This window comes from Streptomyces sp. CRN 30 (assembly GCF_034105845.1).
This window is the reverse complement of sequence record NZ_JAVRHI010000508.1, coordinates 1-57,671: the sequence shown is the minus strand read 5'-3', so window position 1 is coordinate 57,671 and position 57,671 is coordinate 1. Positions and strand designations below refer to the sequence as shown.

Below are 57,671 nucleotides of genomic sequence, written 5' to 3'. Positions count from 1 at the left end.
GTGTGCCGGGGCATGAAGACGTTCACCCCGAAGGGGCGGGCCGTCAGTCCCCGCAGCTGCTTGATCTCCTGGTACATGCCGTCGGCGGTCTTGTACCCGGCGGCGAGGAACCCGAGCCCGCCGGCCTCGGACACGGCGGCGGCGAGCCGCGGCACGGAGACGCCGCCCGCCATGGGAGCCTGCACGATCGGGTACGGGAGGAGATCGCTCAGAGCCAAGGACATGAGCGCATCGTGCCACGTCCCCGCATGACGCCCGAATCCGGCGTACGCCCCGCGCCCCGGGTGGGCACGGGAGCGGGCACAGCCCTCACCGCCCGTTGAACGCGTCCTTCAGCCGCGAGAACAGTCCCTGCTGACCGGGCTGGAACTGCCCCGTGGGCCGCTCCTCGCCGCGCAGCTTCGACAGTTCGCGCAGCAGGCGCTCCTGCTCGGGGTCGAGCTTGGTGGGCGTCGTCACCTCGACGTGCACGATGAGGTCACCGCGGCCGCCGCCCCGCAGATGGGTCACGCCGCGCCCGTGCAGCGGGATCGACTGGCCGGACTGGGTGCCCGGGCGGATGTCGACCTCCTCCATGCCGTCGAGCGTCTCCAGCGGGACCTTGGTGCCGAGGGCCGCCGCGGTCATCGGGATGGTGACCGTGCAGTGCAGGTCGTCGCCGCGCCGCTGGAAGACCGCGTGCGGCAGCTCGTGGATCTCGACGTACAGGTCACCGGCGGGGCCGCCGCCGGGGCCGACCTCGCCCTCGCCCGCGAGCTGGATGCGGGTGCCGTTGTCGACACCGGCCGGGATCTTGACCGTGAGCGTGCGGCGGGACCGCACCCGGCCGTCGCCCGCGCACTCGGGGCACGGGTTCGGCACGACGGTGCCGAAGCCCTGGCACTGCGGGCAGGGCCGGGAGGTCATGACCTGGCCCAGGAAGGACCGGGTGACCTGGGAGACCTCGCCGCGGCCGCGGCACATGTCACAGGTCTGGGCGGACGTGCCCGGGGCCGCGCCCTCGCCGTTGCACGTGGCGCAGACGGTCGCGGTGTCGACCTGGATGTCCTTGGTCGTACCGAAGGCCGCCTCGTCGAGCTCGATCTCCAGGCGGATCATCGCGTCCTGGCCGCGCCGGGTGCGCGAGCGCGGGCCGCGCTGGGACGCCGTACCGAAGAAGGCGTCCATGATGTCCGAGAAGTTGCCGAAGCCGCCGGCGCCGAAGCCGCCCGCTCCCCCGGCCCCGCCCGCCTGGGACAGCGGGTCGCCGCCGAGGTCGTAGACCTGCTTCTTCTGCGGGTCCGAGAGCACCTCGTAGGCGGCGTTGATCTCCTTGAACCGCTCCTGGGTCTTCGGATCGGGGTTGACGTCCGGGTGCAGCTCGCGCGCGAGTCTGCGGAACGCCTTCTTGATCTCGTCCTGGGAAGCGTCGCGGCGCACGCCGAGCACGGCGTAGTAGTCCGTGGCCACTTACGACTCCGCCAGGATCTGTCCGACGTAACGTGCCACCGCTCGTACTGCTCCCATCGTTCCCGGATAGTCCATGCGGGTCGGTCCGACCACGCCGAGTTTTGCTACTGCCTCGCCGCCCGAACCGTAGCCCACCGAGACCACGGACGTGGAGTTGAGTCCCTCATGGGCGTTCTCGTGACCGATCCGTACGGTCATGCCCGGATCCGCCGCCTCACCGAGCAGCCTCAGCAGCACCACCTGCTCCTCCAGCGCCTCCAGCACCGGGCGGATGGTGAGCGGGAAGTCGTGCCCGAAGCGGGTCAGATTGGCGGTGCCGCCGATCATCAGCCGCTCCTCGGTCTCCTCGACGAGTGTCTCCAGCAGGGTGGAGAGCACGGTCGAGACCGTACCTCGGTCCTCGGCCTCGAACGCCTCCGGGAGATCCTGCACCAAGGGAGGCACATCCGCGAAACGGCGGCCCGCGACCCGGCTGTTGAGCCGGGCACGCAGATCCGCGAGTGACGTTTCTCCGAACGGCGCGGGGCAGTCGACCATCCGCTGCTCCACCCGGCCCGTGTCCGTGATCAGCACGAGCATCACGCGCGCGGGGGCCAGCGACAGCAGCTCCACGTGCCGCACCGTGGACCGCGTGAGCGAGGGGTACTGCACGACGGCGACCTGCCGGGTGAGCTGCGCGAGCAGCCGCACGGTCCGCGCGACCACGTCGTCCAGGTCGACGGCGCCCTCGAGGAAGTTGTGGATGGCGCGGCGCTCGGGGGAACTGAGCGGCTTGACAGCGGCCAGCTTGTCCACGAAGAGGCGGTACCCCTTGTCGGTGGGGATCCGCCCGGCACTGGTGTGCGGCTGGGCGATGAACCCCTCCTCCTCGAGGGCCGCCATGTCGTTGCGGACCGTGGCCGGGGAGACACCGAGCTTGTGCCGCTCGGTGAGCGCCTTGGAGCCCACCGGCTCCTCGGTGCCGACGTAGTCCTGGACGATGGCGCGCAGCACTTCGAGCCTGCGTTCACTGAGCACCGCGCACACCTCCAGATCGTCCGTCCGTCCCGCGACTTCTCCCTCTTGGCACTCACCGCGGGCGAGTGCCAGCATTCCTATCAGTGTACGGCGGTCGGGTACGACCCCGGCAAGGGCGGCCGCGCGATGTCGTGCCGACGTGTACGGACGTGTCCCGCCATGTCGTACCGCGCGCACCGGCGAGTTCCGCTGCCGTTAGCGTCGGCGTATGACGGTCGCTTGGGAAGGGGCGGGGTGGGAGCAACTCGCCCCGCGCGTGGGGCGCTGCCGCCTCCCGGTGTGGGACTGCACGGTCGGACTGGTCGCCGGGGCGGACTCCGCCCTGCTGATCGACGCGGGGTCGAGCCTGCGGGAGGGCGCGCGGTTGCGTGCGCAGGCGCGGGGACTGCTCGGCGGTGGCCGCGGTGTGACGCATCTCGCGCTGACCCATGCCCACTTCGACCACGTCCTCGGCGCGGCGGCCCTCGCCGGCGCCGAGGTCATCGGCGCCGCGGGACTGGACACGGTGCTCGCCACCGGGGGCGCGGAGCTGCGCGCCGACGCCGTGCGCAACGGCCTGGACGCGGGGGAGGCGGACGGGGCCGTGGACCGCCTCGTCCGGCCCGGCCGGCTGATCGCCGGGGAACGGACGCTGGACCTGGGCGGCGGGGTGCGGGCACTGCTGGCGGACGTGGGCCCGGGGCACACGGCGCACGACCTGGCGGTGCTGGTCACGGATGTGCCCGGCACCCCGGCGACCGTGTTCTGCGGCGACCTGGTGGAGGAGTCGGGCGAGCCCCAGGCGGGTCCGGACGCCGTCCCCGCGCGGTGGCCGGCCGCGCTGGACCGGCTGCTGGCGCTGGGCGGGGAGGACGCGCGGTACGTGCCCGGGCACGGTGCGGTGGTGGACGCCGCGTTCGTACGGGCCCAGCGGGACGCGCTGGCGGCCCGCTTCGGCGTGTCGTAGCCGGTCGGGCACCACGGGGCGCGCTTTTCTCCTATCGTCACTCGAATGCGCCCACCCGTCTCCCACCACCGCCCTTCCGGTGAGGGCCCTTCGGGCCCGCGCCTTCGCCAGTACACGCCGGACTTGACCCCTCCTTGGAAGAAGTCGCAGCCCGTGCCCGAGGTGCCCGCGGAGCCGGGGCTCGTGGTCGAGGAGCCCGGTACCGGTTTCTGCGGCGCGGTGATCGGCTGCGAGGCGGGCACGGTCACCCTGGAGGACCGTTTCGGCAAGCACCGGGTCTTCCCGCTGGAACCGCGCGGGTTCCTGCTGGAGGGGCGGGTGGTCACCCTCGTACGCCCCGCCGCGGCGCCGGCCCGCCCCTCGCACACGGCATCCGGTTCGGTGGCCGTTCCGGGCGCACGCGCGCGCGTGGCCCGTGCCGGGCGCATCTACGTGGAGGGCCGGCACGACGCCGAGCTGGTCGAGAAGGTGTGGGGCGACGACCTGCGCATCGAGGGCGTGGTGGTCGAGTACCTGGAGGGTGTGGACGACCTGCCGTCGGTCGTCGAGGAGTTCGCGCCCGGCCCGGACGCGCGCCTCGGGGTCCTGGTCGACCACCTGGTCCCCGGCAGCAAGGAGTGGCGCATCGCCGAGTCGGTCACCAGCGAGCACGCCCTCGTGGTGGGCCACCCGTACATCGACGTCTGGGAGGCGGTGAAGCCGTCCTCCCTGGGTATCGAGGCGTGGCCGCGGGTGCCGCGCGGGCAGGACTGGAAGACGGGCGTGTGCCGGGCGCTGGGCTGGCCGGAGAACACGGGGGCGGCGTGGCAGCACATCCTGTCGCGGGTGCGGTCGTACAAGGACCTGGAGCCGGAGCTCCTCGGCCGCGTCGAAGAGCTGATCGACTTCGTCACGGCCCCGGAGTGACGGCGGGGCCGTGCGGGCGCCCGGGTCTCAGTCCACCAGGTCCCTGACCACCGCGTCCGCCAGCAGTCGCCCGCGCAGGGTCAGCACGGCGCGCCCCTCCCCGTACGGCCCGGGCTCCAGCAGCCCGTCCGCCAGGTGGCGCCGGGACGCGGCGAGCCCGTCCTCGCGCAGCAGCGACAGCGGGCACCCGTCCAGCAGCCGCAGCTCCAGCAGGATGCGCTCCACCCGGCGGTCCTCGTCGGAGAGCAGTTCACGTCCGGCGCCCGGTGATCTCCCGGCCGCCAGCGCCGCCGCGTACGCGCCGGGGTGCTTGGCGTTCCACCAGCGCACCCCGCCGACGTGGCTGTGGGCGCCGGGGCCCGCGCCCCACCAGTCGGCGCCGCGCCAGTACAGCTCGTTGTGGAGGCAGCGGCCCGCCTCGGTGGTGGCCCAGTTCGAGACCTCGTACCAGTGGTAGCCGGCCGCGGCGAGGGTCTCGTCGGCGATCAGGTAGCGGTCCGCGTGGACGTCGTCGTCGGTCATGGGGACCTCGCCCCGGCGGATGCGCCGGGCCAGCTGGGTGCCCTCCTCGACGATCAGCGCGTACGCCGACACGTGGTCGGGTCCCGCCGAGACCGCCGCGTCCAGGGAGGCCCGCCAGTCGTCGTCCGACTCGCCCGGGGTGCCGTAGATGAGGTCGAGGTTGACGTGGTCGAAGCCGGCCGCGCGGGCCTCGGCGACACAGGCCTCGGGGCGGCCGGGGGTGTGCGTGCGGTCCAGGATCTGCAGGACGTGCGGGCGGGCGCTCTGCATGCCGAAGGAGATCCGGTTGAAGCCGCCCTCGCGGAGGGTGGCCAGATACGCGGGGTCCACCGACTCCGGATTCGCCTCGGTGGTCACCTCGGCGTCGTCCGCGAGCCCGAACTCGTCCCGGATCGCCCCCAGCATCCGCACCAGGTCCCCGGCGGGCAGCAGGGTGGGCGTGCCGCCGCCGACGAAGACGGTGCGCACCGGGCGCGGGTCGTCGCCGAGGACCTTGCGGGCGAGGCGGACCTCCTCGACCAGGGTCTCGGCGTAGTTGTCCCGGGAGGCGAGGACGCCGCCGGTGCCGCGCAGCTCGGTGGCGGTGTACGTGTTGAAGTCGCAGTAGCCGCAGCGGGTCGCGCAGTACGGGACGTGCAGGTAGAACCCGAGGGGGCGCGCAGCGGCCCCGGTCAGGGCGTGCGCGGGCAGCGAGCCGTCGTCGGGGACGGGCTCACCGTCGGGGAGTGCGGAAGGCATGCGTTCCATTGTCCCGCACCCGCGCGCGTACCCCTCCCCTCCGTGGGCGCGGCCCTCGGGCCCTCAGTCCGCCCGCAGTACCAGCAGCGCCAGGTCGTCCTCCGGCGGGCCCTCGCCGAACTCGTGCACCAGTCTCCTGATCCGCTCGGCGACGAGGTCGGCGCTCAGTCCGGCGCAGGCGGACAGGACCGTCGCCAGTCCGTCCGCGTCGTCGAACAGGTCCGGTCCCGAGCGCCGCTCGGTCACCCCGTCGGTCACGCACAGCAGGGTGTCGCCGGGGCGCATGTCGAAGCGCTCCGAGGTGTACGCGTTGTCCTCGATCACCCCGAGCAGGGTCTGCGGCTCGGCGGCGATACACACACCGCCGTCGGGTCCGAGGAGCAGCGGCAGCGGGTGGCCCGCGGAGGCGAGGGTGCAGCGGACGCCGCCGCCGAAGGGCACCAGCTCGCCGTAGAGCAGCGACAGGAAGCGGGTCTGCGGGCCCTCGTCGGCGCCGAGCCCGGTGCCGCCGGCCTTCACCAGGGCCCGCGCGGCCGCGTCCGCCGCCTCGGTCGCGTCGTCGAGGAGCAGCTGGTTGAGGCGGTCCAGCACCTCGCCGACCTGGTAGCCCTCGCGGGCGAGCAGCCGCAGCCAGGGCCGGGCGAGCCCGATGACGACGGCGGCCTCGGGCCCCTTGCCCTGGACGTCGCCGAGGGCGAAGCACCAGCGTCCGTCGCCCGCGGGGAACACGTCGTAGAAGTCGCCGCTGGGTCCGCCCTGGTCGCACGGCTCGTAGACGAGCGCGCTCTGCATCCCGGGGATCTCGGCGACCGCGCCGGGCAGCAGCCCGCGCTGCAGGACCCGGCTGATGGTGGCCTGCCGGGCGTACTGGCGGGCGGCGCCGATCGCGAGCGCCACCCGGCGGCTGAGGTCCTCGACGAGCCCGGTGACCTCGTCGGGGAACCGGGGGATCCCGGCCCGCCCGATGACCAGCGTGCCGAGCGGCCGGCCGCCCGCGATCAGCCGGTACGCGAACGCGGCGCCGGCGGCGTCCCGCTCGCTCAGGGCGTCGGCCGGCCAGGGCACCGGTACCGCGCGCGAGCGCACCGAGTCCGGCAGCCGGGGCGGGTCCTTCTCCAGCGCCCGGCGCAGCTCCTCGATGCGGTTCTCGCTGACGTGCCAGACCCGGGCGAGGCGGGGTCCGGTGACGCTGATCCCCTCGGTGCCGCGCCAGCCCATGCCCTCGTCCTCCAGCCACACCGCGCACCAGTCCGCCAGCCGCGGCACCAGGAGCTGTCCGGCGAGCGCGGCGACGAGGTCCTCGTCGAGCTGCCCGGCGAGCAGGTCGGAGGCCTCCGCGAGGAAGGAGAGGGCGCCGTGGTTGAGCCACCCCTGGTCGCGTTCCACGTTCCTCCCGGGCCAGGGGGTGAGGGTCTCGGCGAGGCCCTCACCGTGGTCCGGGTGGGCGTCGTCGTACGCCTCGGTGCCCTCCTCGACGGTCAGGGGCCGGTCGACGGGCAGCCGCGCCCAGACGGTCTTCACGCCGGTGCGGTAGGTGATGCCCCAGGCGTCGGAGAGCGCGGACACCAGCCGCAGCCCGCGTCCGTACTCCGCCCCGCCGTGCTGGCGGTCCAGGCCGTAGGGCGCCGCGGAATAGGGGCGGTTGGCGCCCTCGTCCCGAACGGGGCGCGCGGGGTGGTGGTCGGAGACCTCGACGACGATGCCGGCGGGTGTTCCGGCGGAGTGTCCGGCACCCTCCAGGCGGCACAGCAACTCGACGTCCGTGCCGGCGTGCACGACCGCGTTGGTGACCAGTTCGCTGACCACGATGAGGACGTCGTGGACGAGGCTCTCGCCGAAGGTGTCGGCGCCGGGCAGGGCCAGCCGCACCCACTCGGCGATGCCCGCGCGGACGAAGCGGCGTGCGGCACCGGCCGCCAACGGACCGCCGGTGAGCAGCACATGTGCTTCCGCGCGCGCGTCCGCCTCCTGCTGCGCAGGCGTATCAGCGGCACGGGACGTGATGTCCCGTTGCGTCGGAATGGCCCCCACTGTACGGCTCCCTGAGCAGTTCGGACGAATAAGCCTCGGGTGGCACGGACAGAGTGACAGACTGGCCAGGCCCATATGCGCCGAGTTACCGAAGTGGGCCACCATGAGTGAGAACAGTGCTACGCGCATGCTCGAAGACGGTCACCAAGACGAATGGATCCGGGCATCCGATCTCCGCCCCCTGCTCGCGGCCATGATCGCCTCGCGGGACGGGGACTACCGGAAGGCCCCGGACGTGGGCGGCGGGCTGCCCGCCGAACTGACCGCCGTCTTCAACCAGATCATGGACCGCAGCACCCACTTCACCGAGGAAGTGCAGCGCGTCCGGAAGGAGTTGGTGCGGTACGGGCGGCTCGACGAGCGGCTGTCGGCGAGCCCGGGCCAGGGCAGTTGGGCGTCCCGCGTCGACGATGTGAACCAGCTCCTGGACGCCCTGGCGGCCCCCGCGGCGAACGCCACGCGCGTGCTCGACGCGGTGGCCGGCGGGGACCTCACCCAGCGGGTCGACCTGCACGACGGCAACCGGCAGCTCCGCGGTGACCTGCGCCGGCTCGGCCGGGCGGTGAACAAGATGGTCGACCAGCTGCAGCTGTTCACGGGCGAGGTGACCCGGGTGGCGCGGGAGGTGGGCACCGAGGGGCGACTGGGTGGGCGCGCCAAGGTGCAGGGCCTGTCCGGCAGTTGGCGGGACGTGACCGAGGCGGTCAACACCATGGCGTCCCGGCTGACCGCGCAGGTGCGGGACATCGCCCTGGTGACCACGGCGGTGGCGCGCGGCGACCTGACCCGCACGGTGACGGTCGAGGCCACCGGTGAGCTGCTGGAACTGAAACTGACCGTGAACACGATGGTGGACCAGCTGTCCGCCTTCGCCGACGAGGTCACCCGTGTCGCCCGCGAGGTCGGCACCGAGGGCAACCTCGGCGGCCGGGCCATGGTCCGCGGGGTGTCCGGCGTCTGGAAGGACCTCACCGACAACGTCAACTTCATGGCGTCGAACCTCACCTCGCAGGTCCGCAACATCGCCCAGGTCACCACGGCCGTGGCCAACGGCGACCTCAGTCAGAAGATCACGGTGGACGCCCAGGGCGAGATCCTGGAGCTGAAGTCCACCGTCAACACCATGGTGGACCAGCTCTCCGCGTTCGCCGACGAGGTGACGAGGGTGGCCCGCGAGGTCGGCACCGAGGGCAACCTCGGCGGCCGGGCCCAGGTCCGGGGGGTGTCCGGCGTCTGGAAGGACCTCACCGACAACGTCAACTTCATGGCCGACAACCTCACCTCCCAGGTGCGCAACATCGCGCTCGTGTCGACGGCCGTGGCCCAGGGCGACCTCGGCAAGAAGATCACGGTGGAGGCGAAGGGCGAGATCCTGGAGCTGAAGTCGACGATCAACACGATGGTGGACCAGCTGTCCGCGTTCGCCGACGAGGTGACCCGTGTCGCCCGCGAGGTCGGCACCGAGGGCAACCTCGGCGGCCGGGCCGAGGTGCGGGGGGTGTCCGGTGTCTGGAAGGACCTCACCGACAACGTCAACTTCATGGCCGACAACCTCACCTCCCAGGTGCGCAACATCGCCCTGGTGACCACGGCCGTCGCCAACGGTGACCTGTCCAAGAAGATCACGGTCGACGCCCGGGGCGAGATCCTGGAGCTGAAGGACACCGTCAACACGATGGTGGAGCAGCTGCGGGCCTTCGCCGACGAGGTGACGAGGGTGGCCCGCGAGGTCGGTACCGACGGCCGGCTCGGCGGGCGCGCCCAGGTCCAGGGCGTGTCCGGGGTGTGGCGGGACCTGACCGACAACGTCGACTACATGGCCGACAACCTCACCTCCCAGGTGCGCAACATCGCCCAGGTCGCCACCGCGGTGGCCCAGGGCGACCTGTCCAAGAAGATCGACGTGGACGCGCGCGGCGAGATCCTGGAGCTGAAGACGACCATCAACACGATGGTGGACACCCTGTCGTCGTTCTCCTCCGAGGTCACCCGCGTGGCCCGGGAGGTGGGCTCGGAGGGCCAGCTCGGCGGCCAGGCCCGGGTCGAGGGCGTGTACGGCACCTGGAAGCGCCTGACGACGAGCGTGAACGAGCTGGCGTCCAACCTGACCACCCAGGTCCGCGCCATCGCCGAGGTGGCCTCCGCGGTGGCCCAGGGCGACATGTCCCGGTCGATCACGGTGGACACCCGCGGCGAGGTCTCCGAGCTGAAGGACAACATCAACCTGATGGTGTCCAACCTGCGCGAGACCACCCGGGCGAAGGACTGGCTGGAGTCCAACCTGGCCCGGCTGGCGGCCCTGATGCAGGGCCACCGGGACCTGATGGAGGTCGCCGACCTGCTGCTGCGGGAGCTGACGCCGCTGGTCAACGCCCAGTACGGCGCCTTCTACCTGGCGGACCCGGACACGGACCGCGCGGCGCTGCGCACCCCCTCGCCGCACAAGGGGCTCGCCTTCATCGCCGGGTACGGCGCGGCGCAGGGCGCGACCGTGGAGACCGGCGGGCTGCCGGTGCACGGGCTGGTGGCGCAGGCGGCGCGCGAGCGGAAGCGGATCCTGGTGGAGGAGGCCCCACCGCACTACATCAAGATCAACAGCGGGCTGGGCGAGGCCTCCCCGTCCACCATCGTGATCATCCCGATCCCCTTCGAGGACAAGCTCCTCGGGGTGATCGAGCTGGCCTCGTTCTCGCGCTTCTCGGATGTGCACCTGGCGTTCTTCGACCAGTTCGTGAACACGATCGGCGTCGCCATCAACACGATCATCGCCAACTCCCGTACGGAGTCGCTGCTCAGCGAGTCGCAGCGGCTGGCCATGCAGCTCCAGGAGCGGTCGGACGAGCTGCAGAAGCAGCAGGGCGAACTGCAGCGCTCGAACGCCGCGCTGGAGGAGAAGGCCGCCCTGCTGGCCACCTCCTCCCAGTACAAGTCGGAGTTCCTGGCGAACATGTCGCACGAGCTGCGCACCCCGCTGAACTCGCTGCTCATCCTGGCCCGGCTGCTCTCCGACAACCCCGACGGCAACCTCTCCGACCAGGAGGTGCAGTTCGCGACCACGATCCACCGCTCGGGCTCGGACCTGCTCCAGCTGATCAACGACATCCTCGACCTGTCGAAGATCGAGGCGGGCCGGATGGACGTACGCCCGAAGCGGCTGCCGCTGATCAAGCTGCTCGACTACGTCCACGCCACGTTCCGCCCGCTCACCCTCGACCGGGGCCTCGCCTTCGAGGTGTCGGTCGGCGAGGAGGTGCCGCGCGAGATGTACTCGGACGAGCAGCGCCTCCAGCAGATCCTGCGCAACCTCCTCTCCAACGCGATCAAGTTCACCGCGGCCGGCAAGGTCGAGCTGCGGGTCAGCCGCGTCCAGGACCCCGACCACCAGTACACCCGCGAGGACACCGACCAGGTGATCGCCTTCGCGGTCTCCGACACCGGCATCGGCATCGCCCCCGAGAAACTCCCCGTCATCTTCGAGGCCTTCCAGCAGGCCGACGGCACCACGAACCGCAAGTACGGCGGCACCGGGCTCGGACTCTCCATCAGCCGGGAGATCGCCGGGCTGCTGGGGGGCCGTATCGTCGCCGCGAGCGTGCCCGGCGCGGGCTCCACGTTCACTCTGTACGTCCCGGTCGTCAGCCCCGGGCACGCGGCCGCCGGGTCCTCCGTCGACCGTGAGTTCACCGTGCCCGAACAGCTCTCGGCCGAGCCGTACACCGGTCACGAGCCCGACGAGAGCTGGCCCACGCCCACCAAGCTGGAGACCTGGAAGTCGGGGCGTGCGGGCCACGTGCTGCCGGGCCGGCGGGTGCTGATCGTCGACGACGACATCCGCAACGTCTTCGCGCTCACCCACGTACTGGGCCGCGTCGGCATGCCCGTCCTGTACGCGGAGAACGGCCGCGAGGGCATCGAGACCCTGGAGCGCACCCCGGACGTCGAGATCGTCCTGATGGACATCATGATGCCGGAGATGGACGGCTACGAGACGATCGCCGCCATCCGCCGCACCCCGTGCTGGACGGACCTGCCCATCGTCGCGCTGACCGCGAAGGCGATGCCGGGCGACCGCGAGAAGTCGATAGCGCAGGGTGCCAACGACTACGTACCGAAGCCGGTGGACGTCGACCAGCTGCTCACGGTCGTCTGCGCGCTCCTGGACCCGCAGGGCGAGGCCGGCGACGAGCCGGACGGCTGCCCCGGAGCGGTGGCCGGGACGGGCACGGCGGAGCAGCCGGCGCTTCCGCCGACGACCGAGTGAGGCGGTCAGCATGAGCACTGTGACAACGACCGGCGAACGCGCCGGGATCCTCCTCGTGGACGACATGGAGGACAACCTGATCGCCCTGGAAGCCGTCCTGCGTTCCCTGAACGAGCCGCTGGTGCGGGCGCGTTCGGGAGAGGAGGCGATGAAGGCGCTGCTGCGCCGACGCTTCGCCGTGGTCCTGCTGGACATCCGGATGCCGGGCATGGACGGCTTCGAGACGGCAGCGAACATCAAGCGGCTCGACCAGACCAAGGACGTGCCCATCATCTTCCTGACGGGCACGGACGCCGACGAGGGCTATGCCTTCCGCGGCTACGCCACAGGGGCGGCCGACTACCTGACCAAACCCTTCGACCCCTGGGTGCTGCGGGCCAAGGTCGCCGTCTTCCTCGATCTGCACCGCAAGAACCAGCAGCTGGAGAAGATGCTGGCGCAGGAGCAGCAGCACCTCGCCCAGGTCGGTGAACGCCTGACCGCCCTGGAGGACCGGCTGGCCGCCGCCGGACCGCTGGACCCGGCGGACATGCGCGCGCAGGTCCGGGAGTTCCAGGTGCTGGTCAACACGTTCCGCCACGGCCACCAGCCGTGATCTGGGCCGTGCGCCGTCTTCCGCCGGCACGACGGTGGGCCGGTCAGGGGCGCGGTGCCCCTGACCGGCCCACCGTCGTTCACGCCTCGCGCGCCCCCGCGTACATCTCGTCGATCAGGTGCCGGTACTCGCGCTCCACGACCGGGCGCTTCAGCTTCAGGCTGGGCGTCAGCTCCCCGTGCTCGATGTCCAGGTCGCGCGGCAGCACCCGGAACTGCCTGATCGTCTGCCAGCGCTGCAGCCCCTCGTTCAGCTGGTCCACGTAACCCCGCACCAGCTCCTGGACCTGTGGGGAAGCCACCACGTCGGCGTACTTCTTGCCACCGAGCCCGTTCTCCTGCGCCCAGCCGAGGATCGCCGCCTCGTCGAGGGCGATCAGCGCGGTGCAGAAGTTCCGGTCGGCGCCGTGGACCAGGATGTTGGAGACGTACGGGCAGACCGCCTTGAACTGCCCCTCTACCTCGGCCGGCGCGATGTACTTGCCGCTCGACGTCTTGATCAGGTCCTTCTTGCGGTCGGTGATGCGCAGATAGCCGTCCGCGGACAGTTCACCGATGTCCCCGGTGTGGAACCAGCCGTCCGGCTCCAGCACCTCCGCGGTCTTCTCCGGCAGCTCGTGGTAGCCCTCCATGATGCCGGGGCCGCGCAGCAGGACCTCCCCGTCGTCCGCGATGCGCACCTCGGTGCCGGGCAGCGGCTTGCCGACCGTGCCCGTCCGGTACGCCTCGCCCGGGTTGACGAAGGAGGCGGCGCTGGACTCGGTGAGGCCGTAGCCCTCCAGGATGTGGATGCCGGCGCCGGAGAAGAAGTAGCCGATGTCGGGCGCCAGGGCGGCCGACCCGGAGATGCAGGCCCGCAGCCGTCCGCCGAAGGCCTCGCGGATCTTGCCGAAGACGAGGGTGTCGGCGACCTTGTGCTTGGCGGTCAGGCCGAAGGGCGCCGAGGCGGTACCGGTGCGGCGGAAGTTGTCCTGGGCTGCCTTCGCGTACTCCCGGCCCACCTCGGCGGACCACTGGAAGATCTTGTACTTGGCGCCGCCGCCCGCGCGTGCCTTGGCCGCGACCCCGTTGTAGACCTTCTCGAAGATGCGCGGCACGGCCGCCATGTACGTCGGCTGCACGACCGGCAGGTTTTCGATGATCTTGTCGACGCGGCCGTCGACGGCGGTGACGTGCCCGACCTCGATGTGGCCGGAGGTGAGCACCTTGCCGAAGACGTGTGCGAGCGGCAGCCACAGGTACTGCACGTCGTCGGCGAGGACCAGGCCGGTCGCGGCGATCGCCTTCGCCATGTACGACCAGTTGTCGTGCGGGAGGCGGACACCCTTGGGCCGGCCCGTGGTGCCCGAGGTGTAGATGAGGGTGGCCAGCTGGGTGGAGGTGATCGCGCCGACCTTCTTCTTGATCAGGTCGGGGTTCTCCTCCAGGTACGCGGCACCGCGCTGCTCCAGCTCGGCCAGCGAGAGCACCCAGTCCTCGGAGAGGTCGGCGCCGTCGGTGTCGATGACCACCACATGGGTGAGGTCGGGCAGCTCGGCCCGCTTCTCCCGCGCCTTGGCGAGCTGTGCCGCGTCCTCCGCGATCAGGATCCGGCTCGCGGAGTCCGAGAGGATGTACGCGCTTTCGTCGGCGTTCGTCTGCGGATAGACCGTCGTGGTGGCGCCGCCGGCGCACATGATGCCGAGGTCGGCGAGGATCCACTCGATACGGGTGGCGGAGGCGAGGGCGACGCGCTCCTCCGGCTGGACACCCAGTTCGATCAGCCCGGCCGCGATGGCGTGCACCCGGTCCGCGGCCTGCGCCCAGCTCAGCGACTTCCAGTCGTCCGGACCCTGGCCGGACGGAGAGGGCACGGGGTAACGGTAGGCCTCCGCGTCCGGTGTGGCCGCCACCCGTTCCAGGAAGAGGGCCGCCACGGACGGCGGACGGTTCTCGATCAGTGTCTGTGTGTCGCTCACGACATCCTCCGGGCCCGCGACGGTGCGGCTGGCTCATTGAAGCTGTTGTTTAACTCGCGAGTAACTATCGGGTGGTGATCAGGGTAGAGGCCTGTCGGCCGGTGCGTAAGGGGCGGAGGACCCTCACTTTCCCCTCGTTTCCCCGTCACTTCCCTCCACCGGCGCGCACGCGGATCCCTCCATCGACACGTACGCGGACGGGCCCGCCGCGCCGAAGCGCGACGGGCCCGTCGAACGCGACCTGGTACCGGCCGGTGACCGGCTACTTCTTGCCCTTGCCCGAGCTCTCGTCGCTGGAGAGGACGGCGATGAAGGCCTCCTGGGGGACCTCCACGGAACCGACCATCTTCATCCGCTTCTTGCCCTCCTTCTGCTTCTCCAGCAGCTTCCGCTTGCGGGAGATGTCACCGCCGTAGCACTTGGCGAGGACGTCCTTGCGGATGGCGCGGATGGTCTCGCGGGCGATGACACGGGAGCCGATGGCGGCCTGGATGGGCACCTCGAAGGCCTGCCGCGGGATCAGCTCGCGCAGCTTGGCGACGAGCCGCACGCCGTACGCGTACGCGGCGTCCTTGTGCGTGATCGCGGAGAACGCGTCCACCTTGTCGCCGTGCAGCAGGATGTCGACCTTGACCAGGCTGGAGGTCTGCTCGCCGGTGGGCTCGTAGTCGAGCGAGGCGTAGCCACGGGTCTTGGACTTCAGCTGGTCGAAGAAGTCGAAGACGATCTCCGCGAGCGGCAGCGTGTAACGGATCTCGACCCGGTCCTCGGAGAGGTAGTCCATGCCGAGCAGCACGCCGCGCCGGGCCTGGCACAGCTCCATGATCGAGCCGATGAACTCGCTCGGCGCCAGGATGGTGGCGCGCACGACCGGCTCGTACACCTCCCCGATCTTGCCCTCGGGGAACTCGCTCGGGTTGGTGACCGTGTGCTCGCTGCCGTCCTCCATGACCACGCGGTACACCACGTTGGGGGCGGTGGCGATCAGGTCGAGCCCGAACTCGCGCTCGAGGCGCTCGCGGATCACGTCCAGGTGCAGCAGGCCGAGGAAGCCGACGCGGAAGCCGAAGCCGAGGGCTGCGGAGGTCTCCGGCTCGTAGACCAGGGCGGCGTCGTTGAGCTGGAGCTTGTCCAGGGCGTCGCGCAGCTCCGGGTAGTCGGAGCCGTCCAGCGGGTACAGCCCGGAGAACACCATCGGCTTGGGGTCCTTGTAGCCGCCGAGCGCCTCCGTGGCCCCCTTGCTCTGCTGGGTGATCGTGTCGCCGACCTTGGACTGGCGGACGTCCTTCACCCCGGTGATCAGGTAGCCCACCTCACCGACGCCGAGGCCGTCCGCGCCCAGCATCTCGGGCGAGTTGGTCCCGATCTCCAGCAGCTCGTGCGTGGCGCCGGTGGACATCATCCGGATGCGCTCGCGCTTGCTGAGCTGCCCGTCGACGACACGGACGTACGTCACGACACCGCGGTAGGAGTCGTACACCGAGTCGAAGATCATCGCGCGCGCGGGGGCGTCGGCGACACCCACCGGGGCGGGAACCTCGGCGACGACCTTGTCCAGCAGCGCCTCGACCCCGAGACCGGTCTTGGCGGACACCTTGAGTACGTCGTCCGGGTCGCACCCGATGAGGTTGGCGAGCTCCTCGGAGAACTTCTCCGGCTGCGCGGCCGGCAGGTCGATCTTGTTGAGCACCGGGATGATCTTGAGGTCGTTCTCCATCGCCAGATACAGGTTGGCGAGGGTCTGCGCCTCGATGCCCTGGGCGGCGTCGACGAGGAGGACGGTCCCCTCGCAGGCGGCGAGCGACCGCGAGACCTCGTAGGTGAAGTCGACGTGCCCCGGGGTGTCGATCATGTTGAGGATGTGCGTGTTGCCCGGCTCGTCCGTGGGCGCCCAGGGCAGCCGGACCGCCTGGGACTTGATCGTGATGCCGCGCTCGCGCTCGATGTCCATGCGGTCGAGGTACTGAGCGCGCATCTGCCGCTGCTCGACCACACCGGTCAGCTGGAGCATCCGGTCGGCGAGCGTCGACTTGCCGTGGTCGATGTGCGCGATGATGCAGAAATTGCGGATCAGCGCCGGGTCGGTACGGCTCGGCTCGGGTACATGGCTGGGGATCGCGGGCACGCAGGGTCCTGATTCTTGAGGCGTCCGCAGTCTCTGCGGTCTCGGGCTCGGGTCGGATCGATACGTAGGCTCCATGGTCCCACGGACGCGGACCGGTGACCGGTTTGGGCCACTCATTGGGCCGCTGGTACTGTGGGGGGCTGTGTCTCATGCCCTCTCAGCGCGAGACGCATCCCGAGAAAATCACCGGTACGGGTCGCGTGCGGCCCCGTGCCTGAACCTGAAAAGGCTCATTCGTGGCGAACATCAAGTCCCAGATCAAGCGGATCAAGACCAACGAGAAGGCCCGGCTGCGCAACAAGTCGGTGAAGTCCTCCCTCAAGACCGCGATCCGCAAGACCCGCGAGGCCACGGCCGCGGGTGACGTGGAGAAGGCGAACGTCGCGCTGCGCGAGGCCACTCGCAAGCTCGACAAGGCCGTCTCCAAGGGCGTCATCCACAAGAACCAGGCTGCCAACAAGAAGTCGGCGCTGGCTTCCCAGGTCGCTTCCCTCAAGGGCTGAGCAAGGACTGAGTGCGGCCGGGTCGGCCGATTCCGCGGATTCGTTCCTTCACGGATTCGTTCCTTCCGACTCACCGGCTCTCCTGACTTGACCGCCGGCCGGACCCAGAGCGGGCCCTCTCTCATCCGCTCCCGACCGGCACCCCGGACCTGTACGCGGCCTGCGTTCGCCACGCGGGTACGGGTCCACGAGCTTCAACCGGAGCCCCGGCTCCCCGTCCTCCCCAGGACGGGAGCCGGGGCTTCCGGCTTCCCGACCTTCCGGGCTTCCGGGCTTCCGGGCTTCCGGGTGAGTCTCACCGTCTCGTCTGCGGGAGCGAACGAGGGCTCAGCCCCGTCGCGACCGCGCCGCCCGCGCGATCGTCACGACCGCCTTCTCCAGCGCGTACTCGGGGTCGTCCCCGCCGCCCTTCACTCCCGCGTCGGCCTCGGCGACCGCCCGCAGGGCGACCGCGACCCCGTCCGGCGTCCACCCGCGCATCTGCTGCCGCACCCGGTCGATCTTCCAGGGCGGCATCCCCAGCTCCCGCGCCAGGTCGGCCGGACGGCCACCGCGCGCGGAGGACAGCTTCCCGATCGCCCGCACCCCCTGGGCGAGCGCGCTGGTGATCAGTACGGGCGCGACCCCGGTCGACAGTGACCAACGCAAGGCCTCCAGCGCCTCCGCGGCCCGCCCCTCGACGGCCCGGTCGGCCACTTCAAAGCTCGACGCCTCGGCCCGCCCCGTGTAGTACCGCCCGACCACGGCCGCGTCGATCGTCCCCTCGACGTCCGCGCAGAGCTGCGACACCGCGGACGCCAGCTCGCGTAGATCACTGCCGATCGCGTCCACGAGCGCCTGGCACGCCTCAGGAGCGGCGGACCGCCCCAAGGTGCGGAACTCCGTCCGGACAAAGCCCAGCCGCTCGGCCGGCTTCGTCATCTTCGCGCACGCCACCTCCCGGGCCCCCGCCTTGCGCGCCGCGTCCAGCAGGCCCTTCCCCTTGGCCCCGCCCGCGTGCGCCAGCACCAGGGTGATCTCCTCGGCGGGCGAGGAGAGGTACGCCTTCACGTCCTTGACCGTGTCGGCCGACAGGTCCTGCGCGTTCCGCACGACCACGACCTTGCGCTCCGCGAAGAGCGACGGACTCGTCAGCTCGGCCAGCGTGCCGGGCTGCAACTGGTCCGGGGTCAGATCCCGCACGTCCGTGTCGGCGTCGGCGGCCTTCGCGGCCGCCACCACCTCCTGCACGGCACGGTCGAGCAGCAGGTCCTCCTGGCCCACGGCAACCGTGACGGGGGCGAGAGGGTCGTCATTCGCAGTCTTCCTGGCCATCCCTCACAGCATCCCACGCGCCAGCGACAACGCGGCTCGGGCCCACTTCCGTCCGGTGCCCGTCCGGCGCCTGTCACGGCTCTTCGCGCCACCCCTCCCACTCCCCCACGAACTCGTCCAGCTCGGCGGGTACGAGCCGCTCCCTCTCGTCACGCAGCACCACGAGCCACTGCGCGTCCTCGGCATCGTCCTCTCCGGCCAGAGCGTCCCGTACGAGCTGCGGCTCCTCGTCCAGCCCGAAACGTTCGGCCAGCGCCTCCGCCACCTCCTCCGCGGCATCACGGTCAGGCAGCACCAGGACATGTCTCACATCGCTCACGGTGACATTGTCCGATACGTCTGACAGGGTCGTCCCGGGGCAGAGCCCGTCCCGCCGTCCCGGCTCAGGTACCCCTCACCTCCGCCCTCAGTTCCTCCCCCGCACCGCTCACAGCGATCGCCCCGTCCACGTCCGTGCGGAGCACCGTCGCTCCGGCGGCCCGCAGCGCCATCAGGGTGCTCGGTGCCGGATGTCCGTAGGTGTTCTCCGCTCCCACCGGAACGAGCGCCAGCCGCGGGGACACGACACGTATGAGGTCCCGGTCCTGGTAGGCGGAACCGTGGTGGGCGACCTTGAGGACGTCCACCGCCGCCAGCCCGGCGCCGGCCGGTGATCTCAGCAGCGCCCGCTGTGCCGGTGGCTCCAGGTCGCCGAGCATCAGCAGCGTCACTCCGGCCGACCGTACGAGCATGGCCACGCTGGCGTCGTTCGGCCCCTCCGGCGCGGGCGTACCCGTTGTCCGGGGCAGGGGCGCCCCTGGCGTGTACGGCGCGGGCGCGCTCTCCGGTGGTGGCGGTGGTGGTGGCCAGAGGACCCGCCAGGCCAGGTCGCCCGTACGCCGTTCCTCCCCCGCCACCGCCCTGGACACGGGAACGCGCCGGGCCGCCGCCTCCCTCCGGACAAAGCCGACCTGGTCCACCGGTTCCTCGAAGGTGGTGGTCTCGATCGCGCCCACCGCGCGCCCCCGCAGCACGCCCGGCAGTCCCGCCACGTGGTCGGCGTGGAAGTGGGTCAGCAAGACCAGGGGGATCCGCGTGATGCCGAGGGCGGTCAGGCAGCGGTCGACGAGCACCGGGTCGGGGCCGGCGTCCACGACCACCCCCGTCCCCTCGCCCGCCGCGAGCACGGTCGCGTCGCCCTGACCGACATCGCACATCGCGAACCGCCAGCCCGGCGGCGGCCACCCGGTGACCACTCTGGTCAGGGACGGCGGCTGCACCACGACCAGCAGGAACGCCGTCAGGCACGCCCCGCACACCCAGGGGTGGCGCAGCACCCGCCGCCCGACGGCAACCGTGACCGCCGTCGCCAGCGCGAGGAGCAGCGCGCCCGTCCAGCTCCCCGGCCAGTCCACTCCGGCACCGGGCAGCGCCGCCCCCGTCCGCGCCACACCGGCGATCCAGCCCGCGGGCCAACTCGCGCACCAGGCGAAGGCCTCGGCGACCGGCATCCCCAACGGCGCGGCCACCAGCGCGGCGAACCCCAGCACCGTGGCGGGCGCCACCGCGAACTCCGCCAGCAGGTTGCACGGCACCGCCACCAGGCTCACCCGGGCCGACAGCACCGCGACGACCGGCGCGCACACCGCCTGAGCGGCACCGGCGGCGGCCAGCGCCTCGGCCAGGCGCGGCGGCACCCGGCGCCCGCGGAGCACGGCGCTCCACCGCGGGGCGAGGGTGAGCAGGGCGCCGGTCGCGAGGACCGAGAGCAGGAAGCCGTAACTGCGGGCCAGCCACGGGTCGTACAGCACGAGCAGCAGGACCGCCGTGGCCAGCGCGGGGATGAGGGATCTGCGGCGTCCGGTCGCGAGGGCCAGCAGCGCGATCGACCCGCACGCCGCGGCCCGCAGCACGCTCGGGTCGGGCCGGCACACGATCACGAAGCCGAGGGTCAGCGCGCCCCCGGCCAGCGCGGTCGCCCGCAGGGGGATGCCGAGGCGGGGCGCGAGTCCGCTCCGCTCCGCCCGCTGGGCGAGGCCGGGCGGTCCGATGAACAGGGCGAGCAGGATGGTGAAGTTGGCGCCGCTGACGGCGAGCAGGTGCGTGAGGTCGGTCGCCCTGAACGCCTCGTCCAACTCGGCGGGCACCCGTGAGGTGTCCCCCACGACGAAGCCCGGCAGCAGGGCCCGCGCGTCGGCGTCCAGCCCGTCCGTCGCCTCCCGCAGCCCACCGCGCAGCCGGCCCGCGAACCGCTGTGTCCGGGACGGCCCGCCCACCACGTCCGGCGGTCCCGCGCCGCGCACCCGGAGCACCGCCGCGATCCGCTCGCCACCGCCCGAGGCCGGCACGACCCGCGCGAAGACGCGGACGCGGGTGGAGGGCAGGAGAGCGAGCCAGGCCGCGCGGCGGCGCGGGCTCACGTCGAGGATGACCAGGACGGGCGTACGGGTGGCGATGACGGTGCCGTCCCGTTCCTCCAGGCGCCGGACCTCCGCTTCGGCCAGGACGGCAGCGGGGGCCGCGCCGTCCCCGCCGGCCCGGGGGCGGGTGAGCCGCGGATCAGCGGTGAGCTGCACGTCGGCCGTCACCCGCGCGTACTGGCGGGCCAGGTCCGGAACCGGGCCGCGCCGCAGATCGGCCCCGTGCAGACCGGCGGAGGCGGCTGCCGCGGCGGCACAGAGCAGAACGGCGGCGACGGTCGCCCTCAACCGGCTCCCCTGCCTCATCCGACCCGCCCGACCCGTCCGACCCGCCCCGCTCACCCGAGCTGACCGGCTTGACCGACCCAACCGGCTTGACCGACCCAACCGGCTCGACCGGCTCGACCGGCTCGACCGGCCCCATCGAGAACTCAACAAGGCACACCCGGCGACGAGGCAGACCGTCACGATCCCCACGGCCCACCCGGGCGGGGCGTCGAGGAGTACGGCCGCCGTTCCCCAGGCGGTCAGCGCGGGTGGCAGCAGGCGCAGGTCGGCCGGCCCTTCCTGCCGGGGATGCGCGGCGCCGAGCCGGCTTCTGGCAGCGGCGTGCACCGGAGCGCGGTGGACGGTGGGCGTGAGGGCGCCGGCTCCCGCACCGCTCGCCCCGTTCGCCCTGGTCCGCTCGTTGGGCTCGTTCGCCCCGTTCACCCCCCTCGTCCCGTTCATGGCCGTACGAGGTCGCGTAGATCGGCGAAGCGGCGGTCGCCGATGCCGTTGACCTCGCGGAGTTCGTCGAGCGAGCGGAAACCGCCGTGCTGGGTGCGGTAGTCGATGATGTGCTGGGCCAGCACGGGACCGACGCCGGGCAGGGTGTCGAGCTGGTCGGCGGTGGCCGTGTTGAGGGAGACCGGGGCCGTCGGAGCGGCACCGGCAGCGGTGTTCGCGGGTCCGGCCGCACCCGGCACGGGGCCCGCCGCGGGCACGGGGACGCCGACGACCACCTGCTCCCCGTCCGCGAGCAGCCGGGCCCGGTTGAGTCCGTCGACGCTCACGCCCGGACGTACCCCGCCGGCCGCCCGCAGCGCGTCGGCGACCCGGGAGCCCGCGGGCAGCCGCTGGATGCCGGGACTGCGCACCTTGCCGCTGACGTCCACCACGATCGCCGGGCCCGCTACGGGTGCCGGAGTTCCGGCAGTGGCGCCGAGAGCCGCCTCCGTCCCGACCGGTGCCTCCCGCACACCGTGCGGTGCCGGACTCACCACCGCGGGGGCGCTCACGGGCTGGGTCCTGCCCGCCCAGAAGTGCTGTCCGGCGAGGATCACCGAGACGATCAGCAGCACGCCGAGCGCGACGACGCTCTTCCGCTCGACGCCGTAGCGCGCCTGCAGCCACAGCGGCATCCGCTCCCGCAGCGCGGGTGCGGTCCGCTCCCGCCAGGTGGGGCGTGTGCCAGGCACCGAGTCGTCCGCCGTCCACGGCGGTCCGGTGCCGCTTGACGGCTCGGGCTCCCGTCCCGGTGGTCCGGTCCCCGGCTCCGCGCGCTCCTTGATCCGTTCGGCGAGGAGGATCTCCGCACGCCTGCGGAGCGACTCCGCCGAGGCCTGCCGGCGCGCCGCGCGTCCGCGTCCGCGCGGGTGGGAGGGGGCCGGGGCGTGGATGCGTCGGTGGCGTACGCGGCTGTCGGAGACGGGAGCACGTCCTGGGCCACTCGTGACGGACGCGGTGCGTGGATGCGAGCGAAGTGCCATGCGAGGAGGATCGGGTATGCCCACACCCTCGCGAGGATCTTGCTCAATCACCGTGGACGACCACCCGTTTGTGGAGAACTCCCTCACTCACACGAGCACCTCCCGCCACCCCGTCACCCCGTCACCCCGTCCCGCCGTCACCCCGCCAAACGGAGCAACACGGTCCCCCGGTGCTTCAGTGGGGCGAGACGACAGCTCCCAGCAGCCCCGGCCCCGTATGCGCCCCGATCACCGCCCCGACCTCGCTCACATGCAGATCGGCCAGTCCGGGCACCCGCTCCCGCAGGCGGTCCGCGAGCGCCTGGGCGCGCTCGGGCGCGGCCAGGTGGTGGACGGCGATGTCCACCGGAGCGCCGCCGGCCCGTTCGGCGACGATCTCCTCCAGCCGGGCGATCGCCCTGGACGCCGTGCGCACCTTCTCCAGCAGCTCGATACGGCCGTCGTCGAGCTGCAGCAGCGGCTTGACGGCGAGCGCGGAACCGAGCAGGGCCTGTGCGGCACCGATCCGGCCGCCCCGGCGGAGGTAGTCGAGGGTGTCGACGTAGAAGTGGGCCGAGGTGCCCGCCGCCCTCTTCTCCGCCGCGGTGACCGCCTCGTCGGCCGTGCCTCCGCCCTCCGCGGTCCGGGCCGCGGCCAGCGCGCAGAAGCCGAGGGCCATGGCGACCATCCCGGTGTCGACCACCCGCACGGGCACGGGCGCCTCGCGCGCCGCGAGCACGGCGGCGTCGTACGTGCCGGAGAACTCCGCGGAGAGGTGCAGGGAGACGATGCCCTCGACGCCCGACTCGGCCACCTCATGGTAGGTCCGCGCGAACTGCTCGGGGCTGGGGCGGGAGGTGGTGACGGGCTGCCGTTTCTGCAGGGCCTGGGCCAGCGAGCGTGCTGAGATCTCGCTGCCCTCCTCCAGCGCCCGGTCGCCGAGGACCACGGTCAGCGGCACCGCGGTGATGCCGTGACGCTCCATCGCCCGCTGCGGCAGATAGGCCGTTGAATCGGTGACGATCGCGACATGGCGGGACATGAGCTGGAGGTTACCTGTCGGGACGCGGGGAGGGCAGCCCGGGCCCTCCCACCTGCGATCGGACGGTCGTTATCAAGTCGCGCTCCCGGGACGGGGCTTCTTCCGCATCGCGTCGTGCTCGTGCTCGTGCTCGTGCTTCCGGGCCGGGTCCGCCTCCCAGGGGTAGACGACGCGGGGGTCCGGAGACGCGATCGCGGGCCGAGTCGGCTCCTCGCCGGCACGGGCGTGCGGGGGCTCCGGCCAGGTCTGCCCGCCGGAGGCCGCGGCCTCCGGTGCGGGGGCCGCGGGCCAGGGCGGCGGGTCGGCCGGGGCGGCCCCCGCGACGTCCGCCGGGGAGGCGGTGGCGGCCGGACCGGTCGTCCAGTGCCGCAGCGCCCCCGCCTCGACGTCGATCTGCGCGCTGAGCGCGCCCAGGTCGTCGTCCGCGAAGCGGTGGGCCCGGTCGTGGGCCGCCCAGCGCAGGGCGTCCGCCGACTTCGTGATCCGCTCGGTGCGTTCGCGCAGGACGGGCAGCCGCTCGGCGAGCTTGGCGCGATCCGGCTCGGACTCCATGCGCCGCAGTTCGGCGTCGAGTTCGTGGCCGTGCGCACTGAGCCGGTGGAACAGGCCCAGCGTCTCCTTCAGGGACTCGTCCTCGGCGACGCCCGCGTCCAGCGCGTCCTGCGTGGCCCGCATCGAGGTGCGCAGCCCCAGCCGGAGCTGGGCGAGCTCCCCCACGGGCCCGGGCTGGGCGAAGCTCTTGGCCCGCAGCGTGGTGTCCTCGACCGTCCGGCGGGCCTGCGAGATGGTGCGGTCGACTCCCCGCTTGGCGGCTCCGACCACCTTCACCGTGGCGTACACGCCCAACGCCAGGAACAGCACGAAGATCAGGGCCATGATGGCGATGACGGTCTCCACGACGCTCCTCCTCCGACCCCTACGCGCGACGCTTGACGCAAGACGCACCCGGCGGCTCCCGCGGCGCCGCTCTTCCACGGTAAACGCAACGGGCAGGTCCGGAGTTCCGTCAGGAACCCGGACCTGCCCGCACGAAAACCCCTAGGGGTCCCTCGGGGGACCGGCGGGAGGGACCCGCCAAGACCTACGCCGGCACGATGTTCACCAGCTTCGGCGCCCGCACGATCACCTTGCGGATCCCGGCCCCGCCCAGCGCGGCGACGACCTTCTCGTCGGCCAGCGCCACCTTCTCCAGCTCCTCGTCGGAGATGGCCGGGGAGACCTCCAGGCGGGCCTTGACCTTGCCCTTGACCTGCACCACGCACGTCACGGTCTCGTCCACGACGTAGGCGGGGTCCGCCACGGGGAAGTCCTGGTGGACGACGGAGTCGGTGTGCCCCAGCCGCCGCCACAGTTCCTCGGCGACGTGCGGGGCCAGCGGCGCGACCATCAGCACCAGGGCCTCGGCGACCGGCCGGGCGACCGGGCGGCCCACCTTGGTCAGGTGGTTGTTCAGCTCGGTGACCTTGGCGATGGCGGTGTTGAAGCGCATGCCCTCCAGGTCCTGGCGCACCCCGTCGATCGCCTTGTGCAGGGCGCGCAGCGTGTCCTCGTCCGCCTCCGCGTCGACCACGGTGACCTCGCCGGTCGCCTCGTCGACGACGTTGCGCCACAGCCGCTGCAGCAGCCGGAACTGGCCCACCACCGCGCGCGTGTCCCACGGCCGCGACACGTCCAGGGGGCCCATCGCCATCTCGTACAGGCGCAGCGTGTCGGCCCCGTACTCGGCGGCGATCTCGTCCGGGGTGACGGCGTTCTTCAGGGACTTGCCCATCTTGCCCAGCAGGCGGGAGACCTTCTCGCCCTGGTAGTAGTACGCGCCGTCGCGCTCCTCCACCTCGGCGGCGGGGACGGCGATGCCCCGGCTGTCGCGGTAGACGTACGCCTGGATCATGCCCTGGTTGTACAGCTTGTGGAACGGCTCGGAGGACGAGATGTGCCCCAGGTCGAACAGGACCTTGGACCAGAAGCGCGCGTACAGCAGGTGCAGCACGGCGTGTTCGGCGCCGCCGACGTACAGGTCGACACCGCCGTGCGGCTGGCCCTCGCGGGGGCCCATCCAGTACTGCTCGATCTCCGGGTCGACCAGCTTCTCGCTGTTGTGCGGGTCCAGGTAGCGCAGTTCGTACCAGCAGGAACCGGCCCAGTTGGGCATGGTGTTGGTCTCGCGGCGGTACTTGCGCGGACCGCGCCCGTCGCCCAGGTCCAGCGTGACGTTCACCCAGTCCTCGTTGCGGGACAGCGGCGTCTCGGGCTCGGTGTCGGCGTCGTCGGGGTCGAAGGTGCGCGGCGAGTAGTCCTCGACCTCGGGCAGCTCCAGCGGCAGCATCGACGCGGGCAGCGGGTGGGCGGTGCCGTCCTCGTCGTAGACGATCGGGAAGGGCTCGCCCCAGTAGCGCTGGCGGCTGAACAGCCAGTCGCGCAGCCGGAAGTTGACGGTGCCCTCGCCGATGCCCTCGCGCTCCAGCCACTCGGTGATGCGCGCCTTGGCGTCGACGACGCCCAGGCCGTCCAGGGAGACGTGCTCACCGGTGGAGTTGACGATCTTCGCGTCGTACGAGGCGAAGGCGTCGTCCCAGGTGGACGGGTCGGTGCCGCGGTCGTCGCTCGGCTCGACGACGCAGCGCATCGGCAGCTCGAAGGCGCGCGCGAAGGCGAAGTCGCGGGTGTCGTGCGCCGGGACGGCCATGATCGCGCCGGTGCCGTAGCCCATCAGCACGTAGTCGGCGATGAAGACCGGGACCTGTTCGCCGTTGACCGGGTTGGTCGCGTACGTGCCCGTGAAGACACCGGTCTTGTCCTTGGCCTCGGCCTGCCGCTCGACGTCCGACTTGGACGCGGCCTGCGCGCGGTACGCGGCGACGGCCTCGGCCGGGGTCGCGTGCCCGCCGGTCCACGCCTCGCGGGTGCCCTCCGGCCAGGCGGCCGGGGTGAACTTCTCGACCAGCGGGTGCTCGGGGGCCAGCACCATGTAGGTGGCACCGAACAGGGTGTCCTGGCGCGTGGTGAAGACCGTGATCGCCTCGCCGTCGACGGGGAAGTCGACGCGGGCGCCCTCGGAGCGGCCGATCCAGTTGCGCTGCTGCAGCTTGATGGCCTCGGGCCAGTCCAGCTCGTCCAAGTCCTCCAGCAGCCGGTCGGCGTAGGCGGTGATGCGCATGTTCCACTGGCGCAGCTTGGCCTTGAAGACCGGGAAGTTGCCGCGCTCGGAACGGCCGTCCGCGGTGACCTCCTCGTTGGCCAGGACGGTGCCCAGGCCGGGGCACCAGTTCACGGGCGCGTCGGAGGCGTACGCCAGGCGGTACTCGCCCAGGACGTCGGCGCGCTCGACGGCGGTCAGCGCGTCCCAGGAGCGACCGCCGGGGACCGCGCGCTCACCGCTCTCGAACTGGGCGACCAGCTCGGCGATCGGCCGGGCCCGGCGCGCCTCGTCGTCGTACCAGGAATCGAAGATCTGCAGGAAGATCCACTGCGTCCACTTGTAGTACTCCGGGTCGATCGTGGCGAACGACCGGCGCCTGTCGTGGCCCAGGCCCAGCCGGCGCAGCTGGCTGCGCATGTTCTCCATGTTCGCCTCGGTGGACACGCGCGGGTGCGTGCCGGTCTGCACCGCGTACTGCTCGGCGGGCAGGCCGAAGGCGTCGAAGCCCAGGGTGTGCAGGACGTTGTGGCCGGTCATGCGCTGGAACCGGGCGAAGACGTCGGTGGCGATGTAGCCCAGGGGGTGCCCGACGTGCAGACCCGCACCGGAGGGGTACGGGAACATGTCCATGACGTACTTCTTGGGCCGGGCGGCCAGCTCCGGGTCACCCGCCAGGTCACCGGTGGGGTTGGGCGCCTCGTACGTGCCGTCGGCGTCCCAGAAGTCCTGCCAGCGTGCCTCGATCTCCGCGGCCAGGGCGGCCGTGTAGCGGTGCGGCGCGGCCACCTCAGCGGTGGCAGCGGGGTTCGTCTCGCTCATGATCCTCAAAGCTCCATCGATCGTCTCTGCCGGCGGCTGCGTCACTCGGGGTCACTCCGGTGTGTCACCCGAGAAATGAAAAATCCCCTCGCACAGGAGGGGACGCCGCGCCGATGCCGGCCACTCGCTTCTCCCGTGGCCGGGACTGATCAGCGCGGCCCGCTAAGCAGAAGGCGTACGGCACGCATGGCGCCAGGGTACCGCAGCCGCCACGGGGGTTGCGACGGGCTTCCCGGGACGCCCACCCGATTCCGTCACCCGCGAGAACCGGCCAAAAATTCCGACCGGGACTGAAACATCACTCCGCGTAACGGTCACTCCGGGGCATCACAGGTGCCACATCACCACTTGATAACAACGCAATAACTGAAACCACCTACCGCTCGGTTAGGTACGACTTAGAGTGCGACGGCGGGACCGCTTTACCGAACTGTTCGGAGTTGCCCCCATGAACCCTCGTCGCAGTAACAGCTCGCTCCCCCAGCCCGGCCGGTCGGTCTACGGGGCGGCGACGGCTGCCGCTCTGCTGCTGATTCCCCTGACCGTGCTGCTCGGAGGTGACGGACTCCGGGAATTCCTGAACTTCGGCGCCGGCGTGCTCTCGCTGGTCGCCCTCTCCTGCTCGGTCATCTGGGGCCTGGTCGCCACCGACCGGGTGTTCCTGAACGCGCGCCAGCGCATCATCGCGCAGGCCGTCCACCGCACGACCGCCATCTCCTCGGTCGCCTTCCTGCTGCTGCACGTGACGGTCAAGCTGGCGACCGACCGCGCCACGCTGCTCACCGCGCTGGTCCCCTTCAGCCTCGGCGTGACGGGCAGCGGCCTGCTCATCGGCTTCGGCTCGCTGGCCGCCCTCCTGATGGTCACGACCGCCGTCACCGGCGCGCTCCGCAGTGCCTTCGCCACCCCGGCGCCGGTCGCGGCGCGCTGGCGGGCGTTCCACATGCTGGCCTATCCGGCCTGGTGCTTCGCGCTGGTCCACGGACTCTACGCGGGTCGAGAGGCCAAGCCGATCTTCGTGACGCTGTACTGCCTCTGCCTGGTCGGCGTCGCGGGCGCCCTCGTCCTGCGCTCGGCCCCGCGCCCGTTCAAGCGCAGGGTGGCCGACCGGGTCATGGCGGTGCTCGGCACCGAGTCCCGGCCGGGCCGCGAGGAGCTGGACGCGAGCCGGGCCCGGGTGGCCGGCGCCGCCACCGCGGACACCCTGTCGGGAGCGGGCACCCGCGCGCGGGGCGGTGACTCGCCGCTGCCCGGTTACGGCGCGCGGGGCGGCTCGTTCCCGGGAGGCTCGGCCATACCCCCGCAGCGCACTTCGTCCTCGGGCCTGTACGAGTCCGCCGCGCGGGCCGACGCGCCCGGCTCCGGCCCCGGCTTCGCCGCCGCCTACCGCGCCGTGTCGGCATCCCCGCGCGCGGGGGACCCGTTGCCGTCCGTCCCGGACCGGCCCGTACAGCCGCCGGCCGACATGCAGCCCACCCAGGCCGTGCCCCGCCTCGACGACAGCTTCGCGGGCGACCGCTGGCCCGCTCCGTCGCCGCCCCCGGTCGGCGAGGCGCCCCCTTCGGCGTACGACCCGATGCAGGACACCTTCGGCGGCGGCTCCTCGTACCAGACCGCCCCGTACCGGACGGCCCCCTTCCAGGGATCTCCCGAAACTTCTTACGCGACGGTTGAACAGAACGCCCCCTTCGGCACGTACAACACGAACGACACGTACGACAGCGGTCCCGCCACTGAAACGCTGCCTGGTGCGTTCGACGCGCCGAGCTCCGGCGAACCCTGGAACATGCCTTCCGGAGGCCCTAAGTGAACGAGGCCCTTCCCGACGTCCCCGAAGTCCGTGTGGTGGGTCTCCCCCAGCTCACCTCGGGCTTCGACCTCGTCGAGAGGCTGGATCTCCCCATGCACCTGAAGGTGCACGGTCCGCTCGAGCCGGTGGGCGGCGAGCAACTCGCCCAGCTGGCCGAGCGGATCAACCTCAAGGGAAGGGGCGGCGCGGGCTTCCCCTTCCACAAGAAACTGCGGTCGGTCGCCGAGTCGGCGATCAAGCGCGGCATCCGGCCCGTGGTCGTCGTCAACGGCAGCGAGGACGAGCCGGCCTGCCGCAAGGACACGGTGCTGATCAACCGTGCCCCGCACCTGATCCTGGACGGCGCCCTGCTGGTCGCGGAGGCCCTGGGCGCCCGCCAGCTGGTCGTCGGCGTGACCCGTGAGTCCACCCAGCGCTCGATGGAGGCCGCCCTCGCCGAGCGCGGCCTCGGCAACCGGCGGGGCGCGGCGATCCGCGCACGCGTGCAGCGCAACCCGGTGCGGATGGTCACCGGGGCGGCCGCCTCACTGATCCGCTCCATCGACGGCGGCCCGGCGATCCCCCCGGGCCGCAAGGTCAGCGCCTCCCAGAACGGCGTGGGGGGCGCGCCCACCCTGCTGTCGAACGCCGAGACCTTCGCCCAACTGGCCATCGCCGCCCGCATCGGCGCCGAACGCTACGGCAACACCGGTCTGTACGACGAGCCGGGCACCGTGATGCTCACGGTCTCCGGAGCCGTCACCCGTCCCATGGTCATCGAGGCCCCCACCGGCGTTCCGCTGCGCTACGTGCTCCAGCTGGCCGGTGCGCCGCCGGTGCCGCAGGGCGTGCTGACCGGCGGCTACCACGGCAAGTGGATCGACGCGGCGACCGTCGACGAGGCGATCGTCTCGCGCAACTCGCTGGACGCGGTGGGCGGTGCGCTCGGCGCGGGCGCGATCCTGCCGATCAGTCAGGACACCTGCCCGCTGGGCGAGTCGCTCCAGGTGGCCAAGTGGCTGGCGGAGGAGAGCGCGGGCCAGTGCGGTCCCTGCTACCTGGGCCTGCCGGCCGCCGCGCGCGGCATGGAGGACATCATGAACGGCGGCGGCCCGGCGGCCCTGGAGGCGCTCAAGCAGGTCGCCAAGAACGTGAAGCGGCGCGGGGCCTGCTCGCACCCGGACGGCTCGGCGATGTTCCTCGAGTCGACGATCAAGGCGTTCACGGACGACCTGGCCGCCCACGTCCTCGGCAACGGCTGCGGACGGCCCGTGGAGGGCGTGCTGCCCCTGTTCGAGGGCGGCAGGGCACCGACGGGCATCCCGGGCGGCAGCGCCCAGGAGGAGACCGGCCCGAGTCGTCAGAAGATCTACGTCGACTGGACCCTGTGCCGCGGCCACGGCCTGTGCGCGGACCTCCTCCCGGAGGTCTTCGAGCTGGGCGCGGACGGCTTCCCGACGGTCGCCCAGGCGCCGGTGCCGCGCTACGCGGAGGCGAAGGCGCTGCGGGCGGTGCGCCGCTGCCCGGCGCTCGCCCTGCGCATCGAGGAGGACACCCGCTCCATCGCGCCGGCCCGCAACAACCTGCCGGTCCTCTCGCAGGGCCGCGGCCGGCGGGCGCTCGGCAGCGGCCGCTGAGCGCGCCCACGCACACGCGCACCCCGTACACGCGGAGATCCCGTCCGATCGGTTCGATCGGACGGGATCTCGTCTGTGGAGCTAAGGAGAATTGAACTCCTGACCTCCTGCATGCCATGCAGGCGCTCTACCAACTGAGCTATAGCCCCTTGCTGCGTCCTCCGGGTCTCCCCGGCGGCGACGCCAACATTACACGGTCACCGGGGTGCACCACCAAATCGTTTCCGCTCCGTCCGGTTCGCCCGTTCTCCGTCACGTCGGCGTGACCACCGGGTCAAGCCGTCACGAACGAATAGAACCGTTTGAGCGTGCAGTGCTCCTCGAGGAGCCGGCCGTAGATCGGCTCGCCCTCCAGCTCCCGGTACGTCTCGATGGGATCGCCTTTTATGATCAGCGCCCGTGCGCATTCCTCGCACCAGTACTGGTAGTCGTGGTGGACGGGCTCCATGTCGCGGACGATCGGCGTACCGCTGCCGCACCAGTCGCATTTCCTCCTGTGCGCACCCATCGATCAGCTCCAGCTGTGGCCGCAGGTCGTGCACACGTAAGAGATTCCCCCGTTGTCTCCGAGGACTTGGGCGACGTGGAGCGAGCCGCAGGAGGGGCAGTCGAGGAGAGTGGCCGTCCTCGGTGACACCACCCGTTCGAGGAGGTGCTCGACCTCCCCGCGGACGCTCGCGGGCATCGCTTCTCCCTCCCGTCGGGCCGCTCCCCCTTCCGGCCGTTTGATTCTGCCACGGCCGGACCAATACGGTCAGCGACGCCTTCGTACCAGTCCGGACACGACGTCCGGCCGGACCGTCCCGACCAGCGCACACACGCACGCGAGAAGGTCATCCGCACACGTATACGAGCCAGGTGCCCCGGCGACTCAACCTGAGACCCGGACAAGCAGAAGATCCCGTTCCCCTCGAGGGGAACGGGATCTTCTGTACCGATCTGTGGAGCTAAGGAGAATTGAACTCCTGACCTCCTGCATGCCATGCAGGCGCTCTACCAACTGAGCTATAGCCCCTTGCCACGCGGCGGAGCCGCATGGTGTCTCGCTTCCCGCTCGGCGGGGCGAACAAGAAGAACTTTAGCCTGCGACCAGCCGGAAAGTGAAATCCGGTGCTCCCGGGCGCCCGGGAGGCGTCAGACGTCGTCGCCGAGCACCGGCTCCGGCAGGGTGCCGGCGTTGTGCTCCAGCAGGCGCCAGCCTCGGGCACCTTCGCCGAGGACCGACCAGCAGCAGTTGGAGAGGCCGCCGAAGCTCTCCCAGTGTTGGGGCTCAAGCCCCAGGAGGCGTCCGATGGTGGTGCGGATGGTGCCGCCGTGGCTGACCACCACCAGGGTGCCGCCCTCGGGCAGCTTGTCGGCGTGCCGCAGCACCACGGGGGCGGCGCGGTCGGCGACCTCGGTCTCCAGTTCGCCCCCGCCGCGGCGGACCGGCTCACCGCGCTTCCAGGCGGCGTACTCGTCGCCGTACCGCTCGATGATCTCCTCGTGCGTCAGCCCCTGCCAGACGCCCGCGTAGGTCTCCCGCAGGCCCTCGTCGTACGTCACCTCCAGGCCGGTGAGCGCGGCGAGTTCGGCGGCCGTGGCGGCGGCGCGGCTCAGGTCCGAGGCGACGATCGCGTGGGGCTCCAGGGAGGCGAGCAGCCGGGCGGCGCGGCGGGCCTGGGCGACGCCGGTCCCGGTGAGCTCGACGTCCGTGGTGCCCTGGAAGCGGCGGTCCACGTTCCACGAGGTCTGGCCGTGCCGCCAGAGGATGACGCGCCGGCTGCGTCCCGCGGCGCGGTCGGCCGCGTCTATGCCCGGTATCGCGTTCACCGCGGCTCCCCGGCCGCGTCCCCGTCCGCCTCCGAGCGGGCGTGCTCCTCGGCCTTGCCACGGGTGGCCTTGGCGTCGGCGGGCAGTTCCAGCTCGGGGCAGTCCTTCCAGAGCCGCTCGAGGGCGTAGAAGACCCGCTCCTCGCTGTGCTGGACGTGGACCACGATGTCGACGTAGTCGAGCAGGATCCAGCGGGCCTCGCGGTCGCCCTCGCGACGGACGGGCTTGGCGCCGAGCTCCTTGCTCAGCCGCTCCTCGATCTCGTCGACGATGGACTTGACCTGGCGGTCGTTGGGCGCGGACGCGAGCAGGAAGGCGTCCGTGATGGACAGGACGTCGCTGACGTCGTACGCGATGACGTCGTGGGCGAGCTTGTCGGCGGCCGCCTGGGCGGCGGCGGTGATGAGCTCGAGGGAGCGGTCGGTGGCGGTCACTACGTGGCTTTCGGTCGGCGGTCAGGGAGCCCTCGCGGGCTACCCCAAGGGTCTCACGGACCGCCGCCACCCCCCAGGGATTACCCGCAGGCGGACGATCATGCCGTGCGGCGGGGGCTCCGGGTGGCCCCGGAGCCCGCCGTCCCACGGCACGACCGCGCGGTCCTCACCCGGCCGGGCCGGTCACCTCGTAGTCCTGGCCGAGGACGACCGAGACGTCGGCGTTGGACGTGGTGCTGCCCTTGACGACGCTGCCGGTCGGCAGGCCCAGCGTCTTCGCGACCTCGACCGCCTCCTCCTTGCTCGCGTCGTCGGCGTACGTGATCTCGGACGTGGCCCCCGCGGCGGAGGCGGTGCCCGCGTCGAGGAAGGTGTAGCCGCCGTTGAGCAGGACCACGCGGGCCTGTTCGGTGGCGTCCTCGTCGCCGGTGGCGTTCCTGATGGCGACCCGGACGGCGTCGCCCGCCTCGGGGCTCTTCGCCGTGCCGCCGAGCAGCTCCTTCACCACGCTGTCCGAGGTCTCGGCGTCGAGCGTGCCGTCCTCCTGGACCGGCAGCGAGGCGGTCTCGTAGTCGCCGCCCTTGGCGCGCTCGGCGAGCCCCGCGAGGAAGGTCCCGAGGTCGCTGTCGGTCAGCGGCGGGTCGAGGATCTGGGCCAGGGTCTGCATGGTGACCGTGGCGGCCTGCGCGTCCGAGGAGAGCTTGCGCAGCACGCCCTGCATCACCTGTCCGAACCGCTCCAGCTGTGCGCTCTCGGGCTCTCCGGACGCCCGGTAGGTGGCGTAGGCGACAGCCGTCCTGCCGCTGAGGGTCTGCGCCTCGCCCTTGTTGACCAGCGGTGCCGCACCCTTCTTCGCGTCCGGGTCGGGCACGTCGGTGTCGGTGTCGACCTCGATGTTGCCGACGAGTTCGACGAGGTTGTTCAGGTACGGGGTGTCCAGGCGCCAGGTGCCCTCGATGTCGGTGCCCAGGACGGTGTGCAGCGCCTCGCGGGTGCCGGAGGCGCCGTCGTCCTCGACGGACTTGGCGAGGGTGGTGGTGGTGCCCTCGTCGTCGGTCAGGGCGAGGGAGTTCGGCAGCAGGACGGTGGCGCCCCGCTCGGTGGTGGTGTTGTTCACGAGCAGCGCCGTGGAGGTGCCGTCGTCACCGGTGTTGCGCAGGTGGACGACGAGCACCTCGCGCTTTTGGGCGCCGGCGGCCGTCGTGGTGCCTGCCTTGCCGTCGCCCGAGGAGCCGGGCAGCTTGCCCGCGAACCAGAGGTAGCCGACGCCGCCGGCCGCGACCAGGGCGAGGGCGACCACCAGCGCGACGAGCCGGCCGCGGGCCCGGCGCTTGGCCTCCTCGCGGCGCTCGGTGCGGTTCTCGGTGAACGCCAGCCAGTCGATCACGTCCTCGGAGTCGCCGTCGGGCTCCTCGACGAAGGCGAACTGCTCGGTGTGGTACTCCCTGCCGTCGGCGCCCTCCATCCCCTCGTCGGAGCGGCCGCGCTCGCCCTGCCCGTCCTCCTGCACGCTCTCCGGGGACCCGCCCTGGTGCGGGATGTACGCGGATCTCTCGTCGCCGTGGGCGCCCTGGGGGTGCTGGACGGCGGTGTGCGTCTGCTGCTGCCCGGTGCCGGCGCCCTGCCCGTACGGGTCGTACCCGTCGTACCCGGGTCCGGCCGCCTGTCCCGCTCCCCCGCCGTGCCCGCCGCCGTACGGGTCGTGGTACGCGGACGGGGACGGCGCCGGGTCGTAGGGGTCCGCCGGCTGCTGCGCGTACGGGTCGTAGCCGTAGCCGTACCCCTGGGACTGCTGCTGGCCCTGCTGGGACTGCGCCCCGTACGGGTCGTACCCCTGCGGATCCTGGGGCGCCTGCGGGGAGTACTGGGCGGGCACCTGGCGGTACACCGGCTGCCCGAACTCGTCGTAACCGACGAGCTCGTAACTGTCGCTCCCGTGGCCGGCGTCGTATCGGTCGTTCACCCGGTGCCCCTCTCGGCTCACTCGCCGCGGTACAGCTCACGCTTGTCGATGTAGCGCACCACACCGTCCGGCACCAGATACCAGACGGGATCGCCCTTGGCGACTCTCGCACGGCAGTCCGTGGACGAGATGGCCAGTGCCGGGACCTCGACGAGCGAGACGCCCCCGGCGGGCAGCCCCGGATCCTGCAGGGTGTGTCCGGGGCGGGTGACGCCGACGAAGTGCGCGAGCGAGAACAACTCGTCCGTGTCCCGCCAGGTGAGGATCTGGGACAGCGCGTCGGCGCCGGTGATGAAGAAGAGGTCCGTGTCGGGGTTGAGCCGCCGCAGGTCGCGCAGGGTGTCCGTGGTGTAGGTGGGGCCGCCGCGGTCGATGTCGATGCGGCTGACGGAGAACTGCGGGTTCTCGGCGGTGGCGATGACCGTCATCAGGTAGCGGTCCTCGGCCGGGGACACCGAGCGGTGCGACTTCTGCCACGGCTCACCGGTCGGCACGAACACGACCTCGTCGAGTCCGAACTGGGTGGCGGCCTCCTGGGCCGCGACGAGGTGACCGTTGTGGATCGGGTCGAACGTACCGCCCATCACACCCAGGCGGCGTCGCCCCGGTCCCGAGACCCCGGTGCCGGGGCCGTGTCCGGGGCGGCTCACCCGGCCGTCCGCCGCGGTCTGCTCCGGGCCGGTAGGCATTTCCTGCTCTCCCATGCATGCAGACCCTACCGGCCCGTTCGACACGCTCCGGTCGAACGTCTATTTGCGGGACTGTGCGGTGGGTTCAGCGGTCCCGGTTGAAACGGGTGGTGATCCACAGGAGGAGCATCAGGACGGCGAAGGCCCCGATACCGGTCAGGTAGGGGCTGAGGCTCGCGTGGTTGCCGCCGTGCTCCTCCCCCTCGGCGGCGAGAGTGACCAACTGGGCAGCGGTGCTGTGGAAGCTCATCGTCGGCTGGACCTATCCGGGTGTGGGATCGGGACGGGTAACGCCCGCTCATCGTAAGCGGGCACCTCCGCCGCGCTCACGCCGACTCCACCTTGTGGCGGACCGGCTCGTCACTCGTCGTCGTCGCGGTAGCCCCGCAGCAGGAACCAGCCGACCAGCACACAGCCCACGAGCATCACGATCAGCACGACGCGGAACAGGTTGCCGCCGAGCGCGCCCTGCTCCTCGGCGGCGGCCATGGCCTGGGTGAGCCATGCGGCAGAGGGGTGTTCCATCGGGTCGCTCCTTACGGTGTGCTGCCCTGCCACGGTATCTCCGCCTAGGCTGGACCTCGCTTCGGGGGCACACTGGGCAATCAGACGCATGGGGGAACACATGTCCGACGGCAGCCATGAGCAGAACGGTCACGGGAGCGTGCCCAGCAGGAGCCGCAGGCGCTTCGAGGGCCTGTCCTCACGGGCGTACGAGCACCCCGCGGACCGCTCGGCCCTGGTGGCCCTGCGCAAGCTCAGCGGCTTCGACACGGTCTTCAAGGCACTCAGCGGCCTGCTGCCCGAGCGCAGTCTGCGCCTGCTGTTCCTGTCCGACTCCGTACGGGTCTCGGACGAGCAGTTCGCGCACCTCAACGACATGCTGCGGGACGCCTGCTACATCCTGGACCTGCAGAAGGTCCCGCCGCTGTACGTCAACCAGGACCCGCAGCCGAACGCGATGTGCATCGGCCTGGACGAGCCGATCATCGTCGTCACCACCGGCCTCGTCGAACTGCTGGACGAGGAGGAGATGCGGGCCGTCATCGGCCACGAGGTGGGCCACGCCCTCTCCGGCCACGCCGTCTACCGCACGATCCTGCTGTTCCTGACGAGCCTGGCCGTCCGGGTGGCGTGGATCCCGCTGGGCAACCTCGCGATCATGGCGATCGTGACCGCGCTGCGCGAGTGGTTCCGCAAGTCGGAGCTGTCCGCGGACCGCGCGGGACTGCTGGTCGGACAGGACCTCCAGGCCTCGATGCGCGGCCTGATGAAGATCGCGGGCGGCAACCACCTGCACGAGATGAACGTGGACGCGTTCCTCAGGCAGGCCGAGGAGTACGAGGCCGGGGGCGACCTGCGCGACTCCGTGCTCAAGATCATGAACGTGCTGCCCCGCTCCCACCCCTTCACCGCCGTGCGCGCGGCCGAGCTGAAGAAGTGGGCAGAGTCGCGCGACTTCCAGCGGATCATGGACGGTCACTACCCGCGGCGCGACGAGGACGGGGACACCTCGGTGACCGACTCCTTCAAGCAGTCGGCGGCCGCCTACGCCAGCGACGTCAAGAACTCCAAGGACCCGTTGATGAAGCTGGTCAGCGACATCGCGGGCGGGGCGGGCGACCTCGGCGGCCGGGTACGGCGCGGCTTCGGCGGCTTCACCGGCGGCGGCAGCGGTGGCGGTGGCGGTGGTGCGGCCAAGGACGGGCCCCGCGACGAGCGCCCCGGCCAGGAGTGAGCGCGGGCGTCCCGGCCAGGAGTGAGCGCGGGCGTCCCCTCCGGCGTCACACCTTCGGCTGTGCGCCCTGCGCCAGCACGCCGCACAGGGCCGTGGTGCCGGCCGTGGCGTACGGATCCGTGCCGGCCGGGCCGCCCGCCCCCGCCGTCTGTCCCGCGAGCAGCGGGCGCAGGTGGTTCGCGGCGTCCTCGGCGCAGGCGAGCGGACCGGCCCGGACCGTTGCCACGACGACCTCGGCCCGGTGGCTGCGCAGGTCGTCGCGGTCGAAGCGGAAGTGCAGCTCGCGCCGGACGGTGAACAGGGAGGCCGCGGCCTCCTCGTCCGCGCCGGCGGGCCGCAGCGCGTAGACGTAGGTGTGGTCGGCGACGACCTCCAGGGTGCCGGGGCCGGACTCGGCGGCCCGCAGGGTGCCCCGCACCCGGACGGCGGAGTCGGCGAGTTCGGCGCGGGAGGGGTCGAAGCGGACCATCCAGCCGGTGGGCGCGTGCTCCCCGTCGGCCGCGGGGTGGTCGAAACTCCGGTCGAACTGGTCGAGCAGCTGGGGATCGAGCAGGACGCGCGGGGGCCGGACGGTCGTGCCGTTCAGCACCTCCGGGTCCAGCGCGGAGGCGACCAGGTAGTCCTTGGCGGTGGCCAGGGCCGTGACGACCTGGCTGTCGGAGAAGTTCGCGGTGCGCCGGGTGGCGGGCATCGTGATGCCCTCGGCCCCGATGCGGAAGTGCGCGGCGGGACTGCGCTCGTACAGCTGATCGAGATCGGTGGAACCGGGCACGGCGGTCTGCGGGGCGAGCGGCACGACGGTCATCCGCAGCGGCTCGGCCGGCCCGTCGGCCGGTGTCTCGTACGGGTGGCGCAGCCCCATGTAGATGGCCATGCCGAAGGCGAGGGCGATCAGCACCACGAGGACCAGCGCCTGCCGGGACAGTCCGCGGTGCATCGGGGCGCGGTGGCGTACGGCGGGAGCGTGGTCGGCCATGCGCTCCCTGGCGGAGAACTCCTGGAGCCGGGCAGCGCGGACGAACGACTCGTCGAAGACGATGGATCGGTACTCGTCCTCTCCACCACCGGGAGCGCCCTCGGGTGTCCCCTCAGGTGGGTCTCCAGGTCCGCCCATACCTCCAGAGTAGGACCCGCCGGGCCCAGGTGAACGCCCTGGTACGCGACAACTTCTGACACGTCCTCATGTCGCGCGCGGGCGTGCGCCAGGGGCGTTCAGGGTGTGCGCGGCACCGCCGGTACCGGCGGCTGGGAGTAGTCGGCCGAGGCGGAAGGGGCCGTGTCGACACCCTGTTCGAGGCCCGTGGAGGCGGGGGGCGGAATCTGCTGCCCGCTGCCCGAGGAGGCTCCGCGGTAGACCGCCGTGAACGCGAGTGCGACCATGCCGACGCCCATCACCAGGGCGAGCACCCAGGCCACGGGCCGGTGCCAGCGGGGCTGCCGGCCGTAGGTGCCCGGCTCGCCGTAGCGGCCTTCGAGTACCTCGGTGTCGTCGAGGTCGTCGAAGTCGTCACGGTCCCGGCCAGGGCCGAAGTCGTGGTCGTCGGGGCCGCAGCCGTCGTCGTAGAGCTCGTCGTCGCCGCGCGGACGTCTGGTGTGCGCCCGGCGCGCCTCCGCCTCCTGTGCCTCGGCGCGGGCCTGCGCGGCCGCCAGCAGGCGTTCGACGGCGGTCGGCTCGTGCACCACGGCCGCCCGTACGAAGTCCTCGTCGAAGACCACGGAGGGGAAGTCCTCGTCCCCGCCCCCGCGGTCACGGTCGTCGTCGGGCTCCCAGCCGTCGGCGAACGGCGTGCCCCCCACGTCCTCCGGCACGGATCCAGAGTAGACCTGGGGGGGTCAATTTGGGCAGACGGTAAGGAAATTCATCGACCCTAGCGGCGCACGTGGCCGTCCCCGGTCACGATGTACTTCGTGCTCGTCAGCTCCGGCAGCCCCATCGGGCCGCGGGCGTGCAGCTTCTGCGTGGAGATGCCGATCTCGGCGCCGAACCCGAACTGGCCACCGTCGGTGAAGCGGGTGGAGGCGTTCACGGCGACCGTCGTGGAGTCGACCAGCTGGGTGAAACGGCGGGCGGCCTGCTGCGAGGTCGTCACGATCGCCTCGGTGTGCCCGGAGCTCCACAGCCGGATGTGCTCCACGGCCGCCTCCAGCGAGTCGACGACGGCCGCGGCGATGTCGTACGAGAGGTACTCGGTCTCCCAGTCCTCCGCGGTCGCCTCGACGACCGTCGCCCGGGTCTCCTCCGCGTGGGCCAGCACGCGCTCGTCGCCGTGCACGGTCACCCCGGCGTCGGCCAGCGCGTCCAGCGCGCGCGGCAGGAACGCGGCGGCGATGTCCCGGTGGACCAGCAGCGTCTCGGCGGCGTTGCACACGCTCACCCGGTGCGCCTTGGAGTTGATCAGGATCTCGACGGCCGTGTCGAGGTCGGCCTGCGCGTCGACGTACACGTGACAGTTGCCGGTGCCGGTCTCGATGACCGGGACGGTGGACTCCTCCACGACCGTGCGGATCAGGGAGGCGCCGCCGCGCGGGATCAGCACGTCGACGAGGCCACGGGCGCGCATCAGCTCCCGTACGGACTCACGGCTCTCGCCCGGGACGAGCTGCACGGCGTCGGCGGGCAGCCCGGCCCCGCCGACGGCGTCGCGGATCACCCGGACCAGCGCGGTGTTGGACTCGTGCGCGGAGGACGAACCGCGCAGCAGCACCGCGTTCCCGGACTTCAGGCACAGGGCGGCGGCGTCCACGGTCACGTTCGGCCGGGCCTCGTAGATGATGCCGACCACGCCGAGCGGCACCCGCACCTGGCGCAGGTCGATGCCGTTGGGGAGGGTGGAGCCGCGGACGACCTCGCCGACCGGGTCCGGCAGCTTCGCGACGTCCCGTACGTCGGAGGCGATGGCGCGCACCCGCTCCGGGGTCAGCGTGAGCCGGTCGACGATCGCCTCGCCGGTACCCGCCTCGCGGGCCCGGGCGACGTCCACGGCGTTGGCCTCGACGATCTCACTCGTCCGGACCTCCAGGGCGTCCGCGACCGCGAGCAGCGCGTCGTCCTTGACCGCGCGCGGCAGCGGCGCGATGTCGGCGGCGGCGGCCTTGGCCCGGTAGGCGGCGCGGGTGACCGGGGACATGGAGTCGTACGGCGAGAGCGTGGTCATGGGGGAAGGGTAGTGCGCCGGGCGGGCCGGTCCAGCGGTCATCCCAGTGCGCGAGACACGGTGCGGCGCCCGGCCGGGGTCCGTTCCCGGGCTCTCAGTAGGGGTGGACTCCCACCGGAGCGGCCGGGAGCGGACCGCAGCCCTCCGCGACGCGCTGGTGGTAGGTCTCGCGGTCGATGACCTCCAGGCCGACGATCTCCCAGGGCGGCAGCCGGGCGGTCTGCCGGTGCTCGCCCCACAGGCGCAGCGCGACGGCGGCCGCGTCGTGCAGGTCGCGGGCCTCTTCCCAGTAGCGGATCTCGGCGTGGTCGTTGGCGTAGCGGCTGGTCAGCAGGAAGGGGTGGTCGTGGGCGAGCTGTTCGAGTCCGCGCCGCACCTCCTTCAGCGGGGCCTCGCCGCCCGAGACGCTGAGCGTCACGTGCCACAGCCGGGCGGCCTCCTCCGGCTGCTCCCGGCCGGCCTCGACACAGGCCCGTCCCTCGTACCCGGCACCGGCCGTGACGCTGGTGAGCGCGCGCTCCTCGCCGGCCACGCGGGGACCGCCACCAGCGCGGGACGCCGCCGCCCCATGGCGCACTCGTCTCACGTCGGCCTCCTTCTCACGATGGTCGTGCGATATCTCGCTGACTCAAAGTTGAGCAGGCGGAACGGCTTCGCGGGGCGGTTTTACGGAACGTCCACCGCCGGGTGCCGGGAATCGTATGTTTGCGGGCCCGATCGGTCAGGGACGTAGCAGAACCAGGTCGTCGCGGTGGACGACCTCTCGTTCGTAGGCAGGACCGAGCTCGCGCGCCAGTTCTCGCGTCGAGCGGCCGATCAGCCGGGGGATCTCCTTGGCGTCGAAGTTGACCAGGCCCCGCGCCACCGCGCTGCCCTCGCCGTCGCGCAGTTCGACGGGGTCGCCCGCGGTGAACTCGCCCTCGACCGACGCGATGCCCGCGGGCAGCAGCGACTTGCGGCCCTCGACGACCGCGCGCACGGCCCCGTCGTCGAGGGTGATCGCGCCCTGCGGGGTGGAGGCGTGCTGGAGCCACAGCAGGCGGTCGGCGGAGCGCTTGCCCGTGGGGTGGAAGTACGTGCCGGTGTCACGCCCGGCGAGGGCGTCCGCGGCGTGCACCGCACTCGTCAGCACCACGGGGATGCCGGCGGCCGCGGCGATCCCGGCGGCCTCGACCTTGGTGACCATGCCGCCGGTGCCGACGCCGGCCCGGCCCGCGCTGCCTATCTCGACGTGGGCGAGGTCCCCGGGCCCGCGCACCTCCGCGATCCGCGAGGTGCCCGGCCTGCTCGGGTCGCCGTCGTACACGCCGTCCACGTCCGACAGCAGGACCAGCAGGTCGGCGTGGACGAGGTGGGCGACGAGCGCGGCGAGCCGGTCGTTGTCGCCGAAGCGGATCTCGTCGGTGGCGACGGTGTCGTTCTCGTTGACGACGGGCAGCGCGCCCATCGCGAGGAGCTTGTCGAGGGTGCGCGAGGCGTTGCGGTGGTGGGCGCGGCGGCTCATGTCGTCGGAGGTGAGGAGCACCTGGCCGACCCGTATGCCGTACCGGGCGAGGGAGGCGGTGTAGCGGGCCACCAGGAGGCCCTGGCCGACGCTCGCGGCCGCCTGCTGCCGGGCGAGGTCGCGGGGGCGCCGACGCAGGCCCAGCGGCGCGAGCCCGGCGGCGATGGCGCCCGAGGAGACGAGCACCACCTCCTTCACGCCCGGGGTGCGCGCCTTGGCCAGGACGTCCACGAGGGCGTCCACCCGGTCCGCGTCCAGTCCTCCCGAGGCCGTGGTCAGGGAGGAAGAACCGACCTTCACCACGATCCTGCGCGCCGTCACGACCTCGTGCCGTGCCCGATCGCCTGCTTCGCCTGACACCTCTTGCGCGTCCTTCACTCGTATCGGCCCGGCCGGACGAGCCGGCGTCCCGCCGCTCCGTGCCGCCTTCACCGTCCCGTCAATCTACGTCACACCGTGTCCCCGCGCCGGGCTGTCCGGACCCCGGACGGCCGGATCCGGCAGGGGTATGCCGGGGACGGCCGGGGGTAAGCGCAGCGTGACCGGAAGGTGCCGGAACCGTGCGGGTGGGGCGTCGGCACCGCAGCATCTCCGCCGTTTCCTCCTCTACTGTCAGCAATCGACCGCAAGTACGGGTGACGGAGAACACCGAAAATTGTCATCGCGACAGGCAACCATCTACGGTCTATGGTCATCCGCGGCGCAGCCTAGCGCTCGGAGTCGCGGTCGGCCGCCCCACACGGTCCCCCTCAGTCCGCTCTGCCGTCAGGAGCCCCGCTCGTGCCCTCTGCCGGACCCGTATCCCGTCGCGCAGTGCAGCTGATCTCGCTGCTCGCGATGTCCGCGGCCTACGTCGCCCAGCTCGTGGGCGCCCTGCTGCCCCAAGTGCCCCTCCTCCTCGCCGGATCCGCGGTGGGTCTCGTCCTCGACCTCTTCCTGCAGCAGCGCCAGCCCGGGCTGCTGTCCCTGCTGGCCAAGGTGCGCTTCGACGTGACGGTGCGGCAGCTGCTGCGCGACATGCTGATCGTCGTGGGGCTGCTGCGGATCGAGGGCATCGACCCGCTGGGTGAGCAGGGCCCGATGCTGGTCGGCCTGTGCGTCCTGTACGCGCTGCACTTCGCCTGCCAGGCCGTGGCCGTGCTGGTGCGCCGCGCCCGCACCCTGCCGGTCGTCACGCGGAACATCGACGCCTCGGCGCTGCGCCTGAGCGCCGCCCCGCCGCGGCTGCTGGCCCGCCGCCAGGGCCAGCGCCTGCTGACGTTCTCGCTGCCCGCCACGGCCGGTCTGCTGGCCACCGCGGCCAGTCAGGACGCGCTCTGGGGCGCCCTCGGGGTCGGTCTGGCCCTGGCCCTGATGCTGGCCGGCACGGTGTACCTGGCGACCTGGCTGCTGCCGGGGAAGCGGGCGAGGAACGAGCAGCAGGTCATCGCGTGGCTGGACGAGTGGCTGGCCGACTACCGGCCGACCGTCGCCATGTACTTCTCCGGCGGTACGACGTCGGCGTACCAGGCCAACATGTGGCTCTCCACGCTCTCCACGCTGGACGGCAAGCCGCTGATCGTGCTGCGGGAACGCTTCATGGTGCAGAAGATCGAGGCGACCGACGTGCCGATCGTCTGCTTCCCGAAGGTGTCGACGATGTTCTCGCTGGAGAACTCGTCGCTGAAGATGATGCTGCACCCGGCGAACGCGGCGAAGACCTCGCAGGTGCTGCGCATCCCGACGATCAAGCACGCGTTCATCAACCACGGCGAGAGCGACAAGCTGTCCTCCTGCAACCCGTACGCCAAGGCGTACGACGAGGTGTGGGTCGCGGGGCCCGCGGCGCGCGAGCGGTACGCGCTCGCCGACGTCGGCGTCGAGGACAAGGACGTCGTCGAGGTCGGGCGCCCGCAGCTGGCCCCGATCCGCCCCCACTCCGGCGCGCCGACGGGCCCGTACACGACCGTCCTGTACGCCCCCACGTGGGAGGGCTGGGACGGCAACCCGGGCAACACCTCGGTGGTCCTGGCCGGCGAGAACATCGTGCGGGGGCTGCTCGCCGACGACGGCGTGCGGCTGCTGTACAAGCCGCACCCGCTGACCGGTTCCGTCGACCCGCGCGCGGGCGGCGCCAACGAGCGGATCATGGCGATGATCCGCGAGGCCAACACCCGCCGTTCGGGGGAGCGGCCCGGTCCGGAGGCCGCCGCCGAGCTGGCCCGCCGTACCGCCGAGCTGGACCGGCTCACGTCGACGTCCTTCCGCGCCGCCGCGGACGAGATGGAGCGGATGCTGCTCCAGGGCGCCACCCGGGGCGGCCGCGAGGCGGCCATCGCCGAGGCCACGGCCGCCTGGGAGAGGGCGCACCGGGCGTCCCTCCCGGAGTGGGAGCACCAGATCGTCACGGACGCGCGTCCGTCGATCTTCGCCTGCTTCAACCAGGCGGACCTGCTGATCAGCGATGTCTCGTCGGTGGTCTCCGACTGGCTGTCCAGCGAGAAGCCGTACGCCGTCGCCAACACCACCGGCCTGGACGAGGACGCCTTCCGGGCCGGATTCCCGACCGTGTCGGCGGGGGTCGTCCTCACCCCGTCCGCCGAGGGCGTCCCGGCCCTGCTGGAGTCGGTCCGCCACCCGGAGAAGGACCAGCTGGCCACGGCCCGCGCGGAGCTCAAGGAGCACCTGCTGGGCCCGTCCGACCCGCCGTCGGCCGTCCGCTTCGGCGCCGCGGTCACGGCGCTGTGCGCCAAGGCCGACGAACGCCGGGTGCGGATGGCGGCCCGCACGGCCTCGCGCGGCCCGTCCCGGCCCGCGGGCACGGAGGGAGCCGGGACGGCGACCGGACCGGAGGCCGTGGACGAGCCGGAACCCGTCGACATCCCCGATCCGGCGGGCACCCTCGGCCCCGTCGCCGACGACGCCCTCCCGCCCGGGCTCGCGGACGGCCCGTCCGGCCCGGACGGCTCGGCCTCCGCGGCCACGGTCACCAGGGCCTAGGACTGGTGCACCCGAACGGCACAGGGGCCCGGCCCCGGTCACAGGAGGCGCTTCCGCCCCTCCTGTGACCGGGGCCGGGCCCCTGCGTTCCGCCGGGCGGGTGCTATCCCGGGTGGTTGAGCCGCCAGCCCGACCAGGCCGACTCGATCATCTCGTCCACCCCGTACCGGGCGGACCAGCCCAGTTCCGTGCGGATGCGGTCGGCCGCGGCCACCACCCGGGCCGGGTCGCCGGGACGGCGCGGGCCGACCTCGGGGCGTACGTCCCCCTGGCCGGTGATCTTGCAGATGCGGTCGATCATCTCGTTGACCGACACGCCCTCCCCGCGCCCGATGTTGAGGGTCAGCTCGGTGCCCTCGGGGTCGTCGGCGAGCCTGCGGGCAGCGGCGAGGTGGGCCGAGGCGATGTCCTCCACGTGGATGAAGTCGCGGACGCAGGTGCCGTCGGGCGTCGCGTAGTCGTCACCGAAGACGCGCGGCGCCTCACCGGCCTCCAGCCGCTCGAAGACCATGGGCACGAGGTTGAAGACACCGCGGTCGGCGAGTTCCGCGCTCGCCGCGCCGGCGACGTTGAAGTACCGCAGCGAGACGCTGCCGATGCCGTGGGCCCGGCCGGCCGCCCGGACCATCCACTCCCCGACGAGCTTGGTCTCCCCGTACGGGTTCATCGGCACGCAGGGCGTCTCCTCGGTGACGAGGTCGACGTCCGGCATGCCGTAGACGGCCGCGGAGGAGGAGAAGACGAACCGCTTCACCCCGGCGTCGGCCACGGCCGCGAGCACGGTCTCCAGCCCGGTGACGTTCTCCCGGTAGTAGTGGAGGGGCTGCTCCACTGACTCGGCGACCTGCTTCTTCGCGGCGATGTGCACCACGCCCGTCACCGCGTGCTCCCGGATGGCGGCGTCCAGTGCCGCCCGGTCGAGCACCGTGCCGACGACCAGGGGCACGTCCTCCGGGACGTTGCCGGAGTCACCGGTCGACAGGTCGTCGAAGACGACGACCCGCTCACCGGCCGCCCTCATGGCCCGGACGACATGCGCGCCGATGAAGCCGGCGCCTCCTGTGATCAGCCAGTTCATTGCCTCATCCCCTTCACTCGGCCGTCAGCCGAGACGGTCTATGGCCTCGAATACACGGGCGCTGTTGGCCATGTCACGGCGCACGAAGAACTCGTCCACGCGATCGCTGTACGGGCTCTCGACCGTGAACTTCCGGTCGATCGCCGCGATGATCTCATCGACGGCGTCGTCCACCGTGCGGCACACGGGGCCGAACCCGTCCTCGGACAGGTTGTAGTAGCCCCGCCGGTAGTGGCGGCCGTAGAAGTCGTCCTCGTCGAAGGGCACGTAGACGACCGGCTTGCCCATGTACGCGACGTCGAAGAAGACCGAGGAGTAGTCGGTGACCAGGAGCGAGCACTCCTTCATGGCCTCCTGCACACCGCGCTTCTTCGGGTCCGCGACGCTGATCGACGGATGGTCGACCTTGAAGTGGCGCAGGTACGGGCGGATCTCGTAGTGCGGGAAGAACTCCAGGCGCACGCCTGACTCCCGCAGCGCGTTCCGCAGCCGCTCGTCCTCCAGGAGCAGGGAGAAGAAGCGGTAGTACTCCGAGGCGGCGAACTGCACCTTCGGCCGGCGGCTGCGGTTGTAGGAGGGCACCACGATGTCCCGCCGCCAGGTCGGCATCAGCAGGATGGTCGGCTGCTCCGGTTCGACCGGCTGCAGCTTGTCGAAGCGGGGGAAGCCCAGTGCCTTCGCCTCGCCCCGGTCGTACCCCATCTCCGACGCGATGTAGTCGGCCTCGTGCTGGGAGGCCGCCACGAACAGGTCGACGCTGGTCGACTGCTTGTGCGCGGACTGCGACACGTCGTTGTACGTGACGCCGTGCTGCAGGAACACCCGGCGGTAGCGCATCAGGTCCCCGAACCGGCGCAGGTACTCGACCTTGGCGATACCGGGGGGCGCGAGGTATGCCTCCAGGTCGTACGGGGAGATCAGCCGGGCGGCGTTGAGCAGGTACAGCTTGTGCTTCCACGACCCCAGGGCGATGACGTTGCCGAAGCCGGCGACCTTCTCGCGGTCGGCGGAGTTCGGGGCGATGACGTAGTGGACGTCGCGCTCGGGGTGGTTCTCCCGCATGTACCGGAAGAAGTGGTAGCCGTTGTCCTGCGCGGTGTCCTGCCGTTCGCCGACGATCCAGATGTCGCGGCGGGCGAGCACGGGGCGGGTGAGCCAGTAGAGCAGCCGCAGGCGCCAGCCGGGCCGGCGCTTCAGCACCGCGGCCGTCTGGTCGGCGAATCTCCGGGCCGCGTCGGCGATCCGGGCCTTGCGGCCGGCGGCCACCCGCAGGTCGACCGTGCCGTCGCCGGCCACCGTCACCCGGTAGCGGAATCCGCTCACCCGGTTCGGCGCCTTGTACCGGTGCAGCGCCGGCCTGGGCGTCACCGGGATGTCGATGTGGCCGCTCTCACCGTGGATCCGGACGGCGAGGCCGCACGCGCCGGAGGGGAGGCTGCCCAGGTCGCCGTGGTACAGGTCGGCGCGCCAGCCGGAGTGCAGGTCCCGCTGCCTGCGCACGTGCCAGCGGTCGCGGCGGTAGACCTGCCGGACCGCCACGCAGCGCTCCTGCCCGGACGGCGAGGTGAGCACCAGTTCCAGTCGGTTCTCCAGGTCCTGGGCCAGGTCGACCCCGCCCAGCAGCAGGAAGCCCTCGACGCGCAGCGCCCCGTCGACGGGCTGCACCGACTCCGCGAGGGCGGACCGGTTCTCGACGCGCAGCAGCGTGGAGGGCTCGACGTCCCCCGCCACCCTGCGCAGCAGGAGCGGCCCGTCGACGAAGAGCTGCGGGAGGAACTGCGGTGGCTCCGTGGAGGACCGGAACAGCTCGGCGTTGCCGGACCTCACCGCGTGGTGCAGCAGCAGCGACTTGCCGGCGGGCGCGTGCTCCAGCACCACGTCGTCCGGTATGTCCCGGTACAGCTCCCTGATCCGCGGATAGATCTCCGCGAGCTCCTCGCGCCCGAGGATCCTGGGCAGGTCGCGCAGGCAGCTGTCGAAGCTGCCCGCCGCGAAGGCGCGGACCAGGGCCTTGTCCGCCTCGTCGGCGGAGGCGAAGTCGTCGGCCAGGGCGGAGTTGAGCTCCAGCATGCGGTGCATCGCCGACAGGCGGTCACCCGTCGCCGGGCCGGGCCCCGGGACGCCCTGGACGACCGAGTCGGTGAGGGCGATCCGGCGTGCCCGGACGAGCGCGGTGACGACCTCCCGGATGCCCGTGTCCGGGCCGGGCCGGACGCCGAGCCCGCTCAGGAAGGCGCTGCGGAAGACCTTGCCGCCCGGGAAGGCCGCGAAGAGCAGGCCGGGTGCGGCACCGACTCCGTCCAGGACCGTGTCCCCGGCTCCGAAGTGCTCGCGCCAGCGCTCCTCCACCGCGGCGAGCGCCCCTGACATCTGCCAGGTGTTCCCGAGCGCCACATCGGCGTCGTTCCGCGTCGCGGCGTCCAGCAGCCGCCGCAGACCTCCCTCGGCGAGGACCGTCGAGCCGTCGAGGAAGGCCACGTAGGGCGCGGAGGGGCGGATGCCCGTCCCGTCGCCGGCGTCCGCACCGGCCCGCAGGACCGTGACGTTGCCGTACTTCCCGGCGAACTCCTCGGCGAGGGCGACGTCCTCGCCGGCGCCGTCACCGACGGCCAGGTGCAGCTCGGTGCGGGGGAACAGGTCCTGGCAGGCCAGGGAGTGCAGGCTCGCGCGCAGGGACTCCGTCTCGGCGGCACAGGTGAGGACCACGGACAGCTCGGGCTCCGCCGGGGCGGGGAGGACGTCCGGCCGGGTCCGGCCCTCCCACCAGGTCCAGTCCGTCTCCGGGACGTCCCGGACGGCGGCCGTGCGGGTGCCGGCCGGCCGGAGCACGAGGTTCCCGCTGGACGACTCGGAGGCCTCCAGTCCCGAACCGTCCAGGGCGCGGTCCACGGGCTCCAGGTCGAGGCTGCGCACGCACAGCGCGGTCGTGTGCTTCCGGCCCTCCCAGAGGACCTGCAGCGACACGTTCACCGTCTCCTGGTCCGCGTACCGGGCGGCCAGCGACCCCAGGTCGGCCGAGACGGCGTAGGAGAGGTGGTCCTCGGTCACGCGCACGTCCCCGGCCTTGACGGAGGCCCGGCCGGGCACTCCCTTGGCCCGCACGTGCAGCACCAGTTCCGTGCGGTCACCGGCGCCGATGCGCTGGAACTGGTTGGTGATCTCACCGGTGACGTGCAGGGTTCCGCCGTCGAAGCGGAGCGACGTCACCCGGTTGAACAGCCGCGCGTTGTCGAACGGCTCGTCGTGCAGCCCGAGTTCGGTGACGTCCAGGGCCTCGGCGGCGCCCGGGAGCGACAGGTGGCGGCCGGACCAGTACGTCCGCCCGTCCCGCTGTGCCAGGTCGGTCGAGACCACGCTGCGCCGCTGCTCGAAGTCGGAGACGGTGAGCGCCTCGTCGGGCAGCCGGTGCCGCAGGTAGAAGGCGCGCACCCGGTCCAGCGGGCTGCACAGGGCGTACGCCTCCTCGCCCACCTCGGCCAGGTAGCCGGAGACGATGTCGAGGAAGGCCGAGCGGAACTCCTCGTCGGCGGTCCGCAGCTCCTTCATGTAGAGCCGCACGTCGTGGCCGAGGAAGCGGGCGTCCTTGTGCGCCTTGAGCTCACGGGCCCCCACGGACTCCAGGAAGGCGTCCGTCCGCCGGTGGACCTCGATGCGGTCCCTGATGCTGCGGATCTCGTTCCGCCGGTTCGTGATCGATCCGGCGCCGGGCGCGGCGTCCTCCCAGATCCACCGGTACACCGGCTCGGCGACCACCGCGACGCCCTCGGCGTGCGCGTACGTCATGGCCGAGAAGAGCGTGTCCTCGTAGAACAGGCCCTCCGGGAAGAGGATGTCGTGCTCGACGAGGAAGGCCCGGCGGTAGAGCTTGGCCGCGGCGATGGGGTCGTTGACCAGCTCCGGCCAGGCGCTCGCCGCCGCGACGTACCGCTCGGTCCCGTAGAGCGCCGGCTGCCACAGCCTCGACGTGGCCCGCTCGTGGTTCACCCGGTGCGTACGGCCCGCGACGATGTCGGCGCCGCTCTCACGGGCCGACTGCAGCAGCTTCTCGCAGGCCTTGGCGGTCAGCTCGTCGTCGGCGTCGAGGAACATGACGTACTCGCCGCGGGCCGCGCGGATCCCGTCGTTGCGCGGGGCGCCGACACCGCCGCTGTTGGTGTCACGGGAGATGACGCGGAGCCCGGGAAGCCGCTCGGCGTACCGTTCCGCCACCGCCCTCGTGGCGTCCTGCGACGCGTCGTCGACGACCACGACCTCGAGGTCCCGGAACGTCTGCACCGCCAACGAGTCGAGGGCCCTGCCCACGGTCCCTGCGGCGTTGTAAGCGGGTACAACCACAGTAATAACGGGTGCAGTGTCCGCGGAAGTGGACATTACGCCTCCATCGCCGATGGTGATCTCCTGGGAGTGCTACTCCTGCGTACCGGGATCCCTGGCCGCGGCAGCAGCAACAGGAGCACCGACCGTCGTGCCGCACACGGCAACGGTGACGCGCCGCCGGGCAAACAGCAGGCGACATAGGGGCGTAGCCAGTCTCAAGAGCAGGTTAACGCAGCCCCTCCGGGCCCCCCGCGGCCCCCACCACACAAGGCAGACATACGGGACTGTGGCCTATACCACATGATCGGTTCTGCAACCCGACGCCTCGCTGTGCGTCTAGAGTTTGGGGACCGTTGGCCTGTTCGACGCCCGGTAGATTCCTGAGCCTGCCTCTCCCGCGCCGGCGGCACGGCGCAAGCCGGGGCAGGAACCAGCCACACCCACTTCTCCGGCCGCGACGCCGGTGAATCAGCAGCCTGGAAGGCCTCTGCATGGACATCCCGCCTCTCGCCGAGGTCCGCCGTCTCACCGAGAAGAGACGAGACGCATGGTGGACCGTTCTCCTGGTCGACCCCGTGGCCACGCCACTGGTCCGGTGGACGGCCAGGTGGCCACGCATCACTCCGAACGGCATCACGTGGGCTGCTCTGGTCATGGGACTGGCGGCGGCGGCCTGCTTCGCCCAGGGCGACCGGCAGTGGCTGATCATCGGTGCGATCGTCTACCACGTCAGCTTCATCCTGGACTGCATGGACGGGAAGCTCGCCCGGCTCACCGGCCGGGGTTCCGAGTTCGGTGCCTGGCTGGACTACGTCTTCGACCGCGTCCGGGTCCTGATCTGCGCGATCGCCCTCATGGGCGGCCAGTACGCCAAGACCGGGAACGTCGCCTTCGTGTGGCTGGCCCTCGCGGTCGTCTTCCTGGACATGCTGCGGTACATCGACGCGCTGCAGATCTTCAAGGTGCGTCAGGGCATGAAGAAGAAGCTCGATGACGCGGCCGCCCTGAACGGCACCGCGCCGGCCGCCCCCGCCAGCGCCTTCGCCGCCATGGACGGAACGGTCGGCGGAGCGGTCGACGGGGCCGACGACCCCGCGGACGCCCTGCCGGTGAGCAAGCCCGCCTCCACCCTGATGGTCACCCAGCAGTCCTTCATCCGCCGCTTCACCAAGTACGAGCGGATACGTGACTACCTGATCGCGCACCGCATCCGTACCCACCTGGTCAGCGGCATCGAGTTCCAGATGGCGGTCTTCATCATCGCTCCGCTCGCCGGGGCGATCATGTGGACGACCATCGGCGCGGGCGCCCTGCTGCTCCTCTTCGAGTTCGCCATCATCTACAAGCTCCTGCTCTCCACCAAGGACTTCGAACGGACCATGGCGTCCTTCAAGGCGCAGGCGTCCGAGGCCCCGCAGGAGACTCCCGCCATGAGCCGCTGAGCCCGCCGCCCCGCCGGGTCCGGGCCGGTTCTCGGACCGTCCTCGGGACCCGGCAGTTCCGTGGGGCCGGTTCCCGTCGTCGGACGGGGACCGGCCCGTTCTGCACCCTGCTCGGCCGTCACCGGACGGGTTTCTTCCGAAAGAGGACGCACACGCCGTGAAATGGCGCTTCTCGAAATCCAGGTACGACATCGCACTCATCGTGCCGTGTTTCAACGTGGCTCCCTATCTTCCCGCATGCCTGGAATCGATAGAGACCCAGCGAGGATTCGACAGGACACAGGTCCTGCTGGTCGACGACGGTTCGGAGGACGGCACCCCCGGGCTGCTGGCGGACTTCGCCCGCCGGCACCCCAACGCACGCGTGCTCACCCAGCGGAACGCGGGGCCGGGAGCCGCCCGCAATTACGCGATGACCGAGGTCGATGCGCCTTATCTGGCCTTCGCCGACGGGGACGACGTCCTGCGCGAGGACGGCCTCCATTCCATGCTCACCTGCGCCCGGGAGAGCAAGGCCGACATGGTGATCGCGGACTTCGTCAACGTCCCGGAACGCCCCTACGGCCGCTGGAAGCAGCATTTCGGCGAGGGCGACCGGCTGATCACCGACATCAGCGAGTACCCGGAAATCATCTTCTCCGGGAGCGTCTGGAACAAGCTCTACTCGGCGCGCTTCGTCCGCCGAGCCAAACTGCAATTCGCCGACGGCCGCCTGTTCGAGGACGCCTGGTTCAGCATTCCCGCCATGCTGGCCGCGAAAAGCATATACCTGCTCGACAAGCCGGTGTACAACTACCAGAAGCGGACCGACCGGACTTCCATCATGGATTCCCTGCGGACCAATCCGGCCAACTATTTCGACCACCTGGAACTGAACCTGCACCTGCTGCGGCTCGGCGACCGGCACCCCGGCGAGGTCAAGCGCATGCTGCAGCGGTACGCGGCGTTCACCTACCGGGGCTTCCTCAGGAAGCTGCAGCGGGGGCCGAGCGGCCTCGACCTCCCGGCACTGCTGCCGTCGCTCACCGAGCACTACCGTCTCCTGCCCGACGACGTCCTCCACGAGTTCGCGGAGGCGCCCGGCGACGCGGAGCTGCAGGAGGCGGCCAAGAACGGCACGCTCGGCACCCTGCTCGAGGCCCGGACGAACTGAGAGCCCGCGTCCGGAGGGGACCGGACGGGCGGGACGCGCGCCCGCTGCCGGTCCCTCCGGCGGCCGAGCCGCTCAGTCGAACGGGTCGAAGCCCTCGTACGCCTGGTCCGCCTCGTCGCGCTCCGCCTGGCGGTCCCTGCGGCGCTGCGCGGCGGGACGGGGGGCCTCGAAGCGGTGGTCCTCGCCGCGGCGGCCGAGCATCTCCGCGCCGGCCATGACCGAGGGCTCCCAGTCGAAGACGACGGCGTTCTCCTCGGGGCCGATGGCGACGCCGTCGCCACCGCGGGCGCCCGCCTTCATCAGCTCCTCCTCGACGCCGAGGCGGTTCAGCCGGTCGGCGAGGTAGCCGACGGCCTCGTCGTTGCTGAAGTCGGTCTGGCGCACCCAGCGCTCCGGCTTCTCACCGCGCACGCGGAACATTCCGTCGTCCTCGCGGACCACGGTGAAGCCGGTGTCGTCGACCGCCTTCGGGCGGATGACGATCCGGGTCGCCTCCTCCAGCGGCTTCGCCGCACGGGCCTGGCCCACCAGGTCGGCCAGGGCGAAGGAGAGCTCCTTCAGACCGATGTGCGCGACCGCCGACACCTCGAAGACCCGGTAGCCCCGCGCCTGGAGGTCCGGCCGCACCATCTCGGCGAGGTCCTTGCCGTCCGGCACGTCGACCTTGTTGAGGACGACGATGCGCGGCCGGTCGTCCAGGCCGCCGTAGCTCCTCAGCTCCTCCTCGATGATGTCGAGGTCGGAGAGCGGGTCCCGGTCGGACTCCAGCGTCGCGGTGTCCAGCACGTGCACGAGCACGCTGCAGCGCTCCACGTGGCGCAGGAACTCCAGGCCCAGACCGCGGCCCTGGCTGGCGCCCGGGATGAGGCCCGGCACGTCGGCGACCGTGTAGACCGTGGAGCCGGCGGTGACCACGCCCAGGTTCGGCACGAGCGTCGTGAACGGATAGTCCGCGATCTTCGGCTTGGCCGCGGAGAGCACCGAGATCAGGGACGACTTGCCGGCGCTCGGGTAGCCCACCAGCGCGACGTCGGCGACGGTCTTCAGCTCCAGGACGATGTCCTGGAGGTCGCCCGGTACGCCGAGCAGGGCGAAGCCGGGGGCCTTGCGCCGGGCGGAGGACAGCGCGGCGTTCCCGAGGCCGCCACGGCCGCCCTGTGCGGCCACGTACGAGGTGCCGTGGCCGACCAGGTCCGCGAGGACGTTGCCCGCCCCGTCCAGCACGACGGTGCCGTCGGGCACGGGGAGGATCAGGTCCTGCCCGTCCTTGCCGGAGCGGTTGCCGCCCTCGCCGGGCTTGCCGTTGGTGGCCTTGCGGTGCGGGGAGTGGTGGTAGTCGAGCAGCGTGGTGACGGACTGGTCGACGACGAGGACGACGTCGCCGCCCCGGCCGCCGTTGCCGCCGTCGGGGCCGCCCAGCGGCTTGAACTTCTCACGGTGGACGGAGGCACAGCCGTGGCCTCCGTTACCCGCGGCGACATGCAGTTCGACGCGGTCCACGAAGGTGGTCATGGTGGGGTGCCTCCAGCACGTTCAATGGATTACTTGGTACAGCTCTTGCCTACAGCTAACACGCGAAAGGCGGACCCACTTCCCGACCGGGAAGTGAGGTCCGCCTCGCGAGTGGTTCCGGTCAGGCGACCGGGACGATGTTCACGACCTTGCGGCCACGGGCGGTGCCGAACTGCACCGAACCGGCCTGCAGCGCGAACAGCGTGTCGTCGCCGCCACGGCCGACGCCCGCACCCGGGTGGAAGTGCGTGCCGCGCTGGCGGACCAGGATCTCACCGGCGTTGACGACCTGACCGCCGAAGCGCTTCACGCCGAGCCGCTGAGCGTTGGAGTCGCGACCGTTCCGGGTGGACGATGCGCCCTTCTTGTGTGCCATGTCTCCTCAGTCCCTTACTTCGCAGCCGCGGGGATCTCAGTGACCTTGATCGCCGTGTACTGCTGGCGGTGGCCCTGACGACGGCGGTAACCCGTCTTGTTCTTGTAGCGCAGAATGTCGATCTTCTGGCCCTTGTGGTGGTCCACGACCTCGGCCTGGACCTTGATCCCGGCCAGCACCCACGGGTCGCTGGTCACGGAGTCGCCGTCGACAACGAGCAGGGTCGAGAGCTCGACCGAGTCGCCAACCTTGGCAGTGGAAATCTTGTCAACCTCAACGATGTCGCCGACAGCAACCTTGTGCTGGCGACCACCGCTGCGCACGATGGCGTACACGCGGATCTCACTCTCTCGCTCGGAACGGCACCCCGCAGTCCAGCCGTCCGGGAACGAACACGGGCGGCCTCTCCTCGGGACACCGGGGCACCCGGGAGGAAGAGGTTTACGGGGATGTGGCATGTCAGCGGACATGCCGACGACCAAGGTTACGGGGCCCGCCCCGAACGGGTCAAACCGAGTCCCGGCCGTTCCGGGCGGTCACCGCACGGCCCTCTCCCCGTCCGCGGGCAGCGGCTTCACGCCCTTGCACAGGTCCGTGCCGTCCGCCCGGCCGGGGTGGGCGACCTCGGTCACCCGCTGGAAGTGCGCCCGGTACCGGTCGTGCAGGGCGTCGTCGTCGACCTCGATGACCGCCTCGTCGTTCTCGCGCAGCGCGGGCCCGGTGTAGTTCCCGGAGCCGGTGAGGACCACCTTGTTCCGTACCCCGGCGTACACGCCGTCGATGAGGAGGTACTTGGAGTGGACGATGTAGGGAGTGACGAGCTTGCGCCCGGGGTGCAGCGGGTCGCGGTCGTCGTTGTAGCACCGCACGGCGGGCCCGCCCGGTGTGTGCAGCTTCTCCCAGGTTCCCTTGGTGCCGCCGCCGCTCGCCGCGCTGTCCGACTCCGCGTACACGACGCTGACACGGCAGCCGGCCCGCTGCAGTGCGACGAGCTTCCCGGCCACGGCCTGCCGTGTGATCTTGAAGATCGCGACCCGTACCGAGGTCCTCCGGGCGGCGCCCGCGCCGTCCTCGTACACGCAGGTGACGCGGTCCAGGGCCGCGTACACGGTGTCGGTGGCGCGCGTGGTGCCGGCCCGGGGGAAGAAGTACGCCTCGTACGGGCCGCCGCCCGCCGTCCGGTACTTCCAGTTCTTCCAGTCCCCCGCGGCCATCGTGTCGAAGTACTCCGCGTACGCGCCGTACATCGTCGGGTTGTCCGGCAGCAGCAGCGCGTCGTTGAAGAACCTGGTGTGCGCGGAGGGCGTCGAGTTCGCGGTCGTCTGCACGACGACGTTCCCGGCCCCCCGCACCGCCGAGAACAGCCAGAACTTGTTGTGCATGATCGACTTCCCGTACCGGGGGTCCCCGAGGCACGACTTGTCCACGGGACAGGTCGCGACGTACGACCGCCGCCCCGGGTCCGTGCCGAGCCCCGCGGCCAGCCTCCCGTACGCCGTGTTCGCCGGCCGGTCGCTGACGCTGGACTCGTCCAGGAGCACCCGCACGTGCACGCCACGCTCCCGGGCGGCGAGGAGCGCGCCCACGACCGTGGCCTCCCAGAGGTGGTACACGGCCACCCTGATGGTGGAGCCGGGCAGCGCCGCGCCGGTCAGTTCGAGCAGCCGGGTACGGATGGCGAGCTGCTCCTCGCGGGTGCCCAGCGGGTCGTTGAAGAGGGGTTCCCCGGTCCACCCGGGTGCGTCCACGGCCCGCGCGCTCCCCGTCGCGGCCGCGGCCTGCAGTCCGGCCGACAGCACCGTCGCCAGCGCGACCGCCCGCCGCCCGGTGGCTCTCCGGCGCACCCGCGCCATGCGCTCCACTCTCCGTCCCGGCCCTGGTCCGTCCATGCGTCGCGAGCAGCTCACGGGACTCTACGCCGCACCGGGGCGCGCCGGTGGCCGACACACCGGTGCCCCGGTCCGGCGGACGAACCGCCGGACCGGGGCACCGGTCACCAGCTCACGCGACCCCGCCGAGGGGGTCAGCCCTCGTCGGTCGACGCCGGCTCCGACGCGGACGCCGTGACCTTGGACGACGCCTGCTCGGCCGCCGCGGTCTTCTTCGACGCCGCCTTCTTGGCCGTCGTCTTCTTGGCGGCGGTCTTCTTCGTCGTCGCCTTCTTCGCCGTCGTCGTCTTCTTGGCCGCCGTCGCCTTCTTCGTCGCCGCCTTCTTGGCGGGCGTCTTCTTGGCGGCGGTCTTGCGCGCGGTCTTCTTCGCCGGCGCGGCCTCCTCCGTCGACGCCGGCTCCTCCGCCGGTGCGTCCGCCGGTGCTTCCGCCGGAGCCTTGGCGGACGCGTCCACCGGAGCCTCCGCGGCAGCCGACGGCACCACTACCACAGCCGTGTCCTCGGACGCGGTCGGCGCGGTCGCCTTGCGCACCGCGCGCCGGCGGGGCCGGGCGGGCGCGGCACTGTCCGTGGCGTCCCCGGTGTCCGCACCGGCATCCGAGGACGAGCCGGCCTGCGGCTCCTCGGCCACCGGCGCCGGTGCGGCGGCCGGTGCGGGCGCGGCCACCGGCTCCGTGACGGTCACCACGGCCTCCTCCGCCGGGGGCGCG

General features: G+C 71.8%; 43 protein-coding genes, 2 tRNA genes and 1 pseudogene (1 of these 46 running past the window's edge). 11 read left to right on the top strand and 35 right to left on the bottom strand.

Going from position 1 to position 57,671, the window contains the following annotated elements:
* The 3 genes from UW392_RS58935 to hrcA all read right to left on the bottom strand — a co-directional run.
* Nucleotides 1–224 carry the 5' end (the start) of a nitronate monooxygenase gene (locus tag UW392_RS58935; protein WP_320783734.1) on the bottom strand. Its footprint begins 877 nt before the window's first position, so 224 of the gene's 1,101 nt are visible here — the first part of the coding sequence; it begins with the start codon at nucleotides 222–224; the stop codon falls past the left edge of the window.
* An 85-nt stretch (nucleotides 225–309) separates the two neighbouring features.
* Entirely contained in the window at nucleotides 310–1,449 is a 1,140-nt protein-coding gene (gene dnaJ, locus UW392_RS58930; protein ID WP_320783733.1) for a molecular chaperone DnaJ, read from the bottom strand.
* On the bottom strand, nucleotides 1,450–2,466 hold the full coding sequence (gene hrcA, locus UW392_RS58925) for a heat-inducible transcriptional repressor HrcA (RefSeq protein ID WP_320783741.1): 1,017 nt from the start codon (nucleotides 2,464–2,466) through the stop codon (nucleotides 1,450–1,452). It lies immediately after the preceding gene.
* A 208-nt stretch (nucleotides 2,467–2,674) separates the two neighbouring features.
* Here hrcA and UW392_RS58920 point away from each other — a divergent pair, with 208 nt between their 5' ends.
* Together UW392_RS58920 and UW392_RS58915 are read left to right on the top strand one after the other, a co-directional pair.
* Nucleotides 2,675–3,412 carry an MBL fold metallo-hydrolase gene (locus tag UW392_RS58920; protein ID WP_320783732.1) on the top strand — a complete coding sequence of 246 codons (738 nt, stop codon included), beginning with the start codon at nucleotides 2,675–2,677 and terminating at the stop codon, nucleotides 3,410–3,412.
* A 45-nt stretch (nucleotides 3,413–3,457) separates the two neighbouring features.
* Complete coding sequence (locus tag UW392_RS58915; RefSeq protein ID WP_320783731.1) at nucleotides 3,458–4,318, top strand: DUF3097 domain-containing protein; 861 nt, start codon at nucleotides 3,458–3,460, stop codon at nucleotides 4,316–4,318.
* 27 nt (nucleotides 4,319–4,345) lie between these two features.
* Here UW392_RS58915 and hemW read toward each other — a convergent pair whose 3' ends face one another.
* Together hemW and UW392_RS58905 are read right to left on the bottom strand one after the other, a co-directional pair.
* Nucleotides 4,346–5,587, bottom strand: coding sequence for a radical SAM family heme chaperone HemW (gene hemW / locus UW392_RS58910; protein WP_320783730.1), 1,242 nt, complete (start codon nucleotides 5,585–5,587; stop codon nucleotides 4,346–4,348).
* Between the two features lie 54 nt (nucleotides 5,588–5,641).
* A complete protein-coding gene (locus UW392_RS58905) occupies nucleotides 5,642–7,609 on the bottom strand; it encodes a SpoIIE family protein phosphatase (RefSeq protein WP_320783729.1) in 1,968 nt (655 codons plus the stop codon).
* 103 nt (nucleotides 7,610–7,712) lie between these two features.
* Here UW392_RS58905 and UW392_RS58900 point away from each other — a divergent pair, with 103 nt between their 5' ends.
* Both UW392_RS58900 and UW392_RS58895 read left to right on the top strand, forming a co-directional pair.
* On the top strand, nucleotides 7,713–11,870 hold the full coding sequence (locus tag UW392_RS58900; RefSeq protein WP_320783728.1) for a HAMP domain-containing protein: 4,158 nt from the start codon (nucleotides 7,713–7,715) through the stop codon (nucleotides 11,868–11,870).
* Between the two features lie 10 nt (nucleotides 11,871–11,880).
* Entirely contained in the window at nucleotides 11,881–12,465 is a 585-nt protein-coding gene (locus tag UW392_RS58895; RefSeq protein ID WP_320783727.1) for a two-component system response regulator, read from the top strand.
* Between the two features lie 79 nt (nucleotides 12,466–12,544).
* Here the strand turns inward: UW392_RS58895 and UW392_RS58890 are convergent, their stop codons facing one another.
* Both UW392_RS58890 and lepA read right to left on the bottom strand, forming a co-directional pair.
* On the bottom strand, nucleotides 12,545–14,422 hold the full coding sequence (locus UW392_RS58890; RefSeq protein WP_320783726.1) for an AMP-dependent synthetase/ligase: 1,878 nt from the start codon (nucleotides 14,420–14,422) through the stop codon (nucleotides 12,545–12,547).
* 262 nt (nucleotides 14,423–14,684) lie between these two features.
* Nucleotides 14,685–16,547: a translation elongation factor 4 gene (lepA, locus tag UW392_RS58885; protein WP_320783725.1), complete on the bottom strand. Its 1,863-nt coding sequence runs from the start codon at nucleotides 16,545–16,547 to the stop codon at nucleotides 14,685–14,687.
* A 236-nt stretch (nucleotides 16,548–16,783) separates the two neighbouring features.
* Between lepA and rpsT the strand changes: the two genes are divergently transcribed.
* Entirely contained in the window at nucleotides 16,784–17,050 is a 267-nt protein-coding gene (rpsT, locus tag UW392_RS58880) for a 30S ribosomal protein S20 (protein ID WP_320783724.1), read from the top strand.
* Between the two features lie 327 nt (nucleotides 17,051–17,377).
* On the opposite strand, the gene holA is transcribed toward rpsT, so the two are convergent.
* From holA to leuS, 7 genes are all read right to left on the bottom strand, one after another.
* Nucleotides 17,378–18,364, bottom strand: a complete 987-nt coding sequence (gene holA / locus UW392_RS58875; protein WP_320783723.1) for a DNA polymerase III subunit delta — start codon at nucleotides 18,362–18,364, stop codon at nucleotides 17,378–17,380.
* Between the two features lie 73 nt (nucleotides 18,365–18,437).
* Entirely contained in the window at nucleotides 18,438–18,683 is a 246-nt protein-coding gene (locus tag UW392_RS58870) for a hypothetical protein (RefSeq protein WP_320783722.1), read from the bottom strand.
* A gap of 64 nt (nucleotides 18,684–18,747) precedes the next feature.
* The gene (locus UW392_RS58865; protein WP_320783740.1) at nucleotides 18,748–21,378 is read right to left on the bottom strand and encodes a ComEC/Rec2 family competence protein; all 2,631 of its coding nucleotides are present in this window, start codon (nucleotides 21,376–21,378) and stop codon (nucleotides 18,748–18,750) included.
* Nucleotides 21,379–21,488: 110 nt separating this feature from the next.
* Nucleotides 21,489–22,514, bottom strand: a complete 1,026-nt coding sequence (locus UW392_RS58860; protein ID WP_320783721.1) for a ComEA family DNA-binding protein — start codon at nucleotides 22,512–22,514, stop codon at nucleotides 21,489–21,491.
* 175 nt (nucleotides 22,515–22,689) lie between these two features.
* Nucleotides 22,690–23,535 (bottom strand): DegV family protein, encoded by an 846-nt coding sequence (locus tag UW392_RS58855; protein ID WP_320783720.1) that lies wholly within the window; start codon nucleotides 23,533–23,535, stop codon nucleotides 22,690–22,692.
* 72 nt (nucleotides 23,536–23,607) lie between these two features.
* Entirely contained in the window at nucleotides 23,608–24,432 is an 825-nt protein-coding gene (locus tag UW392_RS58850) for a hypothetical protein (RefSeq protein ID WP_320783719.1), read from the bottom strand.
* A gap of 184 nt (nucleotides 24,433–24,616) precedes the next feature.
* Nucleotides 24,617–27,493 (bottom strand): leucine--tRNA ligase, encoded by a 2,877-nt coding sequence (gene leuS / locus UW392_RS58845; protein WP_320783718.1) that lies wholly within the window; start codon nucleotides 27,491–27,493, stop codon nucleotides 24,617–24,619.
* 448 nt (nucleotides 27,494–27,941) lie between these two features.
* On the opposite strand from leuS, the gene UW392_RS58840 reads away from it, so the two are divergent.
* Together UW392_RS58840 and UW392_RS58835 are read left to right on the top strand one after the other, a co-directional pair.
* A complete protein-coding gene (locus UW392_RS58840; RefSeq protein ID WP_320783717.1) occupies nucleotides 27,942–29,303 on the top strand; it encodes a cytochrome b/b6 domain-containing protein in 1,362 nt (453 codons plus the stop codon).
* The gene (locus tag UW392_RS58835) at nucleotides 29,300–30,919 is read left to right on the top strand and encodes an NADH-ubiquinone oxidoreductase-F iron-sulfur binding region domain-containing protein (RefSeq protein WP_320783716.1); all 1,620 of its coding nucleotides are present in this window, start codon (nucleotides 29,300–29,302) and stop codon (nucleotides 30,917–30,919) included. Before UW392_RS58840 ends, UW392_RS58835 begins: the two co-directional genes overlap by 4 nt.
* A gap of 76 nt (nucleotides 30,920–30,995) precedes the next feature.
* On the opposite strand, the gene UW392_RS58830 is transcribed toward UW392_RS58835, so the two are convergent.
* From UW392_RS58830 to UW392_RS58790, 9 genes are all read right to left on the bottom strand, one after another.
* A tRNA-Ala gene (locus tag UW392_RS58830) sits at nucleotides 30,996–31,068 on the bottom strand.
* A 125-nt stretch (nucleotides 31,069–31,193) separates the two neighbouring features.
* Nucleotides 31,194–31,427, bottom strand: a complete 234-nt coding sequence (locus UW392_RS58825) for a hypothetical protein (RefSeq protein ID WP_189217019.1) — start codon at nucleotides 31,425–31,427, stop codon at nucleotides 31,194–31,196.
* Between the two features lie 434 nt (nucleotides 31,428–31,861).
* A tRNA-Ala gene (locus UW392_RS58820) sits at nucleotides 31,862–31,934 on the bottom strand.
* A 119-nt stretch (nucleotides 31,935–32,053) separates the two neighbouring features.
* Nucleotides 32,054–32,713 carry a histidine phosphatase family protein gene (locus tag UW392_RS58815; RefSeq protein ID WP_320783739.1) on the bottom strand — a complete coding sequence of 220 codons (660 nt, stop codon included), beginning with the start codon at nucleotides 32,711–32,713 and terminating at the stop codon, nucleotides 32,054–32,056.
* A gap of 14 nt (nucleotides 32,714–32,727) precedes the next feature.
* A complete protein-coding gene (gene rsfS, locus UW392_RS58810) occupies nucleotides 32,728–33,165 on the bottom strand; it encodes a ribosome silencing factor (protein WP_320783715.1) in 438 nt (145 codons plus the stop codon).
* A gap of 166 nt (nucleotides 33,166–33,331) precedes the next feature.
* Nucleotides 33,332–35,128, bottom strand: coding sequence for an LCP family protein (locus UW392_RS58805; protein ID WP_320783714.1), 1,797 nt, complete (start codon nucleotides 35,126–35,128; stop codon nucleotides 33,332–33,334).
* Nucleotides 35,129–35,145: 17 nt separating this feature from the next.
* Nucleotides 35,146–35,832 carry a nicotinate-nucleotide adenylyltransferase gene (nadD, locus tag UW392_RS58800; protein ID WP_320783713.1) on the bottom strand — a complete coding sequence of 229 codons (687 nt, stop codon included), beginning with the start codon at nucleotides 35,830–35,832 and terminating at the stop codon, nucleotides 35,146–35,148.
* A gap of 70 nt (nucleotides 35,833–35,902) precedes the next feature.
* Nucleotides 35,903–36,067, bottom strand: coding sequence for a hypothetical protein (locus tag UW392_RS58795; RefSeq protein WP_320783712.1), 165 nt, complete (start codon nucleotides 36,065–36,067; stop codon nucleotides 35,903–35,905).
* 110 nt (nucleotides 36,068–36,177) lie between these two features.
* The gene (locus tag UW392_RS58790) at nucleotides 36,178–36,342 is read right to left on the bottom strand and encodes a hypothetical protein (RefSeq protein ID WP_320783711.1); all 165 of its coding nucleotides are present in this window, start codon (nucleotides 36,340–36,342) and stop codon (nucleotides 36,178–36,180) included.
* A gap of 100 nt (nucleotides 36,343–36,442) precedes the next feature.
* Between UW392_RS58790 and UW392_RS58785 the strand changes: the two genes are divergently transcribed.
* Nucleotides 36,443–37,555: a M48 family metallopeptidase gene (locus tag UW392_RS58785; RefSeq protein ID WP_320783738.1), complete on the top strand. Its 1,113-nt coding sequence runs from the start codon at nucleotides 36,443–36,445 to the stop codon at nucleotides 37,553–37,555.
* A gap of 46 nt (nucleotides 37,556–37,601) precedes the next feature.
* Here UW392_RS58785 and UW392_RS58780 read toward each other — a convergent pair whose 3' ends face one another.
* The 5 genes from UW392_RS58780 to proB all read right to left on the bottom strand — a co-directional run bounded on the left by UW392_RS58780 (nucleotide 37,602) and on the right by proB (nucleotide 42,574).
* Nucleotides 37,602–38,669 carry a hypothetical protein gene (locus UW392_RS58780; RefSeq protein ID WP_320783710.1) on the bottom strand — a complete coding sequence of 356 codons (1,068 nt, stop codon included), beginning with the start codon at nucleotides 38,667–38,669 and terminating at the stop codon, nucleotides 37,602–37,604.
* A gap of 98 nt (nucleotides 38,670–38,767) precedes the next feature.
* Nucleotides 38,768–39,364, bottom strand: coding sequence for a hypothetical protein (locus UW392_RS58775; protein ID WP_320783709.1), 597 nt, complete (start codon nucleotides 39,362–39,364; stop codon nucleotides 38,768–38,770).
* A 59-nt stretch (nucleotides 39,365–39,423) separates the two neighbouring features.
* Nucleotides 39,424–40,710, bottom strand: a complete 1,287-nt coding sequence (locus UW392_RS58770) for a glutamate-5-semialdehyde dehydrogenase (RefSeq protein ID WP_320783708.1) — start codon at nucleotides 40,708–40,710, stop codon at nucleotides 39,424–39,426.
* Between the two features lie 94 nt (nucleotides 40,711–40,804).
* Nucleotides 40,805–41,287, bottom strand: coding sequence for a hypothetical protein (locus UW392_RS58765; protein ID WP_320783737.1), 483 nt, complete (start codon nucleotides 41,285–41,287; stop codon nucleotides 40,805–40,807).
* A 144-nt stretch (nucleotides 41,288–41,431) separates the two neighbouring features.
* Nucleotides 41,432–42,574 (bottom strand): glutamate 5-kinase, encoded by a 1,143-nt coding sequence (proB, locus tag UW392_RS58760; protein WP_320783707.1) that lies wholly within the window; start codon nucleotides 42,572–42,574, stop codon nucleotides 41,432–41,434.
* Nucleotides 42,575–42,994: 420 nt separating this feature from the next.
* Here proB and UW392_RS58755 point away from each other — a divergent pair, with 420 nt between their 5' ends.
* Complete coding sequence (locus UW392_RS58755; protein ID WP_320783706.1) at nucleotides 42,995–45,193, top strand: hypothetical protein; 2,199 nt, start codon at nucleotides 42,995–42,997, stop codon at nucleotides 45,191–45,193.
* 103 nt (nucleotides 45,194–45,296) lie between these two features.
* Here the strand turns inward: UW392_RS58755 and galE are convergent, their stop codons facing one another.
* Together galE and UW392_RS58745 are read right to left on the bottom strand one after the other, a co-directional pair.
* Nucleotides 45,297–46,271, bottom strand: coding sequence for a UDP-glucose 4-epimerase GalE (gene galE / locus UW392_RS58750; protein WP_320783705.1), 975 nt, complete (start codon nucleotides 46,269–46,271; stop codon nucleotides 45,297–45,299).
* Between the two features lie 24 nt (nucleotides 46,272–46,295).
* Entirely contained in the window at nucleotides 46,296–50,642 is a 4,347-nt protein-coding gene (locus tag UW392_RS58745) for a glycosyltransferase (protein ID WP_320783704.1), read from the bottom strand.
* A gap of 437 nt (nucleotides 50,643–51,079) precedes the next feature.
* Between UW392_RS58745 and UW392_RS58740 the strand changes: the two genes are divergently transcribed.
* Together UW392_RS58740 and UW392_RS58735 are read left to right on the top strand one after the other, a co-directional pair.
* Nucleotides 51,080–52,030, top strand: coding sequence for a CDP-alcohol phosphatidyltransferase family protein (locus tag UW392_RS58740; protein WP_320783703.1), 951 nt, complete (start codon nucleotides 51,080–51,082; stop codon nucleotides 52,028–52,030).
* Between the two features lie 157 nt (nucleotides 52,031–52,187).
* Complete coding sequence (locus tag UW392_RS58735; protein WP_320783702.1) at nucleotides 52,188–53,183, top strand: glycosyltransferase family 2 protein; 996 nt, start codon at nucleotides 52,188–52,190, stop codon at nucleotides 53,181–53,183.
* Nucleotides 53,184–53,255: 72 nt separating this feature from the next.
* Here the strand turns inward: UW392_RS58735 and obgE are convergent, their stop codons facing one another.
* The 5 genes and pseudogenes from obgE to UW392_RS58710 all read right to left on the bottom strand — a co-directional run.
* A complete protein-coding gene (gene obgE, locus UW392_RS58730; protein ID WP_320783701.1) occupies nucleotides 53,256–54,695 on the bottom strand; it encodes a GTPase ObgE in 1,440 nt (479 codons plus the stop codon).
* Between the two features lie 121 nt (nucleotides 54,696–54,816).
* Entirely contained in the window at nucleotides 54,817–55,071 is a 255-nt protein-coding gene (gene rpmA / locus UW392_RS58725; protein WP_019523100.1) for a 50S ribosomal protein L27, read from the bottom strand.
* A 14-nt stretch (nucleotides 55,072–55,085) separates the two neighbouring features.
* Entirely contained in the window at nucleotides 55,086–55,406 is a 321-nt protein-coding gene (gene rplU, locus UW392_RS58720) for a 50S ribosomal protein L21 (RefSeq protein WP_320783700.1), read from the bottom strand.
* A gap of 201 nt (nucleotides 55,407–55,607) precedes the next feature.
* On the bottom strand, nucleotides 55,608–56,924 hold the full coding sequence (locus UW392_RS58715; protein WP_320783699.1) for a phospholipase D-like domain-containing protein: 1,317 nt from the start codon (nucleotides 56,922–56,924) through the stop codon (nucleotides 55,608–55,610).
* Nucleotides 56,925–57,094: 170 nt separating this feature from the next.
* A pseudogene (locus UW392_RS58710) lies at nucleotides 57,095–57,671 on the bottom strand (ribonuclease E/G); the annotation flags it as partial.

Coding starts and splice junctions, on each gene's coding strand:
- UW392_RS58740 (WP_320783703.1), top strand. CDS start 51,080: ATGGACATCCCGCCTCTCGCCGAGGTCCGCCGTCTCACCGAGAAGAGA.
- UW392_RS58860 (WP_320783721.1), bottom strand. CDS start 22,514: ATGGCACTTCGCTCGCATCCACGCACCGCGTCCGTCACGAGTGGCCCA.
- rpmA (WP_019523100.1), bottom strand. CDS start 55,071: ATGGCACACAAGAAGGGCGCATCGTCCACCCGGAACGGTCGCGACTCC.
- galE (WP_320783705.1), bottom strand. CDS start 46,271: ATGAACTGGCTGATCACAGGAGGCGCCGGCTTCATCGGCGCGCATGTC.
- UW392_RS58790 (WP_320783711.1), bottom strand. CDS start 36,342: ATGGAACACCCCTCTGCCGCATGGCTCACCCAGGCCATGGCCGCCGCC.
- nadD (WP_320783713.1), bottom strand. CDS start 35,832: ATGGGAGAGCAGGAAATGCCTACCGGCCCGGAGCAGACCGCGGCGGAC.
- UW392_RS58770 (WP_320783708.1), bottom strand. CDS start 40,710: ATGACCACGCTCTCGCCGTACGACTCCATGTCCCCGGTCACCCGCGCC.
- holA (WP_320783723.1), bottom strand. CDS start 18,364: ATGGCCAGGAAGACTGCGAATGACGACCCTCTCGCCCCCGTCACGGTT.
- UW392_RS58915 (WP_320783731.1), top strand. CDS start 3,458: ATGCGCCCACCCGTCTCCCACCACCGCCCTTCCGGTGAGGGCCCTTCG.
- UW392_RS58745 (WP_320783704.1), bottom strand. CDS start 50,642: ATGTCCACTTCCGCGGACACTGCACCCGTTATTACTGTGGTTGTACCC.
- UW392_RS58920 (WP_320783732.1), top strand. CDS start 2,675: ATGACGGTCGCTTGGGAAGGGGCGGGGTGGGAGCAACTCGCCCCGCGC.
- UW392_RS58900 (WP_320783728.1), top strand. CDS start 7,713: ATGAGTGAGAACAGTGCTACGCGCATGCTCGAAGACGGTCACCAAGAC.
- obgE (WP_320783701.1), bottom strand. CDS start 54,695: ATGACCACCTTCGTGGACCGCGTCGAACTGCATGTCGCCGCGGGTAAC.
- UW392_RS58895 (WP_320783727.1), top strand. CDS start 11,881: ATGAGCACTGTGACAACGACCGGCGAACGCGCCGGGATCCTCCTCGTG.
- UW392_RS58795 (WP_320783712.1), bottom strand. CDS start 36,067: ATGAGCTTCCACAGCACCGCTGCCCAGTTGGTCACTCTCGCCGCCGAG.
- leuS (WP_320783718.1), bottom strand. CDS start 27,493: ATGAGCGAGACGAACCCCGCTGCCACCGCTGAGGTGGCCGCGCCGCAC.
- UW392_RS58840 (WP_320783717.1), top strand. CDS start 27,942: ATGAACCCTCGTCGCAGTAACAGCTCGCTCCCCCAGCCCGGCCGGTCG.
- UW392_RS58855 (WP_320783720.1), bottom strand. CDS start 23,535: ATGTCCCGCCATGTCGCGATCGTCACCGATTCAACGGCCTATCTGCCG.
- UW392_RS58780 (WP_320783710.1), bottom strand. CDS start 38,669: ATGGGCGGACCTGGAGACCCACCTGAGGGGACACCCGAGGGCGCTCCC.
- UW392_RS58825 (WP_189217019.1), bottom strand. CDS start 31,427: ATGGGTGCGCACAGGAGGAAATGCGACTGGTGCGGCAGCGGTACGCCG.
- hemW (WP_320783730.1), bottom strand. CDS start 5,587: ATGGAACGCATGCCTTCCGCACTCCCCGACGGTGAGCCCGTCCCCGAC.
- UW392_RS58785 (WP_320783738.1), top strand. CDS start 36,443: ATGTCCGACGGCAGCCATGAGCAGAACGGTCACGGGAGCGTGCCCAGC.
- UW392_RS58715 (WP_320783699.1), bottom strand. CDS start 56,924: ATGGCGCGGGTGCGCCGGAGAGCCACCGGGCGGCGGGCGGTCGCGCTG.